Genomic DNA, 57671 nt, shown 5'->3' on the forward strand with positions numbered 1-57671 from the left:
GGGCTGTAAATAAAAAGGCGCAAACAGTTACCTGTCTGCGCCTTTTTTATGGTCGGTTATGGTTTACATTTCCCGGTACTCGGGTTCACGCCTGGTGGCTTCCGAAACATGCGGCTGGCGCAGGGTTTCTTTTTTCTCGATCATATAGGAGAATATCAGGCCCAATCCGCCGCCCACGGCAATCAAGCCGAAATAGATGGCTTCATTGTTCCAGCCGCCGATGTTTTTATCCAGGAAAAAAGCAATGATGAGGCCAATACCCGCGCCCAGGAAGAGTAATCCGGATTTCAGGTTGCGGTAAGGTGCTGGCCTGTTGGCAAAAGCCTTGGGGTTCATGCCTTTTTCGATCATGGCCATATTTTCACGTGTTTTCAGGTAGATGATGCCGAAAACCATAGCAAAAGCACCTAGGGGAACAAGGATCGGTACAAGTAATTCAACTCCGTTCATGATGGTAAGTTTATTTTTTTATTGATTTTGTTTGCTGCTTTCCCAATCTGACTACGGCGGTACCATCGTGGTTACAGGAAAGGGAAAGTTTTTTATAACCTTTTTAAGCGGTTTACAATAACTCTGACGCTATCCGAAATCATGAGGTTACAGGGTTCTGCAAAATTCCAGATCAGAAAGTAGGGTCATGGGCTTGGTTCAAGGGCATATTTTATACATCCTCCCTGTAATCACCTTTATTATCGTCCAATTGTCTGATGCTACCGCATAACCACCTGACCTGTTGCCCCGATGTTATAATCAGCGCTTTTATGCCCATTTCACAACAAAAAAGTTCCGTTTCATCACAGCGCTATTATTTTGTAGCAAATATTTGACAACATTGTGCTTGTAACCCAAAACAGGAAACCGCACCTTTCCTTCTAAATTGTTTCACCAGCATAGAATTCTGCGGAACCCTGTAACCTGGCCCAATCAACAAGCGTCAAAACTCAGACACATGCAAGCCGAGCGATCAGACATAGAAATCATAGAACAGGTGCTTAGTGGTGACCATGCCGCGTATGCGGTGCTGGTGAACCGCTACCAGTCCTATGTTTTTACCATCGCCCTGCGGTATGTAAAAGGAAGGGAAGATGCGGAAGAGGTGGCACAGGATATTTTTGTAAAAGCCTACCGGGCACTTGCCGACTTCAAGGGTGGATCCAAGTTCAGCACCTGGTTGTACACCATTGCTACCACTACCTGTATTACCTTTCTACGGAAGAAGAAACTGGAGACTTATTCGCTGGATAATGAAAAGGTATTTGCCGTGGCAGATAATTTTGACGGGGGCATGAACGCCAACCAGATTGAACAAAAGTCGAAGGTGAATATGGTGAACAGGGCTATCCAACTGCTTAGTCCCGATGATGCTCAGGTAATCACGCTGTTTTACAAAGGCGAACAAAGCCTGGAAGAAATAGCCCAGATCATGGGTAAGGAACCCAATACCGTAAAAGTGCAGTTGCACCGGGCCCGTATCCGATTGAAGGAAAAAATGCAACGCCATTTTGCGGCCGAAGTAAACGACCTTTAAAAGGTAATTAGCAACAATTAAATCCATCATCATGGATCCATTATTTGATAACCTACCCCCAGGCCATGAGTTTGAGGAAGACATGGAGCTTCGTTTGTGGGAATACATCGATGGGCTGAGTACCGATCAGGAACGCTCTGCAATCGAGCATATGCTGGTGGAACATGCGGAATGGCGGGCCAAATACAAAGAATTGCTGGAAGTGCACCGGGGCATTGAAGAGGTGGAACTGGAGCAGCCTTCCATGCGGTTTACCCGCAATGTGATGGATGAAATTGCCCGCCTGCAGATAGCACCTGCCACCCGAAACTATATCAACAAGAATATCATTTACGGCATCGCTGCCTTTTTTATTACCGTAATCGTTGGCTTCCTGGGGTATGGCATCAGCCAGATGGAATGGAGTTCGACCGGGTCCGATAGTTTGGTTGGCGTCGATTTTTCCTCGGTTGATTATAGCCGGATGTTCAACAATAATTTCGTCAATGGCTTTATGGTACTCAATATCATCCTTGGCCTGATGTTGCTGGACCGCTACCTGGGGCAGCGCAAAAAAGAATGGCAGGCAGCTTAAATGAGCTTAAATGGAATAAAAAAGCGCCCTACTATTGTGGGGCGCTTGTATTTCCGGGCTGTCAAATCATCGATCTGCTAATATATTTCCGGCCTGTTTTTACTAGTTCTTGAACCTGCCTTTAAGTGCCATCAGGCTCTTTTGAAAATCATTCAGGCTTTCCTGCTTTTGTTGGGGCTTATTTGCAGGTTTATTACTTCCGGGCCGGCTTTCAGAGCGGCTGCCCTCAGGTTTGGCGCCGCCCGCAGTTTTCATGGTCAGGGCAATGCGCTTGCGGGCAACATCCACTTCGGTAACCGTAACCTGTACCTTTTGCCCCAGCTTTACTACTTCATTTGGATCGGTTATGTACTTGTTGCTCATTTGGGAAACGTGTACCAAACCATCCTGTTTTACACCAATATCTACAAAGGCACCAAAGGCCGTGATATTGGTTACAATACCCGGAACCTGCATACCTGGTTTTACATCTTCAATGGTTTTGATGCTATCGTCAAAACGGAACTCCTCTATTTGTGCACGGGGGTCGCGACCGGGCTTTTCCAGTTCTTTCAGGATGTCTTCGATGGTAAACTCACCCACCGATTCCGAAATATATTTCCTGCGGTTGATCTGCTTGCGTAGGTTTGCTTTCTTAATCAGGTCTTCAAGGGATGCCTGCAGGTCGGCAGCCATCTGTTCTACTACCTTATAACTTTCCGGGTGCACCGACGAATTGTCCAGCGGGTTGGTGGCACCGGGTATCCGCAGGAAGCCCGCACACTGCTCAAAGCTCTTGGGACCCATCATCGGCACTTTCTTCAACTCGGAGCGGCTGCGGAATGGACCGTTTTGCAGGCGGTATTCAACGATATTACGTGCCAGGGTGGCGGTAATGCCCGAAACATATTGCAGCAGGTGCTTGGATGCGGTGTTTACATCCACACCCACGAAGTTCACCGCGCTTTCTACCACGCGGTCGAGGCCGTCCTTCAGTTTATTCTGGTTTACATCGTGCTGGTACTGCCCTACACCAATTGATTTCGGATCGATCTTTACCAGTTCGCTCAAAGGATCCAAAAGACGGCGCCCGATGGAAATGGCACCCCGAACCGTTACATCATGGTCGGGAAACTCTTCGCGGGCCACCTCAGATGCTGAATAAATAGAAGCGCCGCTTTCATTTACCTGGAACACGCTTACAGGCTTTCCAAAATCGATGCTGCGCACCAGGGTTTCTGATTCGCGGCCGGCGGTGCCGTTGCCAATCCCGATGGCTTCTATATCGTATTTGCTTACCAGGCGCTTCAGTTCGGCAATACTTTCCTGCCAGTTGTTTTGCGGCGGGTGCGGATAGATGGCGGTATTGTACAACAGGTTGCCCTGTGCATCAAGGCATACTACTTTACAACCGGTACGAAAACCAGGGTCAAGGGCCAGTACCCTTTTGCTGCCCAGCGGAGATGCCAGGAGCAGCTGGCGCAGGTTTTCGGTAAATACATTGATGGCTTCCTCGTCTGCCTTATTCTTGGAGCTGAGGCGGAATTCGTTTTCGATGGAAGTTTTCAGCAGGCGGACAAAAGAATCTTCCACCGCTTTGCGCACTTCATCGGCCGCAGGGTTATTTTCTTTTACAAAAATCTGGCTGAGCGAATCAACAGCCGATTCCTTTTCAATATTGATGTCCATGGCCAGGTAGCCTTCTTTTTCGCCACGTCGGATGGCCAAGAGGCGGTGCGAGGGGCTTTGCGAAAGGGGCTCGCTGAACTCGAAGTAATCGCGGTATTTCTGCGCCTCGGCTTCGTCTTTTTTTGTGGCAAACACTTTAGCTACCAGGGTGCCTGTTTCGGTAAACAGCTGGCGCACCTTGTTTCGTGCTTCTTCGTTTTCCGATACCCATTCGGCAATAATGTCGCGGGCACCCTGGAGTGCTTCTTTGGTATCTTTTACCTCTTCGCCCTTGATGTATTTGGCAGCTTCGGCTTCCACATCTAAGTTTGATTGGGTGAAAATGATCTCTGCCAGGGGCTGCAGGCCTTTTTCAATGGCCTGGGTTGCACGGGTTTTGCGCTTGGGTTTGTACGGCAGGTATATATCTTCCAGAACGGTTAGGTCCAGGCAGCTATCGATCCGCTCCTTTAGCTCGGGCGTCATCTTGCCCAGGCCTTCGATGGTTTTGATAACCGTTTCCTTACGCTTTTCAAGCTCGGTAAAATCCTTGATGGCTTCCACCACATTGCCGATGGCCACCTCGTCGAGGTTATTGGTGGCTTCCTTGCGGTAGCGGGCCATAAAAGGTATGGTTGCCCCTTCGGCCTGCATCTGGTAAATATTATTGATTTGCTTGAGGGTGAGCCCCAGCTTTTCTGCGATATTTTGGATGTACTTCGGTTCCATGTGCACTTGAAAAAACCCGATTTTTACGGGAGGGTGGCAAAGGTAAGGAACCGCAGATTTGTAGGATTCAAAATGATTTTTATGACTTTGACGCCCAATCTGTTTAGGTATTTGGACGACCAGTTTAAGGATCATGTTTTTTATCAATACGGTAATCCATCCTGTGTTACCTGTTAATTCAGAAAGGAAAATTGCGGTTAAAGCTCCTTCCATTTTAGACAGCGGAATAATTCCCAGGTTCATTCAATCATTAATAAACATTCAAATCTGGGGTTCCATACCTTTGACCCCTTAGCTCATAACCATGGACGTAAAGAACAACATACTGGAAACCATCGGCAATACGCCTCTTGTACGTTTAAACAAGATCACCAGGGAACTGCCCTGTGCGGTGTATGCCAAAGTAGAATATTTCAATCCCGGCAATAGCACCAAGGACCGCATGGCCCTGAAAATGGTAGAAGTGGCCGAAGCTGAGGGCAAGCTGAAACCCGGGGGTACCATCATTGAGTGTACTTCGGGAAATACAGGTCTTGGACTGGCGATGGCTGCCGTTATCAAAGGATACAAGTGTATTTTTTCCACTACCGATAAGCAGTCGCAAAGCAAGATGGATATTCTGAAAGCTTTGGGTGCGGAAGTGATCGTTTGCCCCACCAATGTGGAGCCCGAAGATCCCCGCTCCTACTATTCGGTGGCTGCCCGGCTGGCCCGCGAAATTCCGAACAGCTTCCTGATGAACCAGTACGACAACCTGGCTAACAGGCAGGCGCACGTGGAAACCACCGGCCCCGAACTGTGGCGCCAAACGGATGGTAAGATCACCCATTTTGTAACCACTGCAGGTACCGGCGGCACCATCACCGGTACGGCCATGTACCTGAAGCAAATGAACCCCGATATCCAGATCTGGGCCATTGACGTGTTTGGTTCGCTGCTGACCAAGTATCACCGTACCGGCGAAATGGATATGAACGAGGTGCATCCTTATATATCCGAAGGTTTTGGGGAAGATTTTATCCCGAAGAACTACGACATGTCGGTAATCGACCATTTTGAACAGGTGACCGATAGGGATGGCGCCATCATGGCCCGCAAATTGGCCCGGGAGGAAGCCCTGTTTTGCGGTTACAGCTCCGGTAGTGTGCTGGCTGGTTTGATGCAACAAAAGGACAAGCTGAAGAAAGACGATGTGGTGGTGGTACTGCTCTGCGATCATGGCAGCCGGTATGTAGCCAAAATTTACAACGACCAGTGGATGGCAGAGCGGGGTTTCTTCGAGGTAAAAACTTTCCGCGACGTGGTGAGTGCCCGTGGCCGTAAAAAACTGATTACCATTGAGCCTACCCAATCGGTTTCGGAAGCTGTAGAACTGATGAAGAAATACGATATCGAACATATACCTGTTGTAAAGGACGGAGAACTTGTTGGCTCCATCAGCGAAAGTGGGTTGTTCCAGCAGGTGTTTCAAAATCCTGAACTCAAAACCGCCCGCATCGACAGTGTGATGGATGCACCCCTGCCCATTGTGGCGCAGGAAACGGCTATAGAAAAACTAAGCACCCTGATCAGCAAGGAACAGGGCGCGGTACTGGCAAAAGATGAAAGCGGCCATTACCAGATTGTAACCAAATATGATGTGTTGCAAGCCCTGGCCTGAACATAAAGCTTTATTGCAAAGCGGGCAGTTCACTGCCCGCTTTTTTATTGGGGTAAATCTACGATCCGGACCGGGCTTTAATACGTGCGCATGCGTAAATGCCGAAGGGTACAAAACGGGCAGTTATGCCATATTTCACCCGGGTGCAAGCGCCTAGTTTTGTACCGAAGTTGATGCCATCCTTTTGGTTATCAAATCCATCCTCCTGAAAAACCAACCGTCCAAAAACAAATTACCCTTAGCAGTACGAAACCAATTACGGCATCAACTTCAACTTTTCCCTATTCTACTTTGCGGCTTCACCTTATACCATACCTCATGCCACCTATGAAAAACAACGTGGCCATCAAGCTGCGGTCCACTAAACCTATCACCTCCGGAGGAAAACCATCCCCGCCTGAATTACCTTAAACGGTTCAGGCGGTGGTGATAGCCTCCACTGTTTGTTTTTTCTTTTACTGCCTGTCTTACCTTGCAGCATGCCCTTTGTTACAGATCAAACCGGACGGCCCTTAATGCTAAATAGTCCTGCCCGCCGCATAGTTTCCCTTGTTCCTTCCCAAACAGAACTGCTGCACTCCATTGGCCTTGATGCCGAAGTAATCGGGATCACCAAATTCTGCGTTCATCCAAACGCCTGGTTTCATTCCAAGCAGCGGATTGGCGGCACCAAGGATATCAAAATGGACCTGATCAAGTCGCTGGACCCAGACCTCGTTATAGCAAACAAAGAGGAAAATGTACGGGAGCAGGTGACAGCTTTGTGGCAGGATGTACCGGTATATGTAAGTGATGTGGCTGGCCTCGATGATGCGCTTTCCATGGTGGCAGATATTGGCGTATTAACAGGCAAAGAGGCTGCTGCCCAGGAATTGTCCAACAACATTAAAATTGGTTTCCAATCCCTGCTCCCAACGGCACCCGTTAAGGTTGCCTACCTCATTTGGCGAGCGCCTTACATGACCATCGGCGGGGACACTTTTATTCACCAAATGTTGGCCCATGCCGGGTTTGAACAGGTGTTTGCCAACAGGCGGCGGTATCCTGTTGTCAGCATAGATGAGCTGCGCAACTCTGGCTGCCAGCTGGTACTGCTATCATCGGAGCCCTACCCTTTCAGGGAAAAACACATGCAGGAATTGGCCGAACTGCTCCCCGGCATTCCTTCCTTGCTGGTAGATGGCGAGCTATTCAGCTGGTTTGGCAGCCGCCTGCTCCATGCGCCGGCATATTACGCCCGCCTCCGGGAGGATGCGCAGCAGGTTTTGCATTTATGAATACGAGCCCATGGCATTAGCTGAGATAATGCAACTGTCCTGTCCCGTCTGCCCCGAAAATTCTCTTATCTTCGGCCACGAATTTTTGCAGGTATTGCACTAAATCTTAAAAATTCTTCTTTTATGAGTAAATACAGGGCCGGAGTACTTTTCGGCGAAGAACTGGAAGCCTTATACCGCGATGCCAAGGACAACCAGTTTGCACTGCCCGCAGTGAACACCACAGGAACCAACACCATCAATGCAACGCTGGAAACAGCCGCTAAGGTGAACTCTCCCGTAATTATCCAGTTTTCGAACGGCGGTGCCCAGTTCATTGCCGGTAAAGGAATGCCCAACGATAACCTGCAGGCCAATATCGCTGGTGCCATTTCCGGTGCCCTGCATATTCATAATGTAGCCAAATACTATGGCGTACCCGTAGTATTGCATACCGACCATGCCGCTAAAAAGTGGCTGCCCTGGATCAGCGCACTCGTTGATGCCGGCGAGCAGTACCATAAGGAAAAAGGCCAGCCCCTCTTCTCTTCCCACATGCTCGACCTGTCGGAAGAACCCCTGGAAGAAAACATTGAAACCTCTGTTGAATTTTTCAAACGCATGGCCCCGCTGGGTATGGGTATTGAAATTGAGCTGGGCGTTACCGGTGGTGAAGAAGATGGCGTGGACAACAGTGGTGTTGAGAACGAAAAGCTGTACACCCAACCTAAAGAGGTGGCATATGCTTACGAGCACCTGAAAAAAGTGGGTAACCTCTTTACTGTTGCAGCTGCCTTTGGCAATGTACACGGCGTGTACAGCCCCGGCAATGTAGAACTGCGCCCCGATATCCTTAAGAACAGCCAGGTTTATATCCAGGAGCAATTCGGCACCGGTGAGAAGCCTGTATTCTTTGTGTTCCATGGTGGTTCGGGTTCACCCCAGCATCAGATCCGCGAAGCGATCTCTTATGGCGCCATCAAGATGAACATTGATACCGACCTGCAATGGGCGTTCTGGGAAGGTATTCTGTATAACTACAAAAAGGCAGAAGCTTACCTGCAAGGCCAACTGGGCAACCCCGAAGGCACAGATAAGCCAAACAAAAAGTACTACGATCCACGCGTATGGTTGCGCAAGGGTGAAGAAACCTTCATCAAACGTCTGGAAGTTTCTTTCGAAGACCTCAACTGCATCAACAGGAATGCATAATTCCTTACTTAGTATTTTGGAGAGCGCTGCCCCTGGGCGGCGCTTTTCTTTTTATGAAAAAAATGGCCCATCGTATTTATACATCAAGCTGATGTTATCAATGCTCCTAATGCGTATCTTTTACCAAATTTCCTAACCAGCATAACGATTGACTATGTCCCAAAATCGCCGCCAGTTTGTATCCCAGCTGGCTACTATTGCCGCAGGTCTGGCCATTGCTCCTGCTGCACTTGCCCGGGAGTTTGCCGCCAAACCTCAGTTTGAAATTTCACTTGCCGAATGGTCGCTCCACAAATCCCTGCAGGCAAAAAAGTTTACCAACCTCGATTTTCCCGGAATTGCCCGTAAGCAGTTTGATATTGGCATCGTTGAGTATGTCAACCAGTTTTTCAAAGACAAGGCAAAGGATACGGCTTACCTCAACCAGCTGCTCCAGCGATGCAAGGATAATGGCGTGCGCAACCACCTGATCATGATTGATGGTGAAGGCGGTTTGGGTGAGTTGGATGCTGCCAAGCGCAACCAGGCGGTAGAAAATCATTACCAGTGGGTGGATGCCGCAAAATACCTCGGTTGTGCCACCATCCGGGTAAACGCCTATGGTGTGGGCAGCCGCGAAGAGGTGGGCAAAGCCGCTGTGGAAGGCCTGAGCAAATTGGGTGAATATGGCGCCAAACAAAACATCAATATCATTGTTGAAAACCATGGCGGCTGGAGCTCGGAAGGCACCTGGCTGGCCGGTGTGATGAAGCAGGTAGGAATGAAAAATGTAGGCATCCTTCCTGATTTCGGAAACTTCTGCGTAAAACGCGCCACCGGTGATCTGTACTCCGGTAAATGCGAATTGGAATACGACCGCTACAAAGGTGTACAGGAGTTTTTGCCTTATGCAAAAGGCCTGAGCGCTAAAACCTTTGAATTTGATGCGGCTGGTAATTGCATCGATACCGATTATAACCGAATGCTGGGTATTGCGAGGAAGGGCAACTGGAGTGGTATCATCGGTATAGAGTACGAGGGCGATAGCCTCAGCGAAGAGGCCGGAATCAAAAAAACCAAGGAACTGCTGGAGAAAGTTGGTCCGCAGGTTGGTTATACCGTTAAAAAGGCTGCCGCTTAATTTTTCATCCTATATAGAGCCATACAAAAAGAAAGCGTTCCAAAGGGAACGCTTTCTTTTTACAAGGATTATTTGCTCATTACAGCCCGGGCAACTTCAACCCGCCGGTTTTAAAGTCATTGATGATGGCTTCCTGGAAACGGAGTCGCAGGTCGTAAAACTGGTGGGCGTCCACCCAAATGCGGATCATCACTTTATAACCATCAGGGTCAACGGTGGAAACGCCGAAATCAGCTGCCGGCTCCTTAAGTATTTCAGGAGATTGGTTTATGCGCTTCTGTACAATATCCCGCACCTGTTCGAAAGAGATACCGAAATTGAACTTGAACTCCATTTCCAGCCTGCGGATCCCCTGCTTGCTTAAATTGATGATCACCTCGTTAGAGAGTTTGCTGTTGGGAATGATCACCGTTGTATTGTTGTAAGTGGTAACGATGGTGAAAAATATCTGGATAGACGTCACAATGCCTTCCTGTCCCTGCGCTATAATGCTGTCGCCCACCCGGAATGGTTTGAGCAGCAGGATCAACACGCCGGAAGTAAAGTTTTGCAGGGTGCCGGATAATGCCAGGCCGGCAGCAACACCCATGGCCCCGATGAGGGCCGTGAAAATGGTCATTTGCAAACCCAGCACCTGCATCAATGCCAGGATCAGCATTACCTGGAGGGCTGTTACAAACAGCGAAATCAGGAAGGGTTGAAGCGAAGGGTCAAAATCCCGGTTCACCATATGGCGGTTGAGCGCCCGCTTTAAAAAGCGGATCAGCCAGATGCCCAATGACAGCACAATAATGGCCAGGATGATGCGGGGACCAACGGTCAGTATCCAGTTATAAGCCTTGTCGTAAAACGATTCCCAGTTCATGGCTACGAATGTAGGGCCTAAACAGGTTGGCTGCATGTCAAAGCCCCTCTTGGTTATTACCTAAAGGGGCTTTGACATCCTGTTTGCTGGAATTGAATCAGCTTTTGAACAAACTAACCGGGTAAGCTAAAGGCTACATAATAATCGCCTGATTTGGTGTTCAGCTTTCCGCCGCCACAGGCAATGACAATATACTGTTTGCCGCCTTGTTCGTAAATGGCAGGGGTTGCAAATGCAGGTGCCGGAAGTTTGATCTCCCGGAGCAGTTTGCCGGTCCGTTTATGGTAAACCCGGAACATACCATCTGCGGTAGCGCCAATAAACAGGAGCCCGCCTTTTGTCACAACGGGTCCGCCATAGTTTTCACTGCCTGTTTTAATCCCCTTGTCAGCAAATGCGGGATGTACGCCAAAGGTGTCGCGCCAAACATGAACGCCGGTATGCAGGTTGATGGCGGTAAGCGTGCCCCAGGGTGGGCTCAGGGCAGGCAGTCCTTCCTTACTCAGGAACTTATTGTAGCCGGTGGTATTATAAGGCAGTTTCAGGTACTGGTCTGCTGTACTGGTTTTTGTTGCCGCGTAAGGTTGGCTGCCTTTTTCTTTTTGTTGCAAAATATAGGTGGCAAGGGCAGCCTGCTCTTTCTTGCTAAGCCTTGCAAAAGAGGGCATCATCCGGCGGCCTGTTTGCAGCAGTTGTACAAACTGGGGCTCGCTGTATTTGCGGTGCGCCTGCACAAGCGATGGAAAATTCCCGCCGCCCTGCAGTTGGGTGCCATGACAGCTCATGCAGTTGGCCTGGTACAACCGTTTGCCGGCCTGCAGGTTGGTTTCGCCTTTTAGTCCAGCACCTTTGATCGGTACCATGGTCAGCACCCAGGCCATTTCATTGGCATTTACATACAGGTTGCCGGTTTCAGGGTCGTAGGCTGGTCCGCCCCACTCCGCCCCACCATCATAACCGGGCAGGATAATGGTTCCCTTTTCGGATGGGGGCTCAAATATGTGCCCGCGTTTAAATGCCTGTAAACGCTTTTTGACCTCGGCCTGCGATGCTGGCGACAGCAAGGGGTTGATGTCCTTTTCGGTAAACTGCTGCCGCACAAAAGGTTTTGGCCATTGCGGAATGGGCTGCGTGGCAGAAAGTTTTTCACCAGCCAATGCTGAAGTATTGGGCACCGGCGTTTCTTTTATGGGAAATAAAGGTTTCCCGGTGGTGCGGTCCAGCACATACACGAAACCAGTTTTGGAAACCTGCGCCAACGCTTCGATCTTCCTGCCCTCTTTATTGATGGTTACCAGTATGGGCGGCGTTGGAAAATCGCGGTCCCAAACATCATGATGCACTGCCTGAAAGTGCCAGGCTTTTTTACCCGTAGCTGCATCCAGTGCCAGGATGCAATTGCCATAAAGGTTATCGCCTTTCCGTTTGCCCCCATAAAAGTCGAATGATGCCGAGCCGGTGGCACAAAATACCAGCCCCCGTTTTTCATCCAGGCTGAAGCCACTCCATGCATTGGCTCCCCCTATATATTTATAGGCTTGCGGGTCTTCCCAGCTTTCGTATCCTGGTTGGCCGGGCTGTGGAATGGTATGGAAGATCCAGCGGCGTTTGCCGGTGCGGACATCAAAAGCCCGTATATGCCCGGGGGCGGCGGCGGCGCCTTCGTCTACCCGGCTGCCCATAATGATCAGGTCTTTGTACACCATACCCGGCGAAGTTGCCGTAATGAACAACCCATTTACATCGCGGTCCAGGCCCTGGTGGAGATCGATAGAGCCCTTTTCACCAAAACCTCCAATAGGTTTACCAGATTTTGCATCAATACAGAATAGCCGGGAACCGGCAGTGTAAAACAGTCGCTTGTCCCTTTCACCATCACTCCACCAGGCGATGCCCCGGCTGTTATTGAGGATAAAAAATCCTTTGTTGCCTTCAAGCGCCTCGCCATATGGATCAAAAGACCAGATTTCTTTGCCCGTACCGGCATCCAACGCAAAAAGCTTCATCCGCGGGGTGGTGCCATACAAAACGCCATCCACCACCAGCGGGTTGCACTGAATCTGCGAATTGTTGACCGTGTCCATGTCTCCGGTGCGGTAGGTCCAGGCAACCTCCAGGTTCTGCACATTATTGGTGTCTACCTGGCTGAGGGATGAGTATTGAATCTTTTCTTTGGAACCACCATAGCTGTTCCATCCTGCAAAAGGTTCTGCTTTGTAAACGAGGAATGCCGCCAGTGCAGCAAGGGGTAGAAATTGTTTGATCATACAACAAGCGCTAGCTTGCCGAATGTAGCTTTTTTAAGCTCCTGCGCAATACACCAGTAAGGAAATATTAGCAACAATTCCCTTATTTGTTTTGCTCCTTCCTTTCTTCGGGAAGGAGCACGGATTCGAAATCGTGTTGTTCTTCTTCGGGGTGGTCGATGCGGTGTTCCACATCCTTGTGCCGCATCATCTTAATGGCCTGGATAATGGCTGTTACCAGAAAAATGCCCCCGATGATCCAGTTCAGCACATTCTGGTTGCCGTTAAGTTTTTGAGATAAAAGCAGGCCGCCAAAAACAAATACAAAGTTGCCCAGCAAGGTGCCGGTACCAATACCCAGGGTGTACCAGTTGTATTGTGTAGCATGGGGTTGTAAAATGCCTTTTGTAAACAGTACCGTACTCCAGCCAAACCAAAAAGGGATCTGAACAGGGTTGAGTGCACTCATAAATAGGCCCAGCCAGTAACGGTGGAGCGTGCTGCTCAAAATGACATTCTTTTTAACGGATGGATGCAGGGCGGCATAAAAGGAAGAAATAGCCAGGGCAACTACAATGGCCAGCGTGATCCATTCCAGGTAGCTGAAGATCTTCTTTTGCTTTCTTACCCAATCCATCGCAATCAGCGAGAGCCGCACATACACTACTTCCGATGTGAGGCTACCCAGGCCAAACCATATGGCGGGCATCAACCCGTCGGAAATGGAGATCTGCATGATGGCCACATTGAGGGTGCCCAGTGGCAGCGACCCAAGGAAGGAGATCAGTAAGCCTGTAAATAGTATGCGAATCAGTTTCATCATGGCCATCAAATTAGAACGGCGGCGTCCAGTTGCTCCAGCTTTTTCCCATGTTGGGCGGCCGCTTTCATAAAATGGTAGCCTTTTCCGAACGACCAATAAGGATGCCCGTTGCGGTGGTTGTAACGGGAAATTTCAAACAATACTTTCCAGTGTTGTAGCAATACTCGGTAGGCTTGCAGCAGGCTCAGCCCCGATTGGTACACATGGTTGGGCTCCGCTCCTGCCCCGTTAAATTCAAGGATCTGGAACTTGCGGCCCATTTTCAGGTCAGCTATCGACTCGCATTTAATATCGAAGCGGCCATAGTAAAAGGAGGTTTGGTGGCTGATGGCGTCAAACAGGTCATGCAAGTCCCCGTCAATTTCCTTTTCCAGGTTGGTGAATCTAGCGCCCCGGTTGAGGTTGGCTGCATAGGAAAGGAAATACCGATGCCCTGCTTCAATTACCTCCTCTAAATGGCCACCATGCTTTATTTCCATTTCGGCCATCCGGTGCTGTGCAATGGGATGTTGTTGTATCAGTTGGCGTAAAGTAGATATTCCGTTGCCGGTTACTTCCATCAGGTCCTTTTGCAAAAAACCGGTGATCACCCCTTTTTGCTGGTTGGGAAACCGGTAATAAAATACACTCACCTCCAGCGGCATCAGGATCAGGTCCTGGACGATAAATTCCAGGTCCACTTTCTGGTGGTAATAATGCAATGCTGCTTCAGTATCTATTTTGCGGAAAAGCAAACCTTTTAGCCCTACATCAGGTTTAACACAAAAGGGAAAACGGAAGCCATGTGCTTGTACCGCTTTCATCACCTCTGTAAAAGGAGTGCCAGGTTGAATATAAATGGTACGGGGATAGGTGCCTTCGGGAAGTTGCTGGTACATTTCCTTTTTGCCTTCGCCATCAAAACCACCAAAGGTGATGGTAGGATTGGAAGCAGTAAAAAACCAGGGCGTACCGGAGCGTAAACAATACCAGGCCCAGAAAGGTGCCAGCCCGGCATAACGGAGCGCAAAGGGCCACAGTTCCCAGTTGGTAAGTTTTTGCCAGGTCTTTTTCCACTGCATAAGGGCGGCAAAAGTAAGCAATGATGTATTTGGGCGGGAAGAATGCATTTTAACTGAGCCCAATAAGTGTTTAGCATGCGGTTATGGTTCCGGGTACGTATTAAATGCCTGAGCTAATTGCCGATGCCTTAATTTTGAAACCACCTTAAAATTCTGATGTACATGCAGGTTCGATCAATGGCTGAATATTTTGCTTCCGGTGAGGTGCCTGAGGTTTTGTTTTGGGTAGGCTGTGCGGGTTCTTTCGACCAGCGTGCGCAAAAGATCACAAAGGCCTTTGCCACCATTCTGAATAAGGTAGGTGTTTCCTTTGCCATTTTGGGTAAAGAGGAAATGTGTACCGGTGATCCTGCACGACGTGCAGGCAACGAATTCCTGTTTCAGATGATGGCTTACCAGAACATCCAGGTGCTCAATAACTACGAAGTAAAAAAGATCGTTACCACCTGCCCGCACTGCTTCAATATCTTTAAAAACGAATATCCCCAACTCGGTGGCAATTACGAGGTGATGCACCACACCAGCTTTCTGCAGCAGCTTATTGATGAAGGCAAGGTAAAACTTACCGACACGGACCTGTTCAAAGGGAAGAAGATCACCTACCATGACAGCTGTTACCTGGGCCGTGGCAACGGTATTTACGAGGCGCCCCGCAAAGTGCTGGAAGCCCTCGATGCCGAACTGGTGGAAATGAAACGATGCCGCAAAAATGGTTTCTGTTGTGGCGCCGGCGGATCGCAGATGTTCAAGGAAGAAGAGCCGGGCAAAACCCGGGTAAACTGGGAGCGGGCAGGTGAAGCAATCGACACAGGTGCACCTATAGTAGCGGCTGCCTGTCCTTTCTGTAATACCATGCTAACAGACGGTATCAAGCATGCTGAAAAGGAAGGTGATGTACAGGTGCTGGATGTTGCCGAGATCGTAGCTGCGGCTTTGCAAAAGCAATAATTATAAACTTTTATATTTTGAACACCTGCCCTTTTTAACGGGCAGGTGTTTTGCTTTTGAAAGGTATTCCTTGCTGCTATGGTACAATTTCAAAACTGTAAACTGGCCATTGCTCAAAACTGTTCAGCATAATCAGGTAGTTGGATATTCGTTTTACCAATTAACAACTTAATAATGGCTTCCACAATGCCAACCTATAAAGTGTTTACCCTTTTTCCGCCTACCCTCCCATTCTTAATTTCCTACTAATCCTTATTCAATCCTCCTGCTCACCGGTTAACTTTGCACCATGGATTTGGAATTCAAACATTTACTTCCTGAAGATTTTGCACCCAACAGCCGGGTGTGGGTATACCAGTGCAGCCGCCAGTTGGGTATGAGTGAAGCACTGCAACTGGAGCCTTTGCTTGAAGAATTTATAGAACAATGGCAGGCGCACGGCGCTTCCGTAAAGGCTTATGGCAACCTATTCTTTGGACAGTTCCTGGTGCTGGTAGCGGATGAAACGGCAGGTGCTGCTGTTAGCGGGTGCAGTACCGACAGCTCGGTACGTTTTGTAAAAAGCCTCGAGGCCAGGTTCAACGTCAATTTTTTCGACCGTACCATGCTGGCCTTTTACCGTAAAGAAAAGGTGGAACGCTTGCCGCTTGGCCAGCTTCAATATGCTTTTGACAATAATTTTATTGATGCAGATACCCTCTTCTTTAATAATGTGGTTCTTACCAAAAAAGGACTGGAAGAATCCTGGATCATCCCGGTGAAAAATTCCTGGCTGGCCAAAAGGCTGCGGATTGTGGCTTAGAGGCAAATCATCATCCTAATTATTTGGTTGAACGAGCCTGGTATAACTTCACCAGGCTCGTTTTGTTTTAAGCTATGTAAAGCTTGTTTTAGTTTGAACAGCACTACAAAGACCTGTTCCTATTTATTGGAAAGCAACCTCCAGCTTAAACTTTTAAGTTGTTTCAAAGCACCGTTTTTTCCTGTTCACTAGATGGTACCCTTTTAGGTAGTTGTGTTAGGATTCTTACAAATCATTTGCAATCACACAATTCTGCTGTTCCTGCCAACCTGTCACACTTTCCTTTTCCTATCTTTGCCCTCAATTTTTTACCGGACTATGTTAGAACTTGTTTCCAAAGTGCATGATGAAACCCGGCAGGGTGAGGCTTTTGCCCCTTTCACCGTGGATCCGAATCCGTACAAACGTCATTTTTATATAGAGAGCTATGGCTGCCAGATGAATTTCAGCGATAGCGAGATCGTGGCTTCCATCCTCAACGAGGAAGGTTTTGGGGCTACCCGCAACTTCGAGGAAGCCGATCTTATTTTTCTCAACACCTGCTCCATCCGCGAAAAGGCGGAACAAACGGTGCGTAAACGCCTGACCGAATTCCGGAAACTGAAGCAAGCCCGCCCGGGTTTGCTCGTGGGTGTATTGGGTTGTATGGCCGAGCGTCTGAAATCCAAGTTTCTGGAAGAAGAAAAGCTGGTGGACATTGTAGTAGGCCCCGATGCCTACCGTACCCTCCCCAACCTGATTACAGAAGCTGATGGCGGACAAAAAGCCATCAACGTGTTGCTGAGCCGCGAGGAAACTTATGCCGATATTTCTCCGGTGCGACTCAACAGCAATGGCATAACTGCTTTTGTATCCATCATGCGGGGCTGTAATAATATGTGCTCTTTTTGCGTAGTGCCTTTTACCCGTGGCCGCGAAAGAAGCCGTGATGCCCAAAGCATCCTGAACGAATGCCAGGACCTGTTTGACCGGGGTTATAAAGAGGTTACCCTGCTGGGGCAAAATGTAGACAGCTATTACTATATAGCCGAAGGCGCCACACAGCCCGTGACCTTTGCCAATTTGCTGGAAAGGGTAGCCCTCATTTCCCCTGAACTGCGGGTGCGCTTCTCCACATCGCACCCCAAGGATATTACAGATGATGTGCTGGCAACCATGGCCAAATATGAAAATATCTGCCGCTATATTCACCTGCCCCTGCAAAGTGGTTCTACCCGTGTACTGCAGTTGATGAACCGCAGCTATAGCCGCGAATGGTACAAAGCCAAGGTAGACCGCATCAGGGAATACATGCCCGATTGCGGTATTTCCAGCGATATCATTGCGGGCTTTTGTACGGAAACAGAAGCCGACCACCAGGATACCCTTGATGTGATGCGCTATGCGCGTTACGACATGAGTTATATGTTTTTTTACAGCGAACGACCCGGAACCCTGGCACAGCGCCGATACGAAGATGATATTCCGGAGGATGTAAAAAAACGCAGGCTCCAGGAGATCGTTGAAATGCAAAACAAGTTGTCTGCCGAAAGCAACCGCCAGGACCTGGGCAAAATATTCAAGGTGCTGATTGAAGGCAATTCGAAGCGCAGTGAGCTGGACTGGATGGGCCGCAACAGCCAGAACAAAGTGATTGTATTTGCCAAAGAGCAGTACGACCTCAAACCCGGCGATTATGTGCAGGTAACGGTGCACGACTGCACCCAGGCTACCTTGCTTGGAAAAATCACCAGCTAAGGCCTGCAACCTCATTTTTATATTGACAGGAGTTTAGAACGACAAAGACGAAATCAATGGATTTGCAAAGCATCAAAAACAGGTTCGGTATCATTGGCAGTTCCCCTGCGCTCAACTTTGCATTGCAGGTGGCGGCTCAGGTGGCCAACACCGATCTTACCGTGCTGATTGTAGGAGAAAGTGGCGTAGGTAAAGAAGCATTTTCGCATATCATCCACTCCCTATCTGCACGCAAGCACAATCCATTCATTGCCGTTAACTGCGGAGCTATTCCGGAGGGTACCATCGACTCAGAACTCTTTGGTCATGAAAAAGGATCCTTTACCGGTGCCGTTGACAGCCGCAAGGGTTATTTTGAAACGGTTAACGGCGGTACCATTTTCCTGGATGAAATTGGCGAAATGCCCTTGGGTACTCAGGCACGTTTGCTGCGGGTTCTGGAAACCGGCGAATTTATTCGCGTGGGTTCTTCCAAGGTGCAAAAGACCGATGTGCGGGTAATTGCAGCTACCAACCGCGACCTTTTGCAACAAGTGGACGCAGGTAAGTTTCGCGAAGACCTGTATTATCGACTGAGTACCGTGCCCATCCGTGTGCCTTCGCTTCGTGACCGTAAGGAAGATATACCCCTGCTGTTCCGCAAGTTCGTGGTTGATTTTGCGGAGCGCTACCGCACCACACCGGTGCAGCTGGACGATGATGCCCGGCAAAAGCTGGTGAATTATACCTTCCCGGGTAATGTGCGCGAACTGAAAAACCTTGCCGAGCAGATCTCTGTTCTGGCATCTGATAAACAGGTGAACATCCGGGAACTGGAACGCTTTTTACCCGCAAATAATGGCAACCGCCTGCCCGTGCTGGCGGCCAACAGCGGTGGCAGCCCGCCCAACGAGTTTGCCAATGAAAGGGAGATCCTGTACAAACTTTTCTTCGATATGAAAAAGGATGTTACGGAGTTGAAGCGCCTCTTTTTTGAAGTGACCCAAAATCCGGGTGTGGTGCAGCAAAACCCGGCAATGATGGCCGAAATGGCGCAGTTGCAGGCGCAATCCTTTCCGCAGCAGCAGGCTTTTATGCCACACGATTTTAACCAGCAGATGATTGTGCACCAGCCGCAGCAATCGGCGCCCGTGATCCTGAACAACGGCGATATACACGACCATGTAGAAGTGGAAGAAAGCCTCAACATCATGGACAAGGAAAAAGAGCTGATCGTCAAGGCATTGAAAAAGCATAAAGGCAAACGCAAGGATGCCGCCCTAGACCTGGGTATCAGCGAGCGTACCCTTTACCGCAAGCTGAAAGAGTACAATATTGATGAATAGCAATTGCTCCTGTAAGGTTTGACCTTCTTTAGCAATCCTTTTCGCCTGGTTCAAACTAATTTGCCGTATGATAAACAACCCGCTGAAATGAAACAAAAGCAAAGCATCCTGATTTTAGTGGCCATCTTTTTTGCCACCTTGCTTACCACGCTTAATACAGGTTGTGGGGTGTATTCCTTTGCCGATGTTTCCATTCCCGACAGTGTTAAATCTGTGCGGGTGAACTTCATTGAAAACAAAGCCCGTTATGTAAACCCGCAGTTGAGTCCGCAGCTTACCGAAAGGCTCCGGCAAAAAATTGTGAACCAAACTAGGCTGCAGCAAACCCAAAACGATAATGCACATTGGGATATAAACGCCACCATCACCCAGTATGATGTAAGCACTTCAGCCATCTCTTCCAACCAATCGGGTGGTACCGGCGGACAAAGACAGGGTGCTGTTACCAACCGTTTGACGGTGGGAATTCAAATGACCGTTTTGAATCGTCTCAACAATACCAGCCAGGAGTTTAGCGTGAGCCGCAATTTTGATTTCGATGCCCAGCTTTCCCTGCAGAATGCCGAAAACCAGTTGCTGGACGAAATGTTGCGCAACCTCACTGATGATATGTTCAACCGCATGTTCTCCAACTGGTAAGCCTTACTGTATTTTGATCCCCTTTCAGGATTTTATCATTATCGGTCATCGGGCATCCGCAATTTATACAACACTGTTTGCATAAATAGGAAGTCCATACCGCCTGCCCAACTTTTCATTACTTTGCCTACATGAGCAGCCGCTTTGATCTGATAGCCCAACAGGTTTTTCAAAAAGATTTTGCCTTCTGTACCCTCGATGAACTGGAGCAGTATGCTGCTGCCAACCCCTATTTTGCTGCTGCACAATTCCTGTTAACCAAAAAGTTGCAGGAAACCAACCCAACCCGCTACCAGCGCCAGGTACAAAAGGCAGCACTGTATTTCCACCAGCCGGCTGCTTTCGAAGCATTTTTGCTGGCACCAGAATTTGAACCAACCCAAGCTGTTCCTGAAATATTGGAGGAGGAACCCAGCATATTAGTGGCGCCTGAAAATGAAACGGAAGACGAGGCCATTGCAACTGAAATCCTGGAGCCGGCACCAGCACCTGAAGCGGAACCTGTTGCAGCAGAAAAGCCTTTTGCATTACCTGTACTGCCAAAGCTGAATGCCGAACCCTCTGCTGATGCGCTGGCATTTGAGCCTTTCCATACGGTAGATTATTTTGCCTCTCAAGGGATCAAGCTTTCGCAGGCCGACCTGCCCAAAGATAAGTTTGGCAAACAGCTGATGAGTTTTACCGCCTGGCTGAAAACCATGAAAAAACTGCCTGCCAGCGAACATGCCAAGAATATGGATCCGCAAGCCGAAGCAAGGGTGGAGACGATGGCGGCGCACTCGGTAAACAGCTCCGATATTGTTACTGAAACCATGGCAGAAATATGGATCAAACAGGGCCAGCCGGCAAAGGCCACGGAAATCTATAAGAAATTAAGTTTGCTACATCCATCCAAAAAAGCTTATTTTGCCGCGAAACTTGAAAATCTAAAGCAATAACCGTATATGACCGTCCTCTTTCTCATTCTCATTATTCTTGCTTGTGTGGTGCTGGCCCTGGTTGTTTTGGTGCAAAATCCCAAGGGCGGTGGCCTTGCCGGAAATGTTGCCGGTTTCAGCAATCAGTTCATGGGTGTTAAACAAACTACCGATGTGCTGGAAAAAGGCACCTGGATCTTCGCTGCAGTTATTGCTGTTTTGTGCATCACTTCTACCTTCTTCATTTCTGGCGGCGCTGCCGTTCAGGATCGCCTGGAGAATGTAGGTACCGGTACCCTGCCCATGCGCCAGGGCACTACTCCCAACGCTACTGCCCTGCCTGCTCCCCAGCAGACAGCGCCTGCAGCCGACTCTGGTAAATAAGTTCTTACGATATTGAGCGCGCCCTGCCCCAACCGGGCAGGGTTTTTTATTTTCATGATTCGATACGCTCCGGTATGAAAAAAACTGTTCTCCTTGTAGCTGCCTTGTTGTTGGTTATGGTTCTTGTTGGCGCCTGGATTTTTTTGGGGCCAGCTACGGCATTTAGCGACAGCAAAAAGTACCTCTATATTGCAACGCCTGCCGCAAACGAAAAGGCGGTGATGGATTCTCTCCAAAAAAATGAACTGCTGAAAAGCGAAGGTGTTTTTAACTGGCTGGCCAGCCGCATGGGCTATTGGGAAAAAGTAAAACCCGGCCGATATGAAATAAAAAAAGGCACCAGCCTGTTAAGTGTGGTACGGATGCTCCGCAATGGACAACAGGCGCCTGTAAACCTGGTGATCACCAAGCTGCGTACGCCGCAGGACTTTGCCCGGCTGGTAGGCCGCAAATTTGAAACCGACTCGGCGCAGATGATGGCTTACCTGCAAAGTGAAGCTTTTAAAAACAAGCGGCAGATCAGCGCAGATGAGGCCATGGCCTATGTGCTGCCGGATACCTATACTTATTTCTGGAACAGCGACCCCGAAAAGATCTTTCAAAAGCTGGCAGATGCATCCCGTAACTTTTGGACCGCCGAGCGCAAGGCTAAGGCTGAAGCTAAAGGCTTTACGCCCTTGCAGGTGGCCATTATTGCCTCCATTGTAGACGAGGAAAGCAATGCCCTTTCAGAAAAAGACACCATTGCCTCCGTTTATATGAACCGGCTGAAAACAGGCATGCCCCTGCAAGCCGATCCGACCGTTAAATATGCTTTGCAGGATTTTAGTTTAAAGCGTATTTACGAAAAACACCTGGCGGTTGTATCGCCATACAATACCTACCGCAACCGCGGGTTGCCGCCTGGTCCTATCTGTACGCCGCAAAAGAAAACCATCGACGCAGTACTGGATGCACCGCAAACCAATTACGTATACTTCGTTGCCAGTCCCGCCTTCAATGGCACCCATGTGTTTAGTGCCACTTATGCCGAACACCAGGGAAAAGCCAGGCTGTACCAGGAAGCCCTTAACCGCCTGATGGCGCAAAAGCAATAAGCAGGAAGCAAAGAATGCCCCACAGAGAAAATTTAAAACGACGCCTCACCACTTCGGCACCTGTAAGAGGAATCATACGCCGGAGCAAGGCCGTATTTATTCCGGGCTTTTCGGGGCATTCGCTGCACTCCGTTGGACCTGCGTTTGTGAAGCAACTAGAGCGGGCCAACCTGGTGGAAAGAGCGGCGGCCATTTCCTTCAACGTGTTCATGGCCATTCCGCCTACCATGATCTTTGTTTTCACCCTGGTGCCCCTATTGCCGATTTCCAACCAGTTTATTCTGGAACTGTACCGCGTGATCAGGGATATCGTGCCCGGCGAGCGGAACAACTCTGTAATCATTGGTTTTCTTGATGATTTTTTGAAACGACCCCGCAATGAACTCCTTTCTTTTGGTCTGTTGCTTGCGGTGTTTTTCTCATCCAACGCCATGATGGGCATTCTTCGCTCCTTCGATGAAGGCTATGAAGGTTTTTTCAAAAGAACTGGCTTGCAGATGCGGCAAACTGCCCTGAAGCTTACCCTCATCACCTTTTCCCTGGTCTTTCTTTCCGTGCTGTTGCTGGTGGCACAAGGTGCTGTACTGCACTGGTTGGGAATTGAAAACAAGGGCGTGCGCATACTCATCGAAAACCTGCGTTGGGTGATCCTTTTGGGATTGATTTATTTTGTAATCTCCTTTATGTACCGGCATGGGCCGGCATTAAAAATCAAATGGCCTTTCTTTACGCCTGGTGCCGTATTCGCTACCACGCTGGTAATCATCGCCACGATATTGGTGACCTTTTATGTCAACAATTTCAGCAATTACAACAAGCTGTACGGCTCCATCTCTGCTGTCTTTATCCTGATGGTCTTGATTTACGCCAATGCGCTGGTTGTGTTGCTGGGGTTTGAGCTTAACGTTACGCTGGCTTACCTGCAGCAACAGAAGCAACAGGCATCGCTTGCCCTTTCGCCACAGTCGGTTACTACTTCCGGCCCCGAAGCACCTTATTCCGCTGAATAAGCATACCAGTCAGACCGCAATTGATCTATTTGTGTTGGGGGTAGTTTTGGCATATCGTAATGTCCTGCCGCTGCCTTCTGACGGTATCCTTCATAAAGGGCAATGGCACAGGCAACACTGATATTCAGGCTGCGAATCATACCCATTTGCGGGATGATAAAATTGCCATCCGCCATTCCCCGCAGGGTTTCGCTTACACCTTTTTGTTCGTTGCCAAATACCAGCGCAATGCTCCCGGTGAGGTTCATTTCATAAAGCGAAACCACATCAGAGGAAAGATGCGTGGTAAATACCTGCTGGTAACGGCTACGCACAACCGACATACAGGATTGCACATCGGTAAACTGGTGTGCCGTGATCCATTTGTAGGCACCACCGCTGCTGCGAAATCCCCACCTGCCCGGCGGAGGTTCGCGGTCGTTAATTACAAAAATTTCCTGGATACCGATGGCATCGCAGGTGCGCATGATGGCTGAAACATTGTGCACATCAAATACATTTTCCAGTACCACGGTAAAATCGGGCTGGCGGTGTGCCAACACTGTCTCAATTCGGTTTTTTCTAGCTTCAGTCATTTTCTGGTGCAAAGAAAAAAAATGTTTTGGTGGAAAATGAAAAAGCCCATTATATTTGCACTCCCGAAGCGAATGATAATGAGGTGATTGAGTAAAAGTTCGGGACGTAGCGCAGCCCGGTAGCGCACTTGCATGGGGTGCAAGGGGTCGCTAGTTCGAATCTAGTCGTCCCGACGAACACAGGACCTCCGACAGAAGTGTCGGAGGTTTTTGTTTGTACCCATGCCCATTTCCATGCGCAAAAATTTTTGGATAATTGTTGATTGTAAATAAGTTTGTACTGCCTCGCTTGTTGGCATTCGGGATGTAGCGCAGCCCGGTAGCGCGCTTCGTTCGGGACGAAGAGGCCGCTGGTTCGAATCCAGTCATCCCGACTTCGACCTTGTCCTTTACAAAAGCTCCTGCATGCGCCGGAGCTTTTGTGATTTTAACATCAGTTGGATCTTGTTTTCTTGCTCTGCTTTAAGCTCCTTCTTTTTGTAAATGAACCCGAAGCTATTCTGTACAAAAATTGGATGATTACCGCCTTTTTATACCTGTTACGAATATGTAAACTCTTCTATTATTGTTTTAAGAAGTTTACCTTCGGTCTTTATAAGTTTCCTCATTCCCTACAAAGTCGAGCTATATGACTGGATTTTCTGGCCGATATGTGTTACTCGCGGAAGATGATATTGACGACCAGGAGTTCCTGATTGAAGCGCTGCATGAATTGGATCCCGAATTGAATGTTCATGTAGCCGATTCTGGAGAAAAGGCAATTGAGTACCTGAGTTCAGTAACGGTCACTTCCTTTCCCAGCCTAATCATTCTGGATTATAACTTGCCTAAAATTAACGGGCAACAAATTTTATCCTATCTGAAAAATGATGAACGATATGATGGCGTGACCAAATTGGTATGGAGTACTTCCAATGCACCACATTACGTTCAATGCTGCCTGCAGGAAGGTGCCAAGGCTTACCTTGTAAAACCAACCGACCTCGGCGGCATCAAAAAAGTAGCTGCTACCATGCTTGCCTATTGCAGTAGTTAGTAAATGCCCGGTTTCATTGGGTGCAAGGAATGCTGCCATACCTTAACTTCGCCCCTTAATGAATATTTTGCTCCGGCAGGCCCTTATTCTGGATCCTGCATCCGTTTTTCACCAGCAACATACCGACCTTCACATTCGTGATGGCATCATCCAGGCTATTGGAAATGATCTTGCAATCAGCAATGCAACAATCGTTGATTTACCCGGTCTTTGCGTGTCTACGGGTTTTACTGATATCTTCACCAGTCTTTGCGACCCGGGTTATGAACACAAGGAAACCCTGCAAACAGGTGCTGCTGCGGCGGCCGCTGGTGGGTACACCGATATCTTTTCCCTGCCCAATACCCAACCCGCCGTGCACAATCGTGCAGCGGTAGAGTACCTGGTACAGGGCGCCCGATTCCTGCCGGTGTCTGTGCATCCCATAGGAGCTGTAACCAAAAATATTGAGGGCAAAGAGCTTTCTGAAATGTATGATATGCGCAACAGCGGCGCCCTCGCTTTTGGCGATGGCACCAGCGCCATACAACCCTCGGGCATCCTGTTGAAAGCGTTGCAATACCTTAAAGCTATTGATGCAGTTTTGATTCAGGTGCCGGATGATAAATCCATATCTGCACATGGCCTGATGAATGAAAGCGTGGTGTCTACCCAAATGGGACTTGCAGGCAAACCCGCCATTGCTGAAGAACTGATGATCAGCCGCGATATTAAACTGGTAAGGTATACTGGTGGTAAAATTCATTTTACCGGTATCAGTACCGCCAAAAGCCTCCACCTGGTTCGCAAGGCAAAAGAAGAAGGTCTTGCAGTAACCTGTTCCGTCACGCCGTACCATCTTTATTTTACCGAAGAGGACCTGCAGGGTTATGATACCAACCTAAAGGTTAACCCGCCCATACGGAGCGCTGCCGACCGGGATGCATTGCGCCAGGGTGTATTGGATGGAAGTATCGATTGTATTGCTTCGCATCACCAACCCCACGAAAAGGATAGCAAGATCGTGGAGTTTGAATATGCCCGCAATGGTATGACCAGCCTAGAAACCGCATTTGGAGTTGTGCGTACTGCTGTTCCTGATATTACTGCAACAAGGCTCGCGGAGCTTTTCAGCACCAACGCAAGGGAGATATTTGGACTGCAACGTGCTGGCATAACCGAAAACGCACCTGCTTCCCTAACCCTGTTTCAGATGGATGCAGTATGGCAGGTAAACGTATCGGACACCCGCTCCAAATCGGTAAACACCCCTTTTCATGGCCAGAGCCTTAAGGGTAAAATCGCGGGCATTATCAACAAGGGACAAATCATTTTAAATAAATAAAATTCATGCAAGAACAAAAACCAATTACCCATGTTCAGGGAGGATTGATCATCGCAGGTATCCTGGTGGTGGCATCTACCATTATCCAGTTCATGAATTTGTCCAATAACCCCGGTGCAGGGCTCATCCAACCGGTGGTAATTATCCTTGGCCTGCTCCTGCTGATACGCGCTTATGGCAAAGCCAACAACTACACCCTGAGTTTTGGAAACCTCTTTGCCTATGGTTTTAAATCAACGGCTGTATTTACGATTATCTCCATTGCTTTTTCGGTGATCTTCCTGCTGCTTTTTCCCGACCTGAAGGAAAAGAGTTTTGAAATGGCCCGCCAGCAGATGGAGGACAATCCCAAACTCACCGAAGAGCAGATCGACCAGGCTATTGAAATTTCCAGAAAGTTCTTTTGGGTAGGCATTGTGGGTGGTTCCATGATCTTCATGATCATCCTGGGTGCCATTGGTTCCCTGATTGGCGCTGCCGCAACAAAAAAGCAACCCAACAATCCTTTTATCCAAGAAACGCACTAATGGATTTATCAATCGTCGTTCCGCTTTTCAACGAAGAAGAGTCGCTGCCCGAACTTTGTGCCTGGATACGCCGTGTGTGTGCCCACCAGTATAGCTATGAAGTGATCCTGGTGGATGATGGCAGTACCGATGACTCGTGGGAAGTGGTGCAACGCCTGCGTGTTGAAGACGCTGCCGTAAAAGGCATCCGTTTCCAGCGCAATTATGGCAAATCGGCTGCCCTCAATGAGGGCTTCAAGGCTGCACAGGGCGATGTGGTGATTACCATGGACGCCGACCTGCAGGACTCGCCTGATGAAATACCCGCGCTGTACTACATGATCATGGTGGAGCGCTACGACCTCGTGAGTGGCTGGAAGAAGAAGCGTTACGATAATACCCTGACGAAAAATATCCCTTCCAAATTCTTCAATGCAGTTACCCGCAAGGTTTCTAAAATACACCTTCATGATTTCAACTGCGGACTGAAGGCTTACCGCAAAAAGGTGGTAAAAAGCATTGAAGTGTATGGCGAAATGCACCGCTATATACCAGTGTTGGCTAAATGGGCGGGCTTCCGGAAAATTGGTGAAAAAGTGGTGGAGCACCGTGCCCGGAAGTACGGTATAACCAAGTTTGGCTGGGAGCGTTTTGTAAACGGTTTCCTCGACCTGCTTTCCATCACCTTTGTAGGCAAGTTTTCCAAAAGGCCAATGCATTTTTTCGGCCTATGGGGTACCCTGTTTTTCCTGGTTGGTTTTTTCAGCGCACTGTACCTCATCATTGCAAAAATTTTCAATGATGAAGTGTGGGTAACCAACCGACCTGCATTTTACCTGGCACTCACTTCCCTGGTGATTGGAATGCAGCTTTTCCTGGCAGGCTTTATCTCCGAGCTGGTAACCCGTAATGCACCCGGCCGTAATACTTACCTGATTGAAGAAAAGACCGGGTTGTGAGCAAGCGTATTATCATCCTGGGACCTGCGCACCCTTTGCGTGGTGGCATTGCCGCTTTCAACGAAAGGCTGGCAAAAGCCTTCACGGCTGAAGGGCATAGCTGTACCATCGTTTCGTTCAAATACCAGTACCCGGAATTTCTTTTTCCGGGCAAAACACAATACAGCAAAAGCCCGGCACCTGTAGGTGTTGATATAAAGCCACTGGTACATTCGCTCAATCCGCTCAATTGGGTGCGCACGGCACAATGGATTGCTGCACAAAAACCTGATATTATTCTGGTTCGTTTCTGGTTGCCCCTCATGGCGCCTGCCTTGGGAAGTATCTTGAGATTGGCTACCCGCAACAAAAAGACCCGCGTGGTATGCCTGGCTGATAATGTGCTGCCCCACGAAAAGCGTCCGGGAGATGGTCCTTTTACCCGCTACTTGTTTCAAGCCTGTGCTGCTTTTCTGGTGATGAGCGAAAAGGTGCGCAAGGACCTGCTACAGTTCAATACCACCAAGCCGGTAACCCTCCTGCCCCACCCTTTATACGACCATTTTGGCGCACCTGTGGGCAAAAAGGAAGCCCGTGCACATCTTTCTATTCCACCAAGCGACAAGCTGGTCCTGTTTTTTGGCTTTATCAGGAAATACAAGGGGCTTGACCTGCTGTTGGAAGCTATGGCAGATGAACGGGTAAAAGCTGCCGGTATCCGCCTGCTGATTGCCGGTGAGTTTTACGAAGAGGAAGCCCCCTACCGTGAGCAGATCCTACGGCTTCAATTGCAGGAAAGGGTGTTGCTCCACAATGATTTTATTCCTGATGAAGCGGTGAAATATTATTTGTGTGCCGCCGATTGCGTGGTACAACCTTACCGCAACGCTACCCAAAGTGGCGTTACACCACTCGCCTATCATTTTGAAAAGCCGATGGTGGTGACCAATGTAGGGGGGCTGCCCGACCTTGTGCCCCATGAAAAGGTTGGGTTGGTGACAGCACCTGAACCAAAGGCAATTGCTGATGGCTTGCTTCGGTTTTATGCGTTGGGTGCTGATCATTTTGCTCCTTTTATCAAAGAGGAAAAGCAAAAGTATTCCTGGGAGCGGATGGTACAGGCTATCATAGACTTGGCTGCAGTTTCCGTAAAAAGCTAGTTTTCCAGGGTAGCTGCGCTTCCTCGCCTTAACCCTACACTGGTGTACTAATCGGTGCCGCTAATCTTAGGATAACCTTTGAACATAATATCCCAACTTCGTTATCCGTTTCAAGCCTATGATCCGCAAACTCCTTTTTATATTCAGTTTTTTTGCTGCCGCTTTGCAGGTGGAGGCACAGCCAGCTTTGTCGGCCCAACAAAGGCAGGTGCTTCGTGCTAAAGAAGACAGCCTGAAAACCCTTGCCAAAAGCCTGATCGTTGACTCGCTCACTGCTGGCCGGATGCGTAACGACAGCCTTTTTGTCCGGACCCTTATCCGGAGCCTGCAGGTTAAGCATTCATTTTTCTATCCTTTCGATTCCGTGCAGGGTATCGGGAAAGTTTATGCACCGGATAGCAGTTTCCGCATTTTCAGCTGGACCCTTTCTTTTGATGATTTCTATTCGCGTCAGCGGGCAGCCATTCAATTCCGTACTCCCGATGGATCGCTGAAGTTGGTGCCCTTGCGCGACTACTCTGAGTTTACTGAAAAGCCACACGATTCGCTCCGGACTAAAGACAATTGGATTGGTGCGGTGTATTACAACATCATTAAAACAGCGCACAACGGTAAGCCTTATTATACCTTGTTTGGTTTTGACGACAACAATGTACGCTCCAATAAGAAGTGGATTGATGTAATGCACCTCGATGAAAAGGGCATGCCTGTTTTTGGCGGTGCACCATTCAGTTTTGAACGCGACAGTGCCAAGCGGGCGCCCCAGCAACGGTACAGCATTGAATACAAAAAAGAAGCAAGCGCATTGGTGAACTACGACCCCGACCTGAATGTCATCCTGGTAGATCACCTTGTTTCAGAGTCGGAAGAGGATGATAAACCCTACACCTTTATTCCGGATGGCGACTATGAAGGGTTTAAATGGGAAAATGGAAAATGGGTGCACATCAATAAAGTATTTACCGAAAAGCTACTGGATGGGCAGGCACCGGTTCCCGATCCAATCCTTGATGCCGGCGGTAACCGCAACGATGCCAAATTGCAGCAGCAGTCGGAGAAAAATAAGGTAAGGAAAGGGAAGCAGTAACCTGCTTCGTTAATAGATATTGGGTATTGGCGATTAGTGATTGGAGCATAGTGAACGCTTGTTTTAAATGCCTAATTGTAAAAAGCTTATTGTACGCATCTTACTGTTTCCAAAGAGCAACCTCTACTTCGCTATAGTTTTAAAAGGCTAAAACGGTCGAAAACACTGCAACTACCATAAACAACAAAGGCCAGGATCACTCCTGGCCTTTGTTGTTTATGGTATACTAGATAATTCTAATCATCCAACTTCAGTACAGCGAGGAAGGCCTCCTGTGGTACTTCAACGTTACCGATCTGGCGCATCCGCTTCTTACCTTCTTTCTGCTTTTCCAGCAGTTTGCGTTTACGGCTGATATCACCACCATAACATTTGGCGGTAACGTCTTTACGCATGGCGGAAATGTTTTCCCTGGCAACGATCTTGGCGCCAATGGCAGCCTGGATCGCAATCTGGAACTGCTGACGGGGCAACAACTCTTTCAGTTTTTCGCACAGCTTGCGGCCAAATTCATGAGCGCGGCTGCGGTGAATCAACGCACTGAGGGCATCTACCTTTTCGTTGTTCAGCAGGATATCCATCTTCACGATATCTGCATCGCGGTAACCAATGGGGTTATAATCGAAAGAAGCATATCCCCGGGTCTGGCTTTTCAGCTTATCGTAAAAATCAAATACGATTTCAGTGAGTGGCATTTCAAAAATCAACTCAACGCGGCTTGGGGTAAGATAGCTTTGGTTGATCAGAATACCACGTTTACCCAGGCAAAGGGTCATGATATTGCCAATATAATCTGGCTTGGTTATGATCTGGGCCCTGATAAATGGTTCTTCAATGCGGTCTGTCCGCACAGGATCCGGCATTTCGGCAGGGTTGTTTACAATCACCTTTTCGCCCTTAGTGGTATAAGCGATAAAGCTTACGTTGGGTACCGTAGTAATTACGGTTTGGTTGAACTCCCGCTCCAGGCGCTCCTGGATGATTTCCATATGCAGCAATCCAAGGAAACCGCATCGGAAACCAAAGCCAAGTGCCTGGGAAGTTTCCAGTTCGAAAGTGAGGGAAGCATCGTTCAGCTGGAGCTTTTCCATGCAGTCGCGCAGTTCCTCAAATTCATCGGTGTTTACCGGGAAGATACCCGCAAACACCATTGGCTTTACCTCCTGGAAACCTGTGATGGGCTCCTTGGTGGGGTTCAATGCATTGGTGATGGTATCACCTACTTTTACTTCCTTGGCGTTTTTAATACCAGTGATGAGGTAACCTACATCGCCTGCACCTACTTCTTTCTTTACTTCAAGACCAAGTTTCAAAATGCCAATTTCATCAGCATCATACACCTGGCCGGTAGAAACAAATTGTACTTTATCACCTTTACGGAGGGTGCCGTTCAATACACGGAAGTAAACGATAATACCACGGAAAGAATTGAAAACCGAATCAAATACCAGGGCCTGCAACGGATCGGTAGGATTGCCTTTCGGGGCAGGAATACGCTCCACAATGGCTTCCAGGATGCCTTCAATGCCCAGGCCGGTACGGCCTGAAGCTAAAAGGATATCTTCGGGTTTGCAACCAATAAGATCGATAATCTGGTCCTTTACCTCTTCAATCATGGCACCGTCCATGTCAATCTTGTTGATTACAGGAATGATCTCCAGATCATTTTCGATGGCCAGGTAAAGGTTTGAAATGGTTTGTGCCTGGATGCCCTGTGCGGCATCTACCAGCAGCAGTGCGCCCTCACAGGCAGCAAGAGCCCGGCTCACTTCATAGCTGAAGTCAACGTGGCCAGGCGTATCAATAAGGTTGAGGGTATATTGTTCCCCCTTGTGGATATGGTTGATCTGGATGGCGTGACTCTTAATGGTGATCCCTTTTTCTCTTTCCAGGTCCATATCGTCAAGCACCTGGTCCATCATCTGCCTTTCGGAAATGGTGTTGGTGGATTGCAACAATCGGTCGGCCAGGGTACTCTTACCATGGTCGATATGGGCAATGATGCAAAAATTCCGGATATGCTTCATGTAGCTGTTTATGCGCTTTTAAGAACGGGCAAAGCTACGAAAATAAGGGGAGTGCCCGCCGCTTGTTTTATAATTAACAGCAGCTTGCCGGACCTGATTTTTTGGTGGCGGAGCTCCGCCTAGCTGAAGAAAAAATAAGGGTAAATGAAAGGCTACTTGTTGGAAGTTTGCAATAGCATTTTGTAAAACAACCTACTTGCAAAACAAAGGTTCCTCTTTCTAACAGTAAGGCTTTTAGCAATCTCTTGTTGTATACCCTTCTTTCGCACTTTCAACTAGGGTTGAACAGTCGCATCTGAAGCACGGTGTGCTGCATCTATCAGGCTTTCTTCATCCCAGCCCCTTTCTATATCCTGCATGTTTTGCACCATATCTGTTTGCAAAAGTTTTTCCAGTTCCTCTATTTTCTCCCGGGCAGAAAGAATGTATTCCTCTTCATCGCGGATGGCAGAAAGTTTACGCAGGTTGGCTTCGTCTTTTTTAAAAAACAAACTGGCGGCACGCTGGGCGGTATAAGCCCTGAACCCAAGGAAGCGCATCGCATCTACACCCACACGAAGGGAAGTATCCATCGTTTCCCGGTAAATGTGGAGCATACCTGCATTCATCAGGTCGTAGGCATCGTAGCGATTGCTGGCCCTTACCAGCATCCGGAGGTTGGGAAAATGCTTTTTGATTGTTTCAATCAGTTCGAGCCTTTTTTCGGAAGGCTCCAGGCAGATGATGATCAATTTTGCACTTTCGGCACCGGCAGCAGCCAGCAATTCATGACGCGACGCATCGCCGTAGTATACTTTAAAACCCATACGGCGCAGCAACTCCACCCGGTCAGCATCGTTGTCGAGGATGGTCAGGCCAATTTTGTGTGCCCTTAAAAAGCGTCCAACGGTATTCCCAAAATGTCCGAAGCCTGCAATGATCACCTGGTTGTGTTCATCGATGGCATCATCCTGCTGCCTGGCAGATGCATTTGCTGGTTGCAGTCTTTTTGCAAGCAGGTGCTCATGAACCAAAAGCGCCAAAGGCGTTAGTGCCATGCTTAGTGCTACAACAGCTACCATCAGGCTGGTGAGTTCCTGCGGCAAGATGCCATGCTGGTTGGTAAAAGTGAGCAGCACAAAAGCAAACTCACCTACCTGGCTAAGGCCAAAAGCAAAAAGGAACCGGTCGTTCAGGGATAGTTTTGCACTGCGGCCAAGCAGGTATAACACCACCGCTTTTGCTGCCATTACGCCCAGCACCAGCCCGCCAATAATAAGGGGTTGTGCTGCCACGAGCGTAAAATTGATAGAAGCACCAACGGCTATAAAGAATAGCCCCAATAACAAACCCTTGAAGGGCTCCAGGTCACTTTCCAGTTCGTGGCGGTATTCACTGTTGGCCAAAACAACACCGGCCAGGAACGTGCCCAGTGCCGGGCTCAATCCTACCTGCATCATCAATACTGCAATGCCAATTACCAGCAACAAAGCCGTGGCGGTAAATACTTCCCGCTGTCTTGTTTTGGCTACCAGCCGCAATAAGGGGCGCACCACAAAGCGACCTGCACCAATAATCAGGGCAACAGACCCTAAAACCACAAGGGTTTGGAGCCATGCCGGTAATCCATCTACAAGGGTGCTGTGTTCATCGCCGGTAGCGTCACCCAGCGGGAGGTTTTGTAAAAGCGGGAACAATGCCAGCATTGGAATGACTGCGATATCCTGGAAGAGCAAAACCGAAAAAGAATGCCTGCCAACAGGTTGTTGCATCAGCCCTTTTTCCTGTAAGGTTTGCAAGACAATGGCCGTAGAGGAAAGCGAAAGTATCAGGCCCAAAGCAACAGCTTGCTGCCAGGGCAAACCCAAACCAAAACTGATACCTGCGATGATTACTGCGGATAGCAAAACCTGCAAACCACCAAGGCCAATGATGGATTTGCGCAACCGCCACAGCAAAGCGGGTTCCAGCTCCAGGCCTATAAGGAACAACATCATCACCACGCCAAATTCGGCTGCGTGCATGATATCGCCGCTATCATTGTGGATCAATCCCAATACTGCCGGACCGATGATAATACCTGCCAGCAGGTAACCCAGTACCGATCCCAAACCCAAACGTTTGGCAATAGGAACCATGATTACTGCAGCAGCCAGGAAAATCATTGCCTGGGTTAAAAATGTTTGTTGGTCCATGGCTTAGTGGGTTAAGATGCCTGAAGAGGTTAACTGGTCGTTCAGCAGTTCGGCACCGGGGTCGGTTGGTGCATTTCCTGCAGTGAGCAGGATCAATGCCTGCCGGTACAGTGCAGCAAAGGTTTCGAGATCCTGTTGCTCCATCCTGTGGGTACCGGGTACAACGAAGGGCGGCAGGTAATCCATTTTGCAAAGCCGCACGCTTTGCTCAAATGGGGCCAGGAACTGCCGGTAGGTAAACCTGTTTCGTCCTTCCGGCGCATATACATGCCTGGGACCTCCGCTTGAAATGATGTTCAGTGCTTTTTTCCCTTCCAGCATCCTGCCTTCACTGCCATAGGCCCAGCCATGCTCCAGCACCAGGTCCATCCATTGTTTGATGATGGCTGGTGCGCTGTACCAGTAAAAGGGATGTTGGAAAGCGATAATGTCGTGGGAAAGCAGCAATTGCTGTTCGGTTGCAATGTCAATATTGAAGTCGGGATAGGCTTCGTACAGGTCATGAAAGGTGACTTGTGGGATGCTTTTCAATTCCCTGATCAGTCTTTTGTGTATGCGCGATTTTTCCAGCGCAGGGTGTGCAAACAGGAGCAGTAAACGGGGCATTGGTATTCGTTGGTTCAGGGTACAAGTTATAAGGTTTTAGTAAAATGGGTAAAGAGCGATGGAAGCGGTTGCACAAAAGAGGTAAGGTGCAGGGGTGGTTTATGTTACCGTTTAAAGAGCAGTAAGTCCTTTTGATTGCGGGCTTTTACAACGTACTTGCCAAAGCAATTACTAATGCTGATTACCCTTGCTGTATACGTACGGTAAGAAATTGGCTGCGCCTAAAGTAGTACTGGTACAAACCGTACAACAGGGGCATCAGGGTAATTACCCTTGCCCACAGCCAACCGGAAAAAAGTGCGGTGCAGTAAAAAAGGATGGTAGATAAAAGCCCAATGAGGAGTTGTTCATTGTCGATGCGGCAACCCACATACAGCCTGCAAACTTTTCCTGCAGGTAACGGAACCTCCAGTCGGGGTGTTATGTGAAATCCATCCGTGACCACGAGGGTAAGTACCTGCTGGTGGGAAGGAATATACAATGCTTCCTGTTGAAGCAGGGGATATATGGATCTTTCATTGATCACCACCCGGAGGTCCAGGAAACGCAACAAGGCCTGGCTGCTCCGGGTTATGATCAGGTGGTATGTAACCGGTGTACTTATTTTTTCAAGGCTTGGATGATGGCGGTGAATTCCGCTGCCTGCAGCGAAGCGCCGCCTACCAGGCCACCGTCAACATCGGGTGAAGCAAAAATTTCAACGGCATTGGCGGCCTTTACACTACCACCATACAGGATACTGATGCCATCGGCTACATCGGCACCAAACTTATCGGCCAGTACCTTGCGGAGGTGTTGCTGCATATCCTGAGCCTGCTGGGTGCTGGCGGTTTTGCCGGTACCGATCGCCCAAATGGGTTCGTAAGCAATCACCACTTTGCTTACCTGTTCGACAGTCAGGTGAAAAAGCGACTCTTCCAGTTGCTGTTGCACAAATGCATTCTGGGTTTCAGCCTCGCGGATGGGCAGGGGCTCGCCACAGCAAAAAATCGGGGTTACACCTGCAGCCAGGCAGAGGTCTACTTTTGTGGCCAGCACGGCATTCGATTCATTATAATACTCGCGGCGCTCGCTGTGACCGATAACGATATGCCCGATACCGATCGACTGCAATTGTTCAACAGAAGTTTCACCGGTATAGGCACCGCTTTTTTTGTCCGAACAGTTTTGTGCTGCAACGAAATAATTGGTTTTGCCGGCTACTTTCTCCTTAGCCATGGCCAGGTAAGGAAAGGGAACGGCAAAGATCACTTCCTGGTTGGGCGCCAATTCAATTTGTTGGGCCAACAGTTCGTCCAGCAAGCCTGCTGCCTGCTGGTAAGAGAGGTTCATTTTCCAATTTGCCGCGGCAATTTGTTTTCTCATAAAAGGTGTCAATTATTGATGGGTCGTTTTAAAATAAGGATGATGCCCCGGGATGCGCCTTCGTACATATTTGTATCCGTACTGCTAACCAACTCCCAGCCATCGGCTCCCAGCGTGTTGAGCTTATCGGCCAGTTCCTGGTAGTTGATCTTACCGCCAAAAAAACCTTTGGCGGGTACATCCAGCACTTTGTATTCGAAGCGGGTCATGAAGCTTGGTTATGGTTTGAAAATCCCGAATTTCAGTAGTGGTCAAAGATATGCTTCAGGATGATTTTTTCATTTTCAGCAATGGCGCCTCCTTTAAGGGCTTTCCAGTTGGCAATATCTTCCAATGCTTTATCATAACGGTAGCGTTCGATACCGTCGGTGCCCCAACTGAATGAAGGAATAAATTTAGGCGTCAGTCCCTGTCCAAATACATTGGCTGAAACACCGATTACCGTTCCGGTATTGATAGCGGTGTTGATGGCTGTGCGGGAGTAGTCGCCCATGATCACGCCACATTTAAGGCCAACGGTCTGCTCGCCTTTTGGGGTCCATACCTGTACGCAGGATGCATTATTCTTCAGGTTGGAATTGGTAGTGCCCGCACCCAGGTTGCACCACGCTCCTATTACCGAATCGCCCAGGTAACCATCATGGGCCTTATTGCTGTTGGCAAACAAAATGCTGTTTTTTATTTCGCCGCCAGCGGTGCAGGACGGGCCAATGGTAGTGGCGCCGTAAATTTTGGTGCCCATTTTCACCACGGCGTTTTCGCCAATGGAAAGGGGGCCGCGAAGCAGGCATCCTTCCATTACCAGGGCGTTTTTCCCAATGTAAACAGGACCGTCCTCGCAGTTGATAATGGCATGTTTAACCAACGCTCCTTTTTCTATAAATAAACCGGCAGCTCCGCTTACCGTACTGGTTTTATCCAGGCTGGCAGATTGCCTGTTTTTAGTCAGCAGCCGGTAGTCCAATCCAATAGCAAATGCATTGAGTTGAAAGATGTCCCAGGGATAGCAGATCTCCCGTACTTCCTCGTCCAGTTCCAGCACTTTGGACACTTTGATTTTGTTGGCATCCACAATTTCGGAGCGCGAAATGCAATAGGCTACGCTTTCCTTTCCGCCCGCCGAAATGCACTCACCAGGTTTTAGTTTCTTCACCAGTTTCACCAGCCCGGGTGTTGGCAGAATATTCCCATGCAGGAGGTACACGATGTCCTTCCCTATTTGCTGGTCCAGTACCATGGAACGATCCAGGTCTTTATAATCTTCTTCAAATTTATCGAAGGAAGGGAGCCCCAGTGCCAGTTCCCACTTCTCGCGAATGGTTAATATACCCACCCTGATATCCTGCACCTGGCGGGTGAGGGTAAAAGGAAAAAGGTTTTCGGGCTGGCAGAATTCTTCGGTAAAGACGATCTTTTTCATATCCTGGCTGGTGCTGGCAAATGGGTTAATACAGGTTGTTTAGCTGGGCTAAAAACGAAAAAGTTGTTGTTGCTTGCCTGCTTCTTGGCAGGCCCTGGTGCGCCAGTCTCTCTTTGGCTTTTTGCCCGGTGGGAAGTTAGCCCATCGCCTGCAACTGGCAGGCATAAAAAAATCCCGCACAGGGCGGGATTACTATAATCAAGGCAGGTAGCCTTATTTCTTCGCGTATTTCTTGTTGAACTTGTCGATACGACCAGCGGTATCCACCAGTACGTTCTTACCAGTGAAGAAGGGGTGCGACTGGCTGGAAATTTCCAATTTGATAACGGGGTATTCGTTACCGTCTTCCCACTGAATGGTTTCTTTAGAATGGGCAGTGCTCTTGCTCAGGAAAGCATAGCCATTACTCATGTCTTTGAAAACTACGTAACGGTAGCTTGAAGGATGCAAATCTTTTTTCATGTTGTATTTGTTTGGGAGCATGCCAAATATCCCTGCTGGACACCCTACATACTCGATTATCTTTTGGCCGCAAGGTAAAATTGCGAAGCCGCAAAGTTAAGGCGCACCACCTATGCCACCAAAAGCTTTTTTGTTAATCAACTCCGCATATTCACGTACTGAAGGGGCAGGTCCAGGTTGGCGCCACGACACAGTTGAATAACTGCCTGTAGGTCGTCGATTTTCTTTGCGGTAACCCGAACGGTATCATCCATAATAGCTGCCTGCACCTTCATGCCGCTGTCCTTGATCAGCTTTACAATTTTTTTTGCGTCTTCCTGCTTAAGTCCATTGCGTACAGGCACTTCCTTTTTAACCGTTTTGCCGCTGGTATAGGCATCTTTTGAAGTGTCCAAAGCTGCGGCATCAATACCCTGCTTCATGGTGCGGCTGATGAGTACATCGATGATTTGACCGATCTGCATCTCGCTGCCGCTTTCCACGTCGATTTTCGAATCCTTTTTGTTCAGCTCCAGTACCACATGGGCGTCTTTAAAATCAAAGCGGTTGGTGATTTCCTTTCGGGTAACATTTACAGCGTTGTCCAGCAGCTGCAAATCAGCTTTGCTAACGATATCGAAGGATGGCATAATTTGAAAATTTCAGGTTGCAGAATTACAACATTTTACACGTTTGCAAAAGAATTAAAGCAGTAGGCCTTATTGGTTCTGGTCAATCTTTGGGCGTAAAATGGGAACAAACGCAGCGTTCGCGGTATGGGCAATTACCGGTTTGATATAGTGCTGAAAATAAAGAAGCCCCAGTAGAGACCGGGGCCGAAGTTCACATGAGAAAAACACAAAATTTTTGAAAAAGTACAAACAAATTCGGGTTGTGCAAATATTTCGTGCAATTATTTTCTGTATTTCTTGAATTTTATTCGAATTCTTGGTATTTCAAAAAATATCCTACAAGCTCGTGTAGATGGTACATGGAAGGTAAAACTTAACTGGCCCGGAAACAAGCGTAGTACTACCAATGGTTATAAGATGCTTTAAATGGTAGGAATACTATTTGGCTCCCGTAAAACATGCATTTAAGCCAAGGGGCACCAGCGGCCTGGTACCCCTTGGGTGATGTTTGGGTTCCTTTTAATTGCCCGAACCTACCCGCTCGGCTTCGTCGCTTGAGCTGCCGGTGCGGCGTTTGGGCGCTCCGCCATTGAGTTTGCCCTTGGTAAACCGGTAGGTGAAGCTCAGGTTTACAACCCTGCTGTCGCGGTATTCCTGGAAAGCAGCGTCCACATTGCCATAGCGGGTAATGGCTTTGAACTTCTGGGTGTACAGCACATCGCGAACGTTCAGGCGAACACTGCCCTTGTTTTTCATTACCTGCTTGCCTACACCAAAGTTCAGCACACCTACAGGTTTGGTGAGGATCACACCCTCCAGGCCACGGGTGCGATAAAAGCCACTCAGTTCAGCACTCCATGTTTTGCTCAACTTAAACTGCTGCGAACCGTTGAGCATGATCATCCTGGCTTTTACCACCACATTCGATCCGTCTACAATTCCTTCAAAGCGATTGTCGCTGGCGTTTACATACAGGCTGCTGGTCCACCACTTGCGGATGGGCACCTGGGCGCTTACCGAAATACCCATTTGGCGTGCATCGGCGATATTGGCCTGTTTTACAAAAGTTTCCTTGGCTTCTACATTTTGCTCGATCACCTGCTGAATGATATCCGATGTGCGGGTGTAGTTGAACGTTGTGGTCAGAAACTGGCGGTAGGTATGGCTCAGTTCAATATTGTGGCTGAACTGGGGTTTCAGGTTGGGATTGCCCTGTTGGAAGGTATACCGGTCAATGTATTCCATAAAAGGATTCAGGCTTTCGTAGTTGGGTCGGCGGATTCGGCGGCCATAGTTCAGCCCGAAATTGTGCTTTTCGCTGGCGGCGTATTGTACAAATGCGGTGGGAAACAGGCTTACATAATCGCGGGTAAACGATTCGCCCGTTGTGCGCTGCCTGCCGGTGGCACTGGTATGTTCGGCACGCAAGCCCAGTTGGCCATTCCATTTTTTGCTGATGGGACCACTCAGGTTTACATAAGCAGCATTGATGTTTTCGCGGTAAACAAAATGGTTGCTCCGGCCTGCATCGTACACACGGGTGCCATTGTTCATGGTATCAAATCGGGCATTGTTGTCGGTACGTACGATACTTGTTTTTAAGCCTGCTTCAAAACGGGCACCTTTTTTCAGGGGCTGCAGGTAGTCGGCTTTGGCGGTATAGATATCGATATCCTGGGGCAGGTAGGTATAAAGGGTATCACCTTTCCGGATGGGGATACCAAAGGCATTGCCATAAGCGTTGAACAGTGCCTGGTTGTCGCGGTTTTTATAGGTAAGATAATCGGCGTCAAAGGTCAGCTCGCGGCCGGTGCTGTCAAACTGGTGGCGCAGGTTCAGGTTGGTGGTCAGGTTGCGGAAGGTGCTGGAACCGGTGCTATGCGAGCGGGTGATTTCCTGCAGCTTGCCCAATCCATCGGAAATATGCGAGGTGGTATTGCTATACCCTTCCCCAGGGTTGGACATCCCGCCGATTACAGCACCGATGGTGGTTTTGGAAGAAAGGGTAATGTCTGCTCCTATCTTGGCATTATAGGAGTTATTGCTGTTGGTGAATTTGGCTTTCTGGTCAAAGTAGTACAGCAGTTCCTTGGAGTTTTCGCTGATCAGGTTGCGTTGGATATCCAGGTTCTGGAAACCCTTCCGGCCATTGTGGCTCAGGTTGGTAAACAGGTTCACCTTGCCCTTGCGGTAGTTCAGGTTCAGGCCTTCATTGTATTTAGGCAGTACGCCCTGACCGTATCCCAGGTTAACCGAACCATTAAACCCAAACTGCTTTAGCTTTTTGGTTTTGATGTTGATGATGCCTGCATTACCGGCGGCGTCAAACTTTGCAGGTGGATTGGTCATGATCTCAACCTGTTCCAGTTGACTGGCATTCATGTTGCGCAGCATATTGGCCAGGTCTGCGGCACCCAGTTGGGTTTGCCGACCATCCACCAGTACCATTACGCCATCTTTTCCTTTCAGGCTGATGTTACCGTCCTTATCAACCGTTACGCCAGGTGCTTTTTCCAGTACTTCCAAAGCATTGTTACCCGCGTTGGTTACCGATGCTTCTACGTTTACTATTGTACGATCGATCTTTTGTTCGATCATTGGCTTGCGGGCAGTAACCGTAACGCCGCTCATGTCCTTGGTGGCTGGCGAAAGCACAAGGGGTTGCAAGGTGTAACGGGCGCCATCTGCCAGTTGAAATGCCTCCGAATATTTTTTGGTAAAACCTGCCGATGTAGCCAGTACCAGGTATTTGCCGGGAGTCAGGTTGTCGAATGCAAATTTGCCCGCAGCATCAGCAACGGTATATTTTACCACCGAAGAGTCCTTGCCTTTCAGCAGGGCAATGGTAGCAGCTTCAATTTTACGCTGGCCCGCATCACCTACGGTACCTTTGATGGTGGCAGGGCCGCCTTGGTTTTGCGCAAAAGCCGGTGATCCAAAGAAGGCGGCAGCTGCAATAAGGGTGAAAAACTTGCTCATATGTGTTGGTATTAGTACTTGTACTTGTTATTTACTTCACAAACATAGGTACTATGCAAAGCTTAGTACATTGTTTTCTAACGAACGGCTTTTGGAAAGGATAAATGGTAAGTGGTTGATTGATGAATGGGACGCAACACCTTAAAAGAGGTTACGGCTACCTGGCTCCTTTGTGGTAAACGGCGGCAGTTAGCCATAAGCGGCAAAAGCCTGTTGAAGCTGGGCGATGCTTCTTTATCTTGCGGCCAAATTTTTGGGAATGTTGATTGATTACCGGTCCGATACTGTTACCCGGCCCACAGCGGGTATGAAGGCAGCCATGGATGCTGCCCCTGTTGGGGATGATGTTTTTGGAGAAGACCCTTCGGTAAATGCCCTGGAGGCACGTTCAGCGGCTATGTTTGGAATGGAAGCCGGCCTCTTCTGCCCTTCCGGCACCATGACCAACCAGATTGCCATCCGGGTGCATACCCGTCCCGGCGATGAAGTGATCTGCGACTGGACCGCACATATATATCAATACGAAGGGGGGGGTATTGCCGCCAATTCAGGTGCGTCGGTCCGGCTTTTACAGGGCGACCGGGGACTGGTAACTGCACAAATGGTGCGCGAAGCCATCAACCCCGACGATGTGCACAAACCCCGCACGGCACTTATCAGCCTCGAAAACACTTCCAACAGGGGCGGCGGGAGTTGCTACAACCTGGAAGATATTGCAGCCATCAGGCAGGTGGCCGATGACAATGGTTTGCCCCTGCACCTGGATGGCGCCCGCCTTTTTAATGCCCTCATTGCAAAAAGCCAAAGCCCCTCGGAAATGGGTGCCCAGTTTCACACCATATCCGTTTGCCTCAGCAAAGGTTTGGGCGCACCGGTTGGCAGTGTGCTGTTGGGCCCCAAAGATTTCATCCATAAAGCACGCAGGGTGCGTAAACTATTTGGTGGCGGTATGCGCCAGGCCGGTTCTATTGCCGCTGCCGCAAGCTATGCCCTCGACCACCATATTGAAAGGCTGGCAGAAGATCATCACCATGCCTCCCTGTTGGGCGAAACGCTGGAGCAGCTCCCCTGGGTTTCTAAGGTGCTGCCCGTTGAAACCAATATCCTGATTTTTGAAGTGGCTGCACCGCATACAGCTTCGGGCATTGTAGCTGCACTCAAAGAAAAAGGAATACTGGCCTATGCCATTGCACCCATGCAGGTGCGCCTGGTAACCCACCTGGACATAAGTGAAGCCATGGTTAACCAAACCATCAGTATCTTCAAGGCCCTTTAAGCAATAAAGCAAACAAGCAACTAATGTTTCCACGCACCAATCCCACCAACACTGCGGCCTGGCAGGCTTTGCAGGCACATGCAGGGCAAATGAAAGCAGTTCAAATGAAAGAACTGTTTGCCCAGGATCCCCAACGTTTTGAACAATTCAGTTTCCGTTTTGAAGACATCCTGGCTGATTTCTCCAAAAACCGCATCAACCAGGAAACCCTGGACCACCTGGTGGCACTGGCCCATGAGTGCGGTTTAAAGGAAGGCATTGCTGCCCTTTTTGATGGTGATTTCATTAATGAAACCGAAGGCCGTTCTGTATTGCATGTGGCACTCCGCAACTTCAGCGGCCAGCCCATGTACTCGGCAGGTGAAGACGTGATGCCCCAGGTGCAGGCAGTATTGCAGCAAATGAAAGGATTTTGCGAGCAGGTGCACAGTGGTGCATGGAAAGGATTTACGGGTAAACCCATCCGTTATATTGTAAACATTGGCATTGGCGGTTCCGATCTGGGTCCCCTGATGGTTACAGAAGCCTTGAAACCTTACTGGGTAGCAGGCATCACGCCTTATTTTGTTTCCAACGTAGATGCCACACATATCGAAGAAACCCTGAAAAAGGTAAATGCCGAAGAAACCCTATTCCTTGTGGCTTCCAAAACATTTACTACGCAGGAAACCATGACCAATGCCCTCACGGCCCGCGACTGGTTCCTCCAATCGGCTGGCGATGCAGCGCATGTAGCCAAACATTTTGTGGCACTCAGCACCAACGAAAAAGAAGTGACGAAATTTGGTATCGACAAGGCCAATATGTTCCAGTTCTGGGACTGGGTTGGTGGTCGCTACTCGCTGTGGAGTGCTATAGGATTGAGCATTGCGCTTACCATAGGTTATGAAAACTTTGAAGGTCTGCTCAAAGGTGCACACGCTTCCGACCTCCATTTCCGCAACACGGCTTTTGCAGAAAACCTGCCGGTACTGATGGCGTTAATCGGCATCTGGTATGTTAATTTCTTTGGTGCCCAAAGCGAAGCCATTCTCCCTTATGACCAGTACCTGCATCGTTTTGCCGCCTACTTCCAGCAGGGAAATATGGAAAGTAATGGCAAGAGTGTTGACCGCAATGGTGAGCCTGTTGATTACGCTACCGGGCCTGTTATCTGGGGCGAACCCGGCACAAACGGTCAGCATGCTTTCTACCAACTGATTCACCAGGGTACGGTACTCATACCTTGCGATTTCATTGCGCCTGCGCAAAGCCACAATCCCACAGGCGACCATCATGCGAAGCTGTTGTCCAACTTTTTTGCACAAACCGAGGCCCTGATGAATGGCAAGGGTGAAGAAGAAGTAGAGCAGGAATTGCTGGCACAAGGCAAGAGTGCTGAAGATGTGGCCAAGCTGGCTCCCTTCAAAATCTTTGAAGGCAACCGTCCTACCAACAGCTTCCTGATTAAAAAGATCACACCTTATACTCTTGGTCAATTGATTGCCTTGTACGAGCACAAGATCTTTGTTCAGGGTGTTATCTGGAATATCTACAGCTTCGACCAGTGGGGTGTGGAACTGGGCAAGCAACTGGCAACCAAGATCCTGCCCGAGTTGGTTACGGAAGACACCATCAACTCCCATGACGCTTCTACCAACGGCCTGATCAATGCCTATAAAGCCATGCGCTAAATTGCATCACCTCTAAATGGAGCATGGCGGCCGGTACTTACCAGCCGCCATGCCTTTAAAGTACAGCGCATAAAAAAAGCTTCCGTGAGGGAAGCTTTTTTGTTTATCGTAATGTTACCATTTGTCTACTTCTTCCGAAGTGGTGGCGGATGCAACCGGTGCAACGCTTACCGGCACTTCGCTTACCACAACGGTGATTTCTTCTGAAATGATGGTGGTGGAAGGCATATCCAGCTCTTCGCCGTCCAATTCGTACGCTTCATCGTGGTTGAAGGCGTCGAAATCAAAGTCGGGCATAAGGTCTGTTTTTACATAATCAACTGCTTCGGTAAGGGCTTTGATGAATTTGTTGAAATCCTCTTTGTACAAAAAGATTTTGTGGCGATCGTAGCCGTTGTCGTTGAAACGTTTGCGGCTTTCGGTGATGGTGAGGTAGTAATCGTTTCCACGCGTTGCCCGTACATCAAAGAAATAAGTTCTGCGTTTACCCGCACGGATTCGTTTGCTGTAAATGCTTTCCATTTTCTTGTCGTTGTTCTCGTACGCCACAGTTGTTGTTTTTACAGTTGATTAAATGTTTTGGCCAATGATTATTCCTCAAAAAAGCTTCCTTACAAATATAATTATGTTTTTCAAACAGCCAAATTCACTTAATTATTTGCAACATCATCGCCTTTTTGCTGTTGTGCAAACAATTCGGCATATAAACCGCCCCTGTTTACCAGGCTTTCGTGGGTGCCAATTTCGGCAATGCGTCCTTCGTCCAGCACCACAATTTTATCAAACTGCAGGTGCCTGAAAATCCGGTGGGTAATGATGATGGCCGTTTTGTGCTGCCAGTATTGATCCAGCCTTTCCAATATGGTCTTTTCTGTACGGGTATCTACAGCGCTGAGCGAATCGTCCAGGATCAGCACGGGTGCATCTTTCAGCAATGCCCGGGCAATGGAAACCCGCTGCTTTTGGCCGCCGCTAAGCGTCACACCACGCTCGCCTACAATGGTTTCATAACCTTTGGCAAACCCCTTGATCTCCTCATCTACCACGGCAGTATGAGCTGCTGCTGCTACCCTTTCCTGGCTGGCCTGCCATTCGCCAAAGGCAATGTTCTGGGCTACCGTATCACTAAACAGGAAACCATCCTGTGGCACATAGCCAATATTGCGGCGGAGGTGGGCAAGGTCGATGTTTTGGATATTTTGGTTCCCTAACAGTATCGAACCACTGGTGGGATCGAAAAGGCGGAGCAGCAACTGGGCAAGCGTGGTTTTACCACTGCCGGTGCGGCCAACAAAAGCTACCTTCTCGCCTGCCTTTATGTGAAGGGTAAAATCTTTGAGTGCCTGGATGCCGGTATTGGGGTAAACAAAGTTGACGCCTTCAAACCGGATCTCACCGCTGATGGCAGGCTTTGGCGCGCCTGGTTCATGTACAATGGCTGGTTGCGTCAGCAGGAATTCATTCAGGCGCTTTTGGGATGCTGCCGCCCGCTGGATCATGGAGGCGGTCCAACCGATGGCGCTCACGGGAAAGGTGAGCATATTGATATAAATAACAAACTCCACGATGGTGTCTACGCCAATATTGGAGGAGCCATTGATATAAGCCAGTCCGCCCACCATTATGGTTACCAGTGTTGACAAACCAATAAAGAGTGTCATGCTCGGGAAATATAGGGCTTCGATTTTCGCAAGTTCGGTTGCACGTGAACGGTAGTTGAGGCTATTGTCTTCAAAAAAGCGGTACATGGCGCTTTCCTGTGCAAAACTTTTGATTACCCGGATGCCTGCATAGCTCTGTTGTGCATTGGTGGTAAGCGATGAAAGGGTGGCCTGCAACTGTTCGCTCTTCCGGTGGATGATGGTATTGACAAAATAGATGGTGCCGGCCAGTAGTGGCAGCGGCGCCAGCACGTACAGGGTTAGCGCCACGTCGCGGCGGAACATAAAATAGAGGCAAAAGCAGATCACCGAAACAAGGTTTACGACGTACATCACAGCGGGCCCGGTGTACATCCGCACCTTACTTACGTCTTCCGACATGCGGCTCATGAGGTCACCGGTACTGTTGGCTTTGTAAAAGGCTGCATCCAGTTGCTGGTAGTGACCAAACACTTCGTTCTTCTGGTTGTACTCTATGTGGCGGCTCATGACAATGATGGTTTGCCGCATGAAAAACATAAACAAACCACGCAACAGGGCCAGGAGGATAATGGTGATGCCTACAATGGCTACGATACCTGCCACTGAATACTGTAAACCTTCTACCCAATGGATAAATTGCTGCACCAGTACATCGTATGCCCGAACATTGTCGTGCTGGCGGTAGCCGGGTAGCTGCAGTGAACGTTGTACAAAGTCGATGATAAAACCCGTAACCTGGGGTGCCAGGATGCCAAAGTAGTTGGACACCAGGATAAAGAATATGCCCACCACCAAACGGAAACGGTACTTCCAGAAATATTTGTTGACTGCCGACAGATGTTTCAAAACCGAAATATTATGCTTGCAAAATTAGGCTTCTGTTTCTGCCTGGGCTGTATTAAATACTACTTGGTCCAATGGCATAATTATTTGAACCCGCTACCCCTACCAACAGCTTTCTTCATCAACAACAAAGCCCATGCAAGCTCCCGACCTGAAAGCTTTTGACCAGAAAGTATGGCGCACCATAGGAATGGTAGCCCTTACCCTAATACTTCTGTGGATCATCAAGGATACCATCCGCGTATTCCTGCTCATCATTACAGCTATCCTGGTGTCCATATTCTTCCTTCGGCTGGCTGGCATTATCAGGAGCAAAACTGGATGTAAGCAGGGCCTTAGCCTTGCGTTGGCCATCATCGCCAGCATTGCATCCCTTGTTCTGGTGTTCTGGTTCATAGGAGCAAGGGTGCAATTGCAGATTGCTGAACTAAGCGACACCCTGCCCGCATCAATTGAAAATGTAAGGCAGAAAATTGAGGCCAACCCACTTGGCAAAAGACTGCTAGGCGGTATGGGAAAAAGCGGCCAGTCGCTCCAGAAATACGCCCCTGCGGCACAGCGCTTTTTTACCGGGTCCTTTGGTGTGCTGGGCGACCTCTATGCCATCCTTTTCTTAGGTATCTTTTTTACCATCTCACCCAAGACCTATGTTGGTGGCCTGGTGCGGCTGGTACCTTTAAAAGGCAGGGATACCGCCCGCCATGTGCTCCATGAAATGGACACAACCCTTGGCCACTGGCTTAAAGGCCAGCTGATTGCCATGCTGGTGGTGGCGGTTCTTACCTGGGTAGGCCTCGCCATCATTGGTGTGCCCATGGCCATTGCACTGGCCATCATTGCCGGCTTGTTCAACTTCGTGCCCAACCTAGGGCCATTGGTGGCCATGATACCTGCCGTGCTGGTAGGTATGATGCAGGGAGGCAACACTGCACTGTATGTTGCAGGCCTTTACCTGCTGGTGCAGGCATTGGAAAGCAACCTGATCACACCCTATATCCAAAACAAGATGATCGAAATACCTCCTGCCCTCATCCTGATGGGACAATTGCTGATGGGCACCCTCCTGGGTGTAATGGGTATCATTTTAGCTACGCCACTGGTAGCATTGATCATGGTGGCTGTACGCGAACTGTATGTGAAAAAGCAGGAAGCGGGCAGCCCGCAAAACACAGGGTTATGAGCAAAGGATATTTCAGTGCAACGGAAAAGAAAATTCAACAGGTTATTAGCGAGAAAGGCAGGGTGCTGGATGGCTTTAAAAACCTGGATCCACTTTTTGATAAAATGAGCAGGGCGAGGGTGGTCATGCTGGGCGAGGCATCGCACGGTACGCATGAATATTATACCTGGCGCACTTATATCACCAAGAAGCTGATCACTGATTACGGCTTCAATTTTATAGGTGTCGAGGGCGACTGGCCTGACTGTTATGCCGTCAACCGTTATATCAAACACAAGGAAGGCGCTGGGTCTTCGGCCGAAGCAGTACTTCGTGGCTACGACCGGTGGCCTACCTGGATGTGGGCCAACTGGGAAATCACGGGGCTTACGGAATGGTTGCACCAGTATAACAAAGGAAAGAGCTGGCCAAACCAGGCCGGGTTTTACGGCCTGGATGTATATAGCCTTTGGGATTCGCTTACGGCGGTGCGCCAGTACCTGGCAGCCAATGACCCAGAGGCACTCCATCAGGCGGAAAAAGCATTCCGTTGTTTTGCGCCTTACAAAGATGATGAAACCTCTTATGCATACGCCGCACAGGTAGTGCCGCAGCGGTGCCAGCAGGAAGTGGTCCATTTACTACAGCAATTTCAGCGGGAAAAGGACGGCCGGGGGGACGATGCTGAAGAACGTTTTGCTGCTGAGCAAAATGCGCTGGTAACCGTTAATGCTGAAAAATATTACCGCACTATGATTGGCGGTGGTGCAGCATCCTGGAATGTCCGCGACAGCCATATGGCCGAAACCCTGGAGCGGCTGATGCAATTGCATGGTCCCGATTCAAAGGCCATTGTATGGGAGCACAATACCCATATCGGTGATGCCCGGGCCACCAGCATGAGCGATGAAGGGATGTACAATATCGGGGAACTGGCACGGAAGCAGTACGGCAAGGGGGATGTTTTTCTGCTGGGGTTCGGCAGTTATGCAGGCAGTGTGATGGCTGCCACCAGTTGGGGCGCCCCGCAACAGGTAATGGAAGTGCCGGAAGCGAGGGAAAACAGTTGGGAATACCATCTGCATGCAGCGGGTGGCAACCGGTTGCTTTTAAGTGACGACTTAAGGGAATCGGTCCTGGCAGAAAAAAGACTTGGCCACCGCGCCATCGGCGTGGTATACCGCCCGCAATACGAAAAGTTTGGCAACTACGTGGCTACCCTGGTACCCGAACGTTACGACGGGTTTATTTTCCTGGATCAAACCAAAGCGCTTCACCCGCTGCATGGTGAAGCACACAACCAAAAAATGCCGGAGACTTATCCTTTTGGGGTATAAAAAACTGGTGTTGGAAAAGTGAAAAGGCAGTATATCCTTTATCGCTGATACCAACACCAGTTTACATTTTTAGTCAACATTTTCATTATGGATAAATCCATGTGCCGGTATAGCCATCATTGGTTTTTACACCCCGGTGCATCCTTTCTGAATTAAACGCCATTCCAAAATTCCCTTCCCGGTCTATAGAAATCATACCCATATCACCCTCCGTACCCTTATTGTCAATATGGATAAAACGATGTATCGCTTCTGGTACGCCTAAACCTGCATATCGAACCAGGGATGCAATTTCATGTCCCGCTACCCGCTTGATCAGGTATTCGCCGTCACCCGTTGTAGACACTGCACAGGTTTCGTTTTCGGCATAGGAGCCCACGCCAATCATGCTGCTGTCCCCAATACGGCCTTCTTTGGCATACTCGGTACCTCCTGTTGATGTGGCAGCAGCTACATTGCCCTCTTTATCTACCGCCACTGCTCCTACCGTTCCATGCATGCGGGAGCCTATTTCTTCCAGTGCAGTGTCCTGTGTATTCCCATCCGCTTCCTTGCGGGCAGATTCATATGAATCGTACTGGTATTCGGTTACAAAATAAGCGTCCGGCTCCAGGCTGATGCCGATGTTTTTGGCAAAATCAAGCGCCCCATAGCTACCCAGGTAAATGTGGTTGGTTTTTTCCATTACCGCACGGGCAAGGGTTACCGGGTTTTTGACATTGCGTACAATGGCCACTGCTCCCGATTTGCCATTGCTGCCATCCATGATGGAGGCACACATTTCTACCTGTGCTTTTTGGTTGATGGCCGACCCGCGGCCTGCATTAAACAAGGGGTTATTTTCCAAAACATTTACGGCTGCTTCCACAGCATCTATAGCTGAGCCCCCTTCTTCCAATACCGAATAGCCGGCATCCAATGCTGCCTGCAAGCCTTCATGATAGCCTTTTTCATTTTGATGTATATGCTCCGAATCGGGCCCTGCGCCCCCATGTACCACAATGCCAAAGTTTTGCATACCTACAGTATTATTGTTATCCCTTTGTCTCCTGAAAGATTTCATCCTAGACAGCAGCCCGCATTTGTGTTCTTGCTTCTTTATACTTGTTTAAATGTTCCTGCACCCGTTCGCAAACAGATTTTACATTGTCCACAAAAATCACGGTCAGCGAGCCGGGTGTGGCCGAGCTTACCGCATGGTCGATGGCCGAAGGTTCGTTGGAAAAATAATTGACCTTTTTATCCTGTGCCACCTTTTGAATACCGCTGCGCAAAAGCGAGGAGATTTCAAACTCTGTCCGGCCGCGCAGGTCTTCATCCTGGCGGATGATGATCTCGTCAAAGATCCTTGCAGACTCTGTTGCCAGGTTTACAATGTCTTCGCTTCTGCGGTCGCCAATACCTGCAATGACCCCAATACGGCGGGTAGCAGGTAGGGCATGCACCAACTGTCCTACAGCTTTAAGTCCATGCACATTATGGGCATAATCTACCAGTACGGTAAAGTCGCCGAAGTTGAACTCGTTCAACCTGCCGGGGGTATTTTGCACGCTGTTGCGGAAATTGCGGAGGGTAGCCCTGATGGCGGGCATGGTTACACCCGTGCAATAAGCCGCCAGTGCAGCACCCATAGCGTTGTAAATATTGAATTGGGCTTTTCCACCCATGGTCAGGGGAATGTTCTGTACTTCATCAATGGGCAATAACCTGTTGCCTTCCCTGATGATCAGGTATCCTTCATCCAGGATGGCAGCTCGTCCGCCAGCTTCGCAATGCTCCTGCACCCGTACGCTATCGGGGTAAATGGAAAACAAGGCCACCTTACATTTTACCCGGTGCCGCATGGCATATACCAGGTCGTCATCGGCATTGAGCACCGCGTAGCCATCCGCCTTTACGGTTTCCGGCACCACCGATTTTACCTTTGCCAGTTGTTCAATGGTATTGATGCCTTCGATGCCCAGGTGGTCTTCTGCAACATTGGTTACCACGGCGCAATCGCACTGGTCATAACCCAAACCAGACCTGAGAATGCCACCGCGGGCTGTTTCCAGAATGGCAAATTCAATGGAGGAATCTTTTAAAATAACCTGTGCTGATGCCGGGCCTGCACAATCGCCTTTATAAATTTGGCTGCCGTTGATATAAATACCATCGGTAGTGGTCAAACCAGTTTGGTAACCCGCTTGTCTTGCCATGCTGGCCAGCAGCCTTGAGGTGGTAGTCTTTCCGTTGGTACCCGTAACGGCAATGAGCGGAATACGGCCATTGCTGCCATTGGGAAACAGCATGTCTATTATAGGCTCGGCCACATTTCGGGGCCTACCGGATGTGGGTTCCAGGTGCATCCGCAAACCGGGGGCGGCATTTACTTCGATGACAGCACCACCGTTCTCAGCTATTGGGGAATGGAGTTCTGGCGCCATCACGTCGATGCCGCAAATGTCCAGCCCTATATTGCGGGCAATGCGTTCAAACAACAGTTTGTTGGCTGGATGTACCGAGTCGGTTATATCTGCTGCCGTGCCGCCGGTGCTGAGGTTGGCCGTTGTTTTTAGCCATAACTCTTTTCCTTCGGGCAGTACCGTGTCCAGGCTGAGCCCCTGCTTGGTTAAGATCTCTACTGTAGCAGCGTCGATCTCAATTTTAGATAACACTTTGCAGTGGCCATTTCCCCTGCGAGGATCGGCATTTACCAGGTCTATCAACTCCCGTATACTATGGCTGCCATCGCCGGTAACCGCAGCAGGGGTGCGCTGCGCCACTGCCACCAACTGGTAATTGATCACCAGGGCCCGGAAATCGCATCCAGCAATAAATTGCTCCACGATCACATCTTTGGAAATGGCCTGCGCCCTGATGAATGCATCCTGTGCACAGCCAATGCTGCGGATATTGGTGGTGGCACCTTTTCCCTGGTTTCCATCAAGGGGTTTTACCACCAGCGGGTAACCTACTTCTGCTATCGCCTGTTCCAGTTCTGCCTGGCTGGAAATAACCACCCCGCGTGGCACCGGCACAAAGGCATCCTCCAGGATCTTTTTGGTGCGGTCCTTATTGCCTGCCATTTCAACGGCTATGATGCCTGTATCACCGGTAAGGGTGGCTTCAATCCGCTTCTTCTGGCTGCCATAACCCAATTGCACCAGGGCACCTTCATCCAGCCGCATCACCGGGATACCTCTTTTACGGGCTTCCGCCACTACACTCCAGGTGCTGGGACCCAGGCTGTATTGTTCGTGGTAATGCCGCAGTTGTTCCAGGTCACTTTCAAGGTCGTAGGCATTGCCTGCAATAAGGGCTTCTGCCAGGCGGACTGAAGCGGTGGCGGCATACAAGCCGGCCTGTTTTACCTGGTAGGCAAAAACAACATGGTATTGCCCTTCAACACCATTGCCACGGGTGCGGCCAAAGCCTACATCCATACCCGCAAGTGTTTGCATTTCCAAAGCGATGTGTTCAATAACATGCCCCATCCAGGTACCATCTTTTACCCTTAGGAAAAAGCCCCCGGGTACCCCTTCACTGCATTGGTGGCGGTACAGGCTGGGCATCAAGGCTTCCAGTCTTTCGCCAAAACCGGGAATCAAATTGGTGGGTTGGGTTTCCAGTTCTTCCAGGTCCAGCAGCATTTCCACCAGCTGTGTTTTTCGTATTGACCAAAAGTTTGGTCCATTCAATGTTTTCAGTTTCAGAACTTTCATACGGCTAGGTATATGTTCAAGTCTAGAGGAAATTCTGTGCCATATTCATTAACATACGTTGATACTCAGAAAGGTAAATGGCATAAGTTTTTTGCACGTATTTACATGAGTCTTCCAAAAGGTATTTTGATTGCTGTAGGTGGGGCTGAGGACAAGGGTATAGAAGCGGAAAGAGCTGATATTAACCGCCTTGATTTTTTTAAAGAAGGAATCCTGAATAGGATTGTAGAACTGGCGGGTAAAAAAGAAGAGCCGAGAATTGAAGTGGTCACCACTGCCAGCTCCATTCCTGAAGAGGTAGGAAGGATCTATAAGAAGGCTTTTAAAAAGCTGGGTTGCGCCTACGTGGGGCATTTAAAGATCGTGCAGCGCGAGGAAGCCGACCAGCCCAAAGTATTGGAAAGACTGGAGCAGGCTAACTGTATCCTGTTTTCAGGAGGCGACCAGTTGCGTTTATGTTCCATCCTGGGAGGTACCCAGTTTATTTCCCGTATGAAGGAGCGTTATTTCCAGGAATATTTTATTGTTGCCGGCACCAGTGCAGGCGCAGCTGCCATGAGCCATACCATGATCAGTGGCGGACCCGATGATAAAGCTTACCTGAAAGGGGAAGTGCGTTTGAGCATCGGGTTCGGATTTATGCAAAATGTGATAATAGATACCCACTTCGATACCAGGGGGCGGTTCGGAAGGCTTGCACAGGCAATTACCAACCAGCCAAACGAGCTCGGCATTGGATTGGATGAAGATACGGGTGTGATTGTAGAAAAAGGATACCGCCTAAAAGCCATTGGCAGCAGCAGCGTAGTGCTGATCGACGGCCGGGAAATCACCCATAGCAATGTAGCCAATATAAAGGGTGGAATGCCCATTTCTGTATCCAACCTGAAGGTGCACATCCTATCCCATTCTGATGTTTATGATATTGATAAGCACCAGTTCATTAGCAAGTCGCTTGACTTTCACGTAAAATAAAACCCACGTTTATGAACCAGCAAGACAACAAAACAAACCTGCACCAGCCTGCGGATCAACCTGCAAGTGTAACCAAACAGGATCAGGATCCAAGGCAGGAGGCAATTGAAAAGGAAGAAGACACTGCGCGAATCCGCAGTGAAAAGCAAAGTGTTCAGGACGGTTCGCAACAGCAGGATCAATAAAAAAAGGAACGGCACCAGCCGTTCCTTTTTTGCAAGAAATTCCTGGAAGCTTATTGCCCTGTAGGTTTGTTGCCGACACCGGTTTGTGTTTCGGTACCAATGCCCCGCTTTGTATCGGGTGCACGTTCTGCGGCACTGGGGCGGGTGGTATCGGTGGAATCAACCGGCTGTACCGCACTTACATCCAAACCCGTAGTATCGCCACCAGAAGTCATCCCTGTAGTACCGGTTCCATCCCTACCCATATCATCGGCGCCTGAAGCTACCGAGCTGGTATCGCTGGCTTGCGAACCGGTATCATTACTTCCGTAGGTACAACTAAATACGCCTATTGCAAGGGCAGCACATACAAACAATCGCAACATAATCTCTTGTTTTTAGGTTAGCAAAGCTTAGCAAGGTGCAAAGTCTGTACCTAGCTTTCCCGGGTAAAGCTTCTCCAATATTAAATTTTCATCTACTGCTTGGAAGGCATAAAAAAAGCCCCGCACAAGGCAGGGCTAAATAGTAAAGCATTCAGGGTTATCGAAGGTCAACAACCTCAACACCGGGGTATTTCTTTTTGTCAAATACAAAGGCTGCATCGGTAACAGCTGCATTTGGCGCAAGCGAATTGATGGTATAACTGTAGCGGTTGCCACTTTTTTCCAGGAAGCGTGCGCTATAAATGGTTTTGTTGGCCTTGTCTACCAGCACATATACTTTATGGAAAGGCTTTGACTTATCGGTTGGTGTCAGCTCTACTTCCTGAACTGCTTTGCCGGCCACTTTTTTCTCCCCGTTCATTTTGTACAGGAAATCGCGGTCGTAGAAATTGGTAAACAGTTTTTGGGGTGTCATAGCCGAACTGCCCAGGTCAACACCCGAAACGGTTACTTCATTGGCGCCCTTATCAAAGTTCCAGGAAGTACGGCCATCAGAAAAAATCTCCAGGCCACCCATGGTTACTTTGTACTTGTTGCCCTTCATATTCACCTGGCCTTTTTTGGAACTCAATACCTTACCCTGTGCATTTTCCACCTGGTAGGTAAAAGTAGCGGAAGGGGATTTGAAAGTGCGGAATTTGGCGCTTACTGCGTCCAGTACTTTCTTGGCTTCAGGATCGTTTTTAGTTTGGGCCTGCACGCTGACAAAGGAGGCAAGCAGCAGTACGAATGCGTACATTTTTTTCATTGGTAAATTATGTTTTCATAAACCAGCAGTAGGACAGCTTCTTGTTGCCTGCTGACAAAGGCCGGTTTATCCTTCAATAAATCGGGTCAAATATAACCCCATGACGCCACCATTTGGGCAAGTTGCGTACCGGCTTTGTTGAATGTTAGGGTTCTTAACGCATTCCTAACCAAAGTTTTCCAAAAACTCTTCCAACTCGTGCTCAGTCTTGAACAGCACCTCCCGGGCCTTGCTGCCCAGGTTGGGCCCTACCACCCCGGCTCGTTCCAGCTGGTCCATCAGGCGGCCTGCCCGGTTGTACCCCAGCTTCATACGGCGCTGGATCAGCGAAGTGGAACCTACCTGGTTTTGAACGATCAGGCGTGCCGCATCGGCAAAGAGGGGATCGCGTTCGCCGCTATCCAGGTCGCCGCCTTTTTCCACTTCCTTATCATCCACGTACTCGGGTAGCAGGAAGGCCTGCGAGTAGCCACGTTGTACGCCGATATGATCCACTACCCTTTCTACTTCAGGGGTATCTACAAAGGCGCACTGCAAACGAACGATCTCGCCATTGTAGGAAATCAGCATGTCGCCCTTACCAATCAACTGCTCGGCGCCACCTGCGTCCAGGATGGTGCGGCTATCAATTTTTGAAGAAACCTTAAAAGCAATACGTGCAGGGAAGTTGGCCTTGATGGTACCGGTGATGATATTAACCGAAGGACGCTGGGTAGCGATGATCAGGTGGATACCAACGGCACGGGCCAGCTGCGCCAGTCGGGCAATGGGCATTTCCACTTCCTTGCCCGCGGTCATGATCAGGTCGGCAAATTCGTCCACAACCAGCACAATAAAGGGCAGGTACTGGTGACCCTTTTGCGGGTTTAGCCTGCGCTTGGTAAACTTCTCGTTGTACTCTTTGATGTTGCGGGTACCGGCTTCCTTCAGCAGGTCGTAGCGGTTGTCCATCTCGATACAAAGGGCATTCAGGGTGTTGATCACCTTCTTGGTATCGGTAATGATGGCTTCTTCTTCCCCTGGCAGTTTAGCCAGGAAGTGTTTTTCGATATGGCGGTATACGCTCAGTTCCACCTTTTTCGGATCCACCAATACAAACTTCAGTTGCGAAGGATGTTTTTTATACAGCAGTGAAACCAGGATGGCGTTCAAACCAACCGATTTACCCTGGCCGGTAGCACCCGCCATCAGCAGGTGGGGCATGGTGGCGAGATCGGCAATAAAATTTTCGTTGTCGATCTTTTTACCAATGGCAATGGGCAGGCTGAAATTGCTGTGCTGGAATTTGTCCGATGCCAACAGGGTGCGCATGCTCACAACCGTTTTCTTTACGTTGGGCACTTCAATACCAATGGTGCCTTTACCCGGTATGGGGGCAATGATACGGATACCCAATGCTGCAAGACTGAGTGCAATATCGTCTTCCAGGTTCTTGATGCGGGAAATACGCACACCAGCGGCGGGTACGATTTCATACAGGGTTACTGTTGGACCAACCGTTGCGCTGATCTTCTGAATTTCAATGCTATAGTTCTTAAGTGTGCTCAGGATCTGGTTTTTGTTGGCCTCCAGTTCGGCTGCATCCTGAACGATCTTCTCCGAACCGTGGGCTTCCAGCAGTTCCAGCACCGGGAATTTGTAGTCGCGCAGGTCGAGCGTAGGTTCGTAAGGTGGCAGGTCGCTGTAATCCTTTTGGCGCCCGGCTCCGTCGAAATCAGATTCCGGAACTTCAGGTTCTGCTTGTTTGATCTCGAAGGTAACTTCGGGCAGGGGTTCCGGTTGTTTGATCTCGAAGAAAGGCTCCGGCTTTTGGGATACTTCCGGCTCAAAATCTTCTTCCGGTTCGGTCACCT

At 49.1% G+C, this 57671-nt stretch carries 51 protein-coding genes and 2 tRNA genes (1 of these 53 cut by a window edge); 29 read left to right on the top strand and 24 right to left on the bottom strand.

Going from position 1 to position 57671, the window contains the following annotated elements:
* Window positions 1-63: 63 nt before the first annotated feature.
* On the bottom strand, window positions 64-450 hold the full coding sequence (locus BUE76_RS13710; protein WP_073047057.1) for a DUF6249 domain-containing protein: 387 nt from the start codon (window positions 448-450) through the stop codon (window positions 64-66).
* Between the two features lie 499 nt (window positions 451-949).
* Between BUE76_RS13710 and BUE76_RS13715 the strand changes: the two genes are divergently transcribed.
* Window positions 950-1528 (top strand): RNA polymerase sigma factor, encoded by a 579-nt coding sequence (locus BUE76_RS13715; RefSeq protein WP_073047059.1) that lies wholly within the window; start codon window positions 950-952, stop codon window positions 1526-1528.
* Window positions 1529-1559: 31 nt separating this feature from the next.
* Entirely contained in the window at window positions 1560-2102 is a 543-nt protein-coding gene (locus tag BUE76_RS13720) for an anti-sigma factor (protein ID WP_073047061.1), read from the top strand.
* Window positions 2103-2204: 102 nt separating this feature from the next.
* Here the strand turns inward: BUE76_RS13720 and BUE76_RS13725 are convergent, their stop codons facing one another.
* On the bottom strand, window positions 2205-4478 hold the full coding sequence (locus BUE76_RS13725; RefSeq protein WP_073047063.1) for a Tex family protein: 2274 nt from the start codon (window positions 4476-4478) through the stop codon (window positions 2205-2207).
* Window positions 4479-4782: 304 nt separating this feature from the next.
* On the opposite strand from BUE76_RS13725, the gene BUE76_RS13730 reads away from it, so the two are divergent.
* The 4 genes from BUE76_RS13730 to BUE76_RS13745 all read left to right on the top strand — a co-directional run bounded on the left by BUE76_RS13730 (window position 4783) and on the right by BUE76_RS13745 (window position 9726).
* Complete coding sequence (locus tag BUE76_RS13730) at window positions 4783-6138, top strand: pyridoxal-phosphate dependent enzyme (protein ID WP_073047066.1); 1356 nt, start codon at window positions 4783-4785, stop codon at window positions 6136-6138.
* 515 nt (window positions 6139-6653) lie between these two features.
* Window positions 6654-7415 (top strand): helical backbone metal receptor, encoded by a 762-nt coding sequence (locus BUE76_RS13735; protein WP_083596673.1) that lies wholly within the window; start codon window positions 6654-6656, stop codon window positions 7413-7415.
* 123 nt (window positions 7416-7538) lie between these two features.
* The gene (fbaA, locus tag BUE76_RS13740; protein ID WP_073047071.1) at window positions 7539-8606 is read left to right on the top strand and encodes a class II fructose-bisphosphate aldolase; all 1068 of its coding nucleotides are present in this window, start codon (window positions 7539-7541) and stop codon (window positions 8604-8606) included.
* Window positions 8607-8760: 154 nt separating this feature from the next.
* Window positions 8761-9726, top strand: coding sequence for a sugar phosphate isomerase/epimerase family protein (locus BUE76_RS13745; RefSeq protein WP_073047072.1), 966 nt, complete (start codon window positions 8761-8763; stop codon window positions 9724-9726).
* Between the two features lie 79 nt (window positions 9727-9805).
* On the opposite strand, the gene BUE76_RS13750 is transcribed toward BUE76_RS13745, so the two are convergent.
* From BUE76_RS13750 to BUE76_RS13765, 4 genes are all read right to left on the bottom strand, one after another.
* Complete coding sequence (locus tag BUE76_RS13750) at window positions 9806-10591, bottom strand: mechanosensitive ion channel family protein (RefSeq protein WP_073047075.1); 786 nt, start codon at window positions 10589-10591, stop codon at window positions 9806-9808.
* Between the two features lie 113 nt (window positions 10592-10704).
* Complete coding sequence (locus tag BUE76_RS13755) at window positions 10705-12858, bottom strand: outer membrane protein assembly factor BamB family protein (RefSeq protein WP_073047078.1); 2154 nt, start codon at window positions 12856-12858, stop codon at window positions 10705-10707.
* Window positions 12859-12940: 82 nt separating this feature from the next.
* Complete coding sequence (locus BUE76_RS13760) at window positions 12941-13660, bottom strand: LysE family translocator (RefSeq protein WP_073047301.1); 720 nt, start codon at window positions 13658-13660, stop codon at window positions 12941-12943.
* A 5-nt stretch (window positions 13661-13665) separates the two neighbouring features.
* Window positions 13666-14721, bottom strand: coding sequence for a hypothetical protein (locus tag BUE76_RS13765; protein WP_073047304.1), 1056 nt, complete (start codon window positions 14719-14721; stop codon window positions 13666-13668).
* 162 nt (window positions 14722-14883) lie between these two features.
* Between BUE76_RS13765 and BUE76_RS13770 the strand changes: the two genes are divergently transcribed.
* The 9 genes from BUE76_RS13770 to BUE76_RS13810 all read left to right on the top strand — a co-directional run bounded on the left by BUE76_RS13770 (window position 14884) and on the right by BUE76_RS13810 (window position 23580).
* Entirely contained in the window at window positions 14884-15669 is a 786-nt protein-coding gene (locus BUE76_RS13770) for a (Fe-S)-binding protein (protein ID WP_073047307.1), read from the top strand.
* A 289-nt stretch (window positions 15670-15958) separates the two neighbouring features.
* Complete coding sequence (locus tag BUE76_RS13775) at window positions 15959-16471, top strand: hypothetical protein (RefSeq protein ID WP_073047080.1); 513 nt, start codon at window positions 15959-15961, stop codon at window positions 16469-16471.
* Window positions 16472-16789: 318 nt separating this feature from the next.
* Complete coding sequence (miaB, locus tag BUE76_RS13780; RefSeq protein WP_073047083.1) at window positions 16790-18208, top strand: tRNA (N6-isopentenyl adenosine(37)-C2)-methylthiotransferase MiaB; 1419 nt, start codon at window positions 16790-16792, stop codon at window positions 18206-18208.
* 56 nt (window positions 18209-18264) lie between these two features.
* Window positions 18265-19533 (top strand): sigma-54 interaction domain-containing protein, encoded by a 1269-nt coding sequence (locus tag BUE76_RS13785; protein ID WP_073047086.1) that lies wholly within the window; start codon window positions 18265-18267, stop codon window positions 19531-19533.
* 87 nt (window positions 19534-19620) lie between these two features.
* Window positions 19621-20172 (top strand): LPS assembly lipoprotein LptE, encoded by a 552-nt coding sequence (gene lptE / locus BUE76_RS13790; protein WP_083596674.1) that lies wholly within the window; start codon window positions 19621-19623, stop codon window positions 20170-20172.
* A gap of 131 nt (window positions 20173-20303) precedes the next feature.
* The gene (locus tag BUE76_RS13795) at window positions 20304-21110 is read left to right on the top strand and encodes a hypothetical protein (RefSeq protein ID WP_073047089.1); all 807 of its coding nucleotides are present in this window, start codon (window positions 20304-20306) and stop codon (window positions 21108-21110) included.
* A gap of 6 nt (window positions 21111-21116) precedes the next feature.
* Window positions 21117-21473: a preprotein translocase subunit SecG gene (gene secG / locus BUE76_RS13800; RefSeq protein ID WP_073047092.1), complete on the top strand. Its 357-nt coding sequence runs from the start codon at window positions 21117-21119 to the stop codon at window positions 21471-21473.
* Window positions 21474-21547: 74 nt separating this feature from the next.
* Window positions 21548-22570 (top strand): endolytic transglycosylase MltG, encoded by a 1023-nt coding sequence (mltG, locus tag BUE76_RS13805; protein ID WP_073047095.1) that lies wholly within the window; start codon window positions 21548-21550, stop codon window positions 22568-22570.
* Window positions 22571-22584: 14 nt separating this feature from the next.
* Entirely contained in the window at window positions 22585-23580 is a 996-nt protein-coding gene (locus BUE76_RS13810) for a YihY/virulence factor BrkB family protein (RefSeq protein WP_073047097.1), read from the top strand.
* On the opposite strand, the gene BUE76_RS13815 is transcribed toward BUE76_RS13810, so the two are convergent.
* On the bottom strand, window positions 23565-24122 hold the full coding sequence (locus BUE76_RS13815) for a TrmH family RNA methyltransferase (protein WP_245798417.1): 558 nt from the start codon (window positions 24120-24122) through the stop codon (window positions 23565-23567). The genes BUE76_RS13810 and BUE76_RS13815 overlap by 16 nt on opposite strands.
* A 133-nt stretch (window positions 24123-24255) precedes the next feature.
* Between BUE76_RS13815 and BUE76_RS13820 the strand changes: the two genes are divergently transcribed.
* The 8 genes from BUE76_RS13820 (at window position 24256) to BUE76_RS13855 (ending at window position 30206) form a co-directional block, all read left to right on the top strand.
* Window positions 24256-24329 (top strand) — tRNA-Pro (locus tag BUE76_RS13820).
* A gap of 126 nt (window positions 24330-24455) precedes the next feature.
* Window positions 24456-24529: transfer RNA gene (locus tag BUE76_RS13825), tRNA-Pro, on the top strand.
* A 254-nt stretch (window positions 24530-24783) separates the two neighbouring features.
* Window positions 24784-25191 carry a response regulator gene (locus tag BUE76_RS13830; RefSeq protein WP_073047103.1) on the top strand — a complete coding sequence of 136 codons (408 nt, stop codon included), beginning with the start codon at window positions 24784-24786 and terminating at the stop codon, window positions 25189-25191.
* Between the two features lie 58 nt (window positions 25192-25249).
* Window positions 25250-26515: a dihydroorotase gene (locus BUE76_RS13835; RefSeq protein WP_073047106.1), complete on the top strand. Its 1266-nt coding sequence runs from the start codon at window positions 25250-25252 to the stop codon at window positions 26513-26515.
* A gap of 5 nt (window positions 26516-26520) precedes the next feature.
* Window positions 26521-27042 carry a DUF4199 domain-containing protein gene (locus BUE76_RS13840; RefSeq protein ID WP_073047109.1) on the top strand — a complete coding sequence of 174 codons (522 nt, stop codon included), beginning with the start codon at window positions 26521-26523 and terminating at the stop codon, window positions 27040-27042.
* Window positions 27042-27980, top strand: coding sequence for a glycosyltransferase family 2 protein (locus BUE76_RS13845; protein ID WP_073047112.1), 939 nt, complete (start codon window positions 27042-27044; stop codon window positions 27978-27980). Before BUE76_RS13840 ends, BUE76_RS13845 begins: the two co-directional genes overlap by 1 nt.
* A complete protein-coding gene (locus BUE76_RS13850; RefSeq protein ID WP_073047115.1) occupies window positions 27977-29119 on the top strand; it encodes a glycosyltransferase in 1143 nt (380 codons plus the stop codon). The genes BUE76_RS13845 and BUE76_RS13850 overlap by 4 nt, the downstream gene beginning before the upstream one ends.
* Before the next feature lie 118 nt (window positions 29120-29237).
* Complete coding sequence (locus tag BUE76_RS13855; RefSeq protein ID WP_073047118.1) at window positions 29238-30206, top strand: hypothetical protein; 969 nt, start codon at window positions 29238-29240, stop codon at window positions 30204-30206.
* 236 nt (window positions 30207-30442) lie between these two features.
* Here BUE76_RS13855 and lepA read toward each other — a convergent pair whose 3' ends face one another.
* From lepA to BUE76_RS13905, 10 genes are all read right to left on the bottom strand, one after another.
* Window positions 30443-32233 carry a translation elongation factor 4 gene (gene lepA, locus BUE76_RS13860; RefSeq protein WP_073047120.1) on the bottom strand — a complete coding sequence of 597 codons (1791 nt, stop codon included), beginning with the start codon at window positions 32231-32233 and terminating at the stop codon, window positions 30443-30445.
* A 275-nt stretch (window positions 32234-32508) separates the two neighbouring features.
* Window positions 32509-34407, bottom strand: a complete 1899-nt coding sequence (locus BUE76_RS13865; protein WP_073047123.1) for a monovalent cation:proton antiporter-2 (CPA2) family protein — start codon at window positions 34405-34407, stop codon at window positions 32509-32511.
* Window positions 34408-34410: 3 nt separating this feature from the next.
* Window positions 34411-35013: an NAD(P)H-dependent oxidoreductase gene (locus BUE76_RS13870; RefSeq protein ID WP_073047126.1), complete on the bottom strand. Its 603-nt coding sequence runs from the start codon at window positions 35011-35013 to the stop codon at window positions 34411-34413.
* Window positions 35014-35194: 181 nt separating this feature from the next.
* Window positions 35195-35566, bottom strand: a complete 372-nt coding sequence (locus BUE76_RS13875; RefSeq protein ID WP_143157444.1) for a hypothetical protein — start codon at window positions 35564-35566, stop codon at window positions 35195-35197.
* Between the two features lie 47 nt (window positions 35567-35613).
* A complete protein-coding gene (tpiA, locus tag BUE76_RS13880) occupies window positions 35614-36378 on the bottom strand; it encodes a triose-phosphate isomerase (RefSeq protein ID WP_073047132.1) in 765 nt (254 codons plus the stop codon).
* 8 nt (window positions 36379-36386) lie between these two features.
* A complete protein-coding gene (locus tag BUE76_RS13885) occupies window positions 36387-36587 on the bottom strand; it encodes a DUF4177 domain-containing protein (protein WP_073047136.1) in 201 nt (66 codons plus the stop codon).
* Window positions 36588-36619: 32 nt separating this feature from the next.
* Complete coding sequence (locus BUE76_RS13890; protein ID WP_073047139.1) at window positions 36620-37798, bottom strand: putative sugar nucleotidyl transferase; 1179 nt, start codon at window positions 37796-37798, stop codon at window positions 36620-36622.
* Between the two features lie 213 nt (window positions 37799-38011).
* Window positions 38012-38260: a type B 50S ribosomal protein L31 gene (locus BUE76_RS13895; protein ID WP_073047143.1), complete on the bottom strand. Its 249-nt coding sequence runs from the start codon at window positions 38258-38260 to the stop codon at window positions 38012-38014.
* Between the two features lie 137 nt (window positions 38261-38397).
* On the bottom strand, window positions 38398-38889 hold the full coding sequence (locus BUE76_RS13900) for a YajQ family cyclic di-GMP-binding protein (RefSeq protein WP_073047145.1): 492 nt from the start codon (window positions 38887-38889) through the stop codon (window positions 38398-38400).
* A 501-nt stretch (window positions 38890-39390) separates the two neighbouring features.
* Entirely contained in the window at window positions 39391-41850 is a 2460-nt protein-coding gene (locus BUE76_RS13905) for an outer membrane beta-barrel family protein (RefSeq protein ID WP_073047148.1), read from the bottom strand.
* A 259-nt stretch (window positions 41851-42109) separates the two neighbouring features.
* Here BUE76_RS13905 and BUE76_RS13910 point away from each other — a divergent pair, with 259 nt between their 5' ends.
* A complete protein-coding gene (locus BUE76_RS13910) occupies window positions 42110-43126 on the top strand; it encodes a threonine aldolase family protein (protein WP_073047151.1) in 1017 nt (338 codons plus the stop codon).
* Between the two features lie 23 nt (window positions 43127-43149).
* Window positions 43150-44799: a glucose-6-phosphate isomerase gene (gene pgi / locus BUE76_RS13915; protein WP_073047154.1), complete on the top strand. Its 1650-nt coding sequence runs from the start codon at window positions 43150-43152 to the stop codon at window positions 44797-44799.
* 114 nt (window positions 44800-44913) lie between these two features.
* On the opposite strand, the gene BUE76_RS13920 is transcribed toward pgi, so the two are convergent.
* Together BUE76_RS13920 and BUE76_RS13925 are read right to left on the bottom strand one after the other, a co-directional pair.
* Window positions 44914-45348: a DUF3276 family protein gene (locus BUE76_RS13920; RefSeq protein WP_073047158.1), complete on the bottom strand. Its 435-nt coding sequence runs from the start codon at window positions 45346-45348 to the stop codon at window positions 44914-44916.
* A gap of 101 nt (window positions 45349-45449) precedes the next feature.
* Entirely contained in the window at window positions 45450-47288 is a 1839-nt protein-coding gene (locus BUE76_RS13925; RefSeq protein ID WP_073047161.1) for an ABC transporter ATP-binding protein, read from the bottom strand.
* A gap of 133 nt (window positions 47289-47421) precedes the next feature.
* Here BUE76_RS13925 and BUE76_RS13930 point away from each other — a divergent pair, with 133 nt between their 5' ends.
* Both BUE76_RS13930 and BUE76_RS13935 read left to right on the top strand, forming a co-directional pair.
* Entirely contained in the window at window positions 47422-48465 is a 1044-nt protein-coding gene (locus tag BUE76_RS13930; protein ID WP_073047164.1) for an AI-2E family transporter, read from the top strand.
* A complete protein-coding gene (locus BUE76_RS13935; protein ID WP_083596675.1) occupies window positions 48462-49781 on the top strand; it encodes an erythromycin esterase family protein in 1320 nt (439 codons plus the stop codon). Before BUE76_RS13930 ends, BUE76_RS13935 begins: the two co-directional genes overlap by 4 nt.
* Window positions 49782-49866: 85 nt before the next feature.
* Here BUE76_RS13935 and BUE76_RS13940 read toward each other — a convergent pair whose 3' ends face one another.
* Both BUE76_RS13940 and cphA read right to left on the bottom strand, forming a co-directional pair.
* Complete coding sequence (locus BUE76_RS13940) at window positions 49867-50799, bottom strand: isoaspartyl peptidase/L-asparaginase family protein (RefSeq protein ID WP_073047317.1); 933 nt, start codon at window positions 50797-50799, stop codon at window positions 49867-49869.
* A 46-nt stretch (window positions 50800-50845) separates the two neighbouring features.
* Window positions 50846-53485, bottom strand: a complete 2640-nt coding sequence (cphA, locus tag BUE76_RS13945; RefSeq protein WP_073047167.1) for a cyanophycin synthetase — start codon at window positions 53483-53485, stop codon at window positions 50846-50848.
* Between the two features lie 105 nt (window positions 53486-53590).
* On the opposite strand from cphA, the gene BUE76_RS13950 reads away from it, so the two are divergent.
* Together BUE76_RS13950 and BUE76_RS24520 are read left to right on the top strand one after the other, a co-directional pair.
* Window positions 53591-54460 (top strand): cyanophycinase, encoded by an 870-nt coding sequence (locus BUE76_RS13950; RefSeq protein WP_073047170.1) that lies wholly within the window; start codon window positions 53591-53593, stop codon window positions 54458-54460.
* Window positions 54461-54471: 11 nt separating this feature from the next.
* Window positions 54472-54645, top strand: coding sequence for a hypothetical protein (locus tag BUE76_RS24520; RefSeq protein WP_158069974.1), 174 nt, complete (start codon window positions 54472-54474; stop codon window positions 54643-54645).
* Window positions 54646-54695: 50 nt separating this feature from the next.
* Here the strand turns inward: BUE76_RS24520 and BUE76_RS13955 are convergent, their stop codons facing one another.
* From BUE76_RS13955 to BUE76_RS13965, 3 genes are all read right to left on the bottom strand, one after another.
* Window positions 54696-55010 (bottom strand): hypothetical protein, encoded by a 315-nt coding sequence (locus BUE76_RS13955; RefSeq protein WP_073047173.1) that lies wholly within the window; start codon window positions 55008-55010, stop codon window positions 54696-54698.
* Window positions 55011-55167: 157 nt separating this feature from the next.
* Window positions 55168-55818 carry a LolA family protein gene (locus BUE76_RS13960; RefSeq protein WP_073047176.1) on the bottom strand — a complete coding sequence of 217 codons (651 nt, stop codon included), beginning with the start codon at window positions 55816-55818 and terminating at the stop codon, window positions 55168-55170.
* A gap of 165 nt (window positions 55819-55983) precedes the next feature.
* Window positions 55984-57671, bottom strand: partial view of a DNA translocase FtsK gene (locus BUE76_RS13965; protein ID WP_073047179.1) — the 3' portion only. 1138 nt of this gene lie beyond the right edge of the window; the window shows 1688 of its 2826 coding nt (coding positions 1139-2826); its start codon lies off the right edge, out of view; the stop codon is at window positions 55984-55986.

The sequence above is a fragment of the Cnuella takakiae genome (genome assembly GCF_001953305.1).
Taxonomy (GTDB): domain Bacteria; phylum Bacteroidota; class Bacteroidia; order Chitinophagales; family Chitinophagaceae; genus Flavisolibacter; species Flavisolibacter takakiae.

Excerpts from the sequence above, each read along its gene's own strand:
- BUE76_RS13710 (WP_073047057.1), bottom strand. The coding sequence starts at position 450 with ATGAACGGAGTTGAATTACTTGTACCGATCCTTGTTCCCCTAGGTGCT.
- BUE76_RS13715 (WP_073047059.1), top strand. The coding sequence starts at position 950 with ATGCAAGCCGAGCGATCAGACATAGAAATCATAGAACAGGTGCTTAGT.
- BUE76_RS13720 (WP_073047061.1), top strand. The coding sequence starts at position 1,560 with ATGGATCCATTATTTGATAACCTACCCCCAGGCCATGAGTTTGAGGAA.
- BUE76_RS13725 (WP_073047063.1), bottom strand. The coding sequence starts at position 4,478 with ATGGAACCGAAGTACATCCAAAATATCGCAGAAAAGCTGGGGCTCACC.
- BUE76_RS13730 (WP_073047066.1), top strand. The coding sequence starts at position 4,783 with ATGGACGTAAAGAACAACATACTGGAAACCATCGGCAATACGCCTCTT.
- BUE76_RS13735 (WP_083596673.1), top strand. The coding sequence starts at position 6,654 with ATGCTAAATAGTCCTGCCCGCCGCATAGTTTCCCTTGTTCCTTCCCAA.
- fbaA (WP_073047071.1), top strand. The coding sequence starts at position 7,539 with ATGAGTAAATACAGGGCCGGAGTACTTTTCGGCGAAGAACTGGAAGCC.
- BUE76_RS13745 (WP_073047072.1), top strand. The coding sequence starts at position 8,761 with ATGTCCCAAAATCGCCGCCAGTTTGTATCCCAGCTGGCTACTATTGCC.
- BUE76_RS13750 (WP_073047075.1), bottom strand. The coding sequence starts at position 10,591 with ATGAACTGGGAATCGTTTTACGACAAGGCTTATAACTGGATACTGACC.
- BUE76_RS13755 (WP_073047078.1), bottom strand. The coding sequence starts at position 12,858 with ATGATCAAACAATTTCTACCCCTTGCTGCACTGGCGGCATTCCTCGTT.
- BUE76_RS13760 (WP_073047301.1), bottom strand. The coding sequence starts at position 13,660 with ATGATGAAACTGATTCGCATACTATTTACAGGCTTACTGATCTCCTTC.
- BUE76_RS13765 (WP_073047304.1), bottom strand. The coding sequence starts at position 14,721 with ATGCAGTGGAAAAAGACCTGGCAAAAACTTACCAACTGGGAACTGTGG.
- BUE76_RS13770 (WP_073047307.1), top strand. The coding sequence starts at position 14,884 with ATGCAGGTTCGATCAATGGCTGAATATTTTGCTTCCGGTGAGGTGCCT.
- BUE76_RS13775 (WP_073047080.1), top strand. The coding sequence starts at position 15,959 with ATGGATTTGGAATTCAAACATTTACTTCCTGAAGATTTTGCACCCAAC.
- miaB (WP_073047083.1), top strand. The coding sequence starts at position 16,790 with ATGTTAGAACTTGTTTCCAAAGTGCATGATGAAACCCGGCAGGGTGAG.
- BUE76_RS13785 (WP_073047086.1), top strand. The coding sequence starts at position 18,265 with ATGGATTTGCAAAGCATCAAAAACAGGTTCGGTATCATTGGCAGTTCC.
- lptE (WP_083596674.1), top strand. The coding sequence starts at position 19,621 with ATGAAACAAAAGCAAAGCATCCTGATTTTAGTGGCCATCTTTTTTGCC.
- BUE76_RS13795 (WP_073047089.1), top strand. The coding sequence starts at position 20,304 with ATGAGCAGCCGCTTTGATCTGATAGCCCAACAGGTTTTTCAAAAAGAT.
- secG (WP_073047092.1), top strand. The coding sequence starts at position 21,117 with ATGACCGTCCTCTTTCTCATTCTCATTATTCTTGCTTGTGTGGTGCTG.
- mltG (WP_073047095.1), top strand. The coding sequence starts at position 21,548 with ATGAAAAAAACTGTTCTCCTTGTAGCTGCCTTGTTGTTGGTTATGGTT.
- BUE76_RS13810 (WP_073047097.1), top strand. The coding sequence starts at position 22,585 with ATGCCCCACAGAGAAAATTTAAAACGACGCCTCACCACTTCGGCACCT.
- BUE76_RS13830 (WP_073047103.1), top strand. The coding sequence starts at position 24,784 with ATGACTGGATTTTCTGGCCGATATGTGTTACTCGCGGAAGATGATATT.
- BUE76_RS13835 (WP_073047106.1), top strand. The coding sequence starts at position 25,250 with ATGAATATTTTGCTCCGGCAGGCCCTTATTCTGGATCCTGCATCCGTT.
- BUE76_RS13840 (WP_073047109.1), top strand. The coding sequence starts at position 26,521 with ATGCAAGAACAAAAACCAATTACCCATGTTCAGGGAGGATTGATCATC.
- BUE76_RS13845 (WP_073047112.1), top strand. The coding sequence starts at position 27,042 with ATGGATTTATCAATCGTCGTTCCGCTTTTCAACGAAGAAGAGTCGCTG.
- BUE76_RS13855 (WP_073047118.1), top strand. The coding sequence starts at position 29,238 with ATGATCCGCAAACTCCTTTTTATATTCAGTTTTTTTGCTGCCGCTTTG.
- lepA (WP_073047120.1), bottom strand. The coding sequence starts at position 32,233 with ATGAAGCATATCCGGAATTTTTGCATCATTGCCCATATCGACCATGGT.
- BUE76_RS13865 (WP_073047123.1), bottom strand. The coding sequence starts at position 34,407 with ATGGACCAACAAACATTTTTAACCCAGGCAATGATTTTCCTGGCTGCT.
- BUE76_RS13870 (WP_073047126.1), bottom strand. The coding sequence starts at position 35,013 with ATGCCCCGTTTACTGCTCCTGTTTGCACACCCTGCGCTGGAAAAATCG.
- tpiA (WP_073047132.1), bottom strand. The coding sequence starts at position 36,378 with ATGAGAAAACAAATTGCCGCGGCAAATTGGAAAATGAACCTCTCTTAC.
- BUE76_RS13885 (WP_073047136.1), bottom strand. The coding sequence starts at position 36,587 with ATGACCCGCTTCGAATACAAAGTGCTGGATGTACCCGCCAAAGGTTTT.
- BUE76_RS13890 (WP_073047139.1), bottom strand. The coding sequence starts at position 37,798 with ATGAAAAAGATCGTCTTTACCGAAGAATTCTGCCAGCCCGAAAACCTT.
- BUE76_RS13895 (WP_073047143.1), bottom strand. The coding sequence starts at position 38,260 with ATGAAAAAAGATTTGCATCCTTCAAGCTACCGTTACGTAGTTTTCAAA.
- BUE76_RS13900 (WP_073047145.1), bottom strand. The coding sequence starts at position 38,889 with ATGCCATCCTTCGATATCGTTAGCAAAGCTGATTTGCAGCTGCTGGAC.
- BUE76_RS13905 (WP_073047148.1), bottom strand. The coding sequence starts at position 41,850 with ATGAGCAAGTTTTTCACCCTTATTGCAGCTGCCGCCTTCTTTGGATCA.
- BUE76_RS13910 (WP_073047151.1), top strand. The coding sequence starts at position 42,110 with ATGTTGATTGATTACCGGTCCGATACTGTTACCCGGCCCACAGCGGGT.
- pgi (WP_073047154.1), top strand. The coding sequence starts at position 43,150 with ATGTTTCCACGCACCAATCCCACCAACACTGCGGCCTGGCAGGCTTTG.
- BUE76_RS13930 (WP_073047164.1), top strand. The coding sequence starts at position 47,422 with ATGCAAGCTCCCGACCTGAAAGCTTTTGACCAGAAAGTATGGCGCACC.
- BUE76_RS13935 (WP_083596675.1), top strand. The coding sequence starts at position 48,462 with ATGAGCAAAGGATATTTCAGTGCAACGGAAAAGAAAATTCAACAGGTT.
- BUE76_RS13940 (WP_073047317.1), bottom strand. The coding sequence starts at position 50,799 with ATGCAAAACTTTGGCATTGTGGTACATGGGGGCGCAGGGCCCGATTCG.
- cphA (WP_073047167.1), bottom strand. The coding sequence starts at position 53,485 with ATGAAAGTTCTGAAACTGAAAACATTGAATGGACCAAACTTTTGGTCA.
- BUE76_RS13950 (WP_073047170.1), top strand. The coding sequence starts at position 53,591 with ATGAGTCTTCCAAAAGGTATTTTGATTGCTGTAGGTGGGGCTGAGGAC.
- BUE76_RS24520 (WP_158069974.1), top strand. The coding sequence starts at position 54,472 with ATGAACCAGCAAGACAACAAAACAAACCTGCACCAGCCTGCGGATCAA.
- BUE76_RS13955 (WP_073047173.1), bottom strand. The coding sequence starts at position 55,010 with ATGTTGCGATTGTTTGTATGTGCTGCCCTTGCAATAGGCGTATTTAGT.
- BUE76_RS13960 (WP_073047176.1), bottom strand. The coding sequence starts at position 55,818 with ATGAAAAAAATGTACGCATTCGTACTGCTGCTTGCCTCCTTTGTCAGC.